The sequence below is a fragment of the Legionella sp. genome (genome assembly GCF_965140895.1).
Classification (GTDB): domain Bacteria; phylum Pseudomonadota; class Gammaproteobacteria; order Legionellales; family Legionellaceae; genus Legionella.
Window position 1 is genome coordinate 1 of sequence record NZ_CBCSKT010000070.1, and the last position, 57,007, is coordinate 57,007.

The following is a 57,007-nucleotide window of genomic DNA, read 5'->3' on the forward strand; positions in this document are numbered from 1 at the left end:
GTTGAGCAGCAAAAGATAGTGCGGCAAAGAGAAATAAGAATGGATAAAAATGACGCTGCTTAAGGCAGCGCCATTAGGTCATATGCACCCAACGTACACTTTATAAATATACTCATTAGGTCAATGACCATTAGGACAAGGGACTGTTTTTAACAAAATCAGCTAAATTTTCCTGCACCGTCTCCCCTCATTATCAATATTCACATCCAGATTAATCTTAAAATGAGGCAGGGTATCTTCATCGTCCGCATTATCTCCGCGTAACCAATAATTTGCTGGTTCAGAGCCATCCTCACAGAGATCAAACTCCCCCTCCTTCGCATAATAGGGCGTAACAGATGATGATTTTGACCCAAGCAGCTGCAGGCTTGGATGTACCTTACCACTTTTCACAGCCAAATTTTGCATATAATTCTCTTTTTGAACGACATCAAGAGATTCAAATTCACTGATTTTGGCTTTAATACGCTGAACAATGATTTGCTTGTACTCTGCATAATTTTCAGGCAAAGCCACATAATCCTCAGGAGAGTCCAGATAGTATTTAACCATAGAAACCCGAGCCTCTATATATGCTGGAAGTGGTGGGGTCGGAAATAGGAAGTTGAGCAAATAGCGCAGCAAAAAGTTCCAAATGCCTGGCTCTGGAGGAAGATGTTTCTGCAGAGCTGAGCTTATTAGGCCATATTCTTCAATAGTATTAATAGCAATATTATCGAGTTCTTCGTTAATTAGCTCTGTGTATTCTGCTATTAATTTAGTATTAAATGGCATCATTTATGTCCTTTGATGTAATATTTTGCGCTTAGTGTATTAGATAAAAACAAGGAATGCTAGTGTAAGAGAGAGTATGGCCTTCAGGCGAAGGGATGAATGAATTGCCCCCTCCCTTGGGGAAGGGGGATGACGCGTTAATTACAAATCCACTTACTCTCCGCCATAATCGAATACACCTCATTATCCCCAATCACAATATGATCCAACAAACGCGCATCCACCAATTCAAGCGCATCCCGAATACGTTCGGTGGCGGCAATATCCTGCTGGCTTGCATCCGAGACCCCGGATGGATGATTATGCGCCAGAATAAGTGCCGCAGCATTAAGTTGTAACACACGCTCTACGATAGGGCGAGGATGAATGGTCGCAGTATTAATGGTCCCTGAAAAAAGCTCCTCATAAGCAATAATACGATGTTGATTATCCAGAAAAATGGCAGCAAAGGTTTCATTTTTATAGTCACGTAATCTTTTTTTTAAATAAGCATAGGTTTGTTTGCTGTTCGTAATTTGGCTCTCCTTTTGCAGCTGGATAAAATCACTACGTCGACAAATTTCTTTAACTGCTTGCAATTGAGCATAGCGAACCTCTCCAAGTCCCGGGACTTGTTGAAAATGCTGTTGATTGGCATTGAGTACGCCACGTAAATCCCCTAAATGCCTGAGTAAGTCTGCGGCTAATTGTACGCAGGAACGTTTCCCGCTGCCGGAGCTAATGAAGATAGCTAATAATTCGCTGTCAGAGAGGCTTTGTACACCATTGGTAAGTAATCGTTCACGCAGATTTAACTGCCGTGTTGTTTGGACAAACATCATTATTTATTCCTTTATTGCGAAGTCTTGCGCGGCTATTTTTATCAAAAATAGAATGAGTTGCAACATTTTTCTATGAAAAAAAGAGTTGCTTTGCCGTCGTGAAACCAGGAATTGTAGATAAAGGGTTTACCTGCGCTTTTAATAATTTTGTATTTCCTTATTGCATGGTTTATGTTTTGATCAGCATTATTTTTTTCAATATGGTAAGCCATGCAAGATTTTACAGGTAAAAAAATTCTTTTAGGCATTTGTGGCGGGGTCGCGGCTTATAAGTCAGCTTATTTAGCCCGTGATTTAACACGCCTGGGAGCTGAGGTTAAGGTCGTTATGACCGCATCAGCTCAACAATTCGTAACTCCTTTACTGATGCAAGCATTATCCGGCAATGAGGCGCGTACTGATTTGTTTGATGCACAGGCTGAACGAGCTATGGGGCATATTGAATTGGCACGCTGGGCTGATTATTTGGTGATTGCGCCAGCTTCCGCTAATTTTATGGCAAAAATGGCCCATGGTATTGCCGATGATTTATTATCTACTTTATATCTGGTTGCTGAAGTACCTGTTTTTGTTTGTCCGGCAATGAATCACAGCATGTGGTCGCATCCTGCAACCCAAAGCAATTGTCAGTTATTGCAGACTCGCGGAGCTATTTTGGTCGGTCCCGAAGAGGGCTCACAGGCTTGCGGTGAATTTGGCTTGGGACGGGTTAGTGAATCAGAGCAAATCATTAGCGCCTTACGTTTGTATGAAGTAAATCAATTATTATCCGGAAAAAGAGTACTTATTACAGCAGGCCCTACGCGCGAGCCAATTGATCCGGTACGTTATATTAGCAACCACAGCTCCGGAAAAATGGGTTATGCGATGGCGGAAGCTGCCGCAATGGCAGGGGCACAAGTCACTTTAGTTAGTGGACCATGTGAACTATCTGTATCCGCTGGAATTAAACGACTTAAAGTAGAGTCAGCCCAAGAAATGCTGGATGTGGTCATGCAAGAATTGCAGGTTGGTAGTATTTTCATTGGTACTGCTGCCGTGGCTGATTACCATATTCAATCGCCGGCAACTGAAAAAGTAAAGAAAACCGAACATTCTGAACTCAGTTTAACTTTAACTAAAAATCCCGATATCTTAAGCTCTGTTGTGGAAACAGGCAAAACTTCTTTTGTGATGGGATTTGCTGCGGAAACTACGGATGTGATCCACTATGCTCAAGATAAATTAAAGCGTAAAAAATTGGATATGATTGTGGCTAATGCCGTAGGAGGAGGGCTAGGCTTTGAAAGTGAGTTAAATCAGGTGACGGTAATCACGTCAAGCAAACAAATTGACTTGCCTTTAACCCATAAAACACGATTGGCAGGACAAATTATTGCAATTCTTGCCGCATCTCTGCACAATGGCACCTGAACATAAGGCGACATTACGATTTAGGAACAATGATAATGCAAGCAATTCAATTAAAAATTCTTGATTCACGTATTGGGGAGAGCATCCCTTTACCTACGTATGCAACCGATGGCTCTGCAGGTCTGGATTTGCGCGTGTGTATTAATGAACCCGTACAAATTGCTCCTCAAGAAACCGTCTTACTTCCTACTGGGATTTCTATTTATATTGGTGATCCAAAACTCGCAGCGGTGATTTTACCTCGTTCTGGTTTAGGCCATAAAAATGGTATCGTTTTAGGTAATTTGGTTGGTTTAATTGATTCAGATTATCAAGGGGAATTAAAGATTTCTTGTTGGAATCGCAGCAGTGAACATTTCACTATTAATCCAGGTGAGCGTATTGCCCAGTTAGTGTTTGTTCCGGTAGTGCAGGCCGCATTTGAGCTTGTTAATGAGTTTACGGAAACTTCGCGTGGTGAAGGTGGTTTTGGCAGCTCAGGGAGACATTAATGAGCTACCAGCAACGGCCAATTTCTCGTTCTGTTTTTCGGGCTTATGATATAAGAGGTATCATTGGTCAGGAGTTGGATGAGGATGCTTTTTACAGCATCGGTTTGGCCATCGCCTGTCGTTTTCATGTTTTGCAACGCCAACAGATTTTTTTAGCGCGTGATGGGCGATTAACGAGTGCTGCTCTAGCTTTAGCGCTCAAACAGGGCTTGCTTGAAAGTGGCATTGATGTGGTTGAGCTCGGTATGGTTACTACTCCAGTCATGTATTATGCAACCCAGACACAAGGAATTGATTGTGGTTTGATGGTTACTGCAAGCCATAATCCTGCAGATTATAATGGTATCAAAATGGTCTTTGCTGGCAAAACGCTGGTGCAAGACGATATTGATATTTTGTACCATTTGATTACCGAGCAAAAACGCGTGCATGGAGAGGGTAAAGAGTCCGCGGTCGATATGTTACCCAAGTACATGCAGCGGGTTAAAAGCGACATCCAGATTAAACATCCATTAAAGGTTGTTGTTGATTGTGGAAATGGCGTTTCTGGTCTTGTGGTTCCGCAAGTGCTTAGTGACTTAGGTTGTGAAGTCATCCCTTTGTATTGTGATGTTGATGGACGTTTTCCCAATCATCATCCTGATCCCAGTATTGCAGAGAATCTGGATGATTTGAAAACAGCAATTGCGCAGCATCAAGCCGATTTAGGCCTGGCTTTTGACGGTGATGCGGATCGCCTGGGTTTAGTTACCAATACGGGCGAAATAATCTGGCCTGATCGCTTGATGATGTTTTATGTGCGCGCATTGCTCGCTAGTCATTCCGGTGCCACCATTGTGTTTGATGTTAAATGTTCTTGGCATTTAGAAAATGAGATTAAGGCTGCAGGTGGCACCGCGAAAATGTGTCCCACAGGGCATTCCATTGTAAAACAAGTGATGCGTGAAGAGCAGGCGATTTTGGCCGGTGAAATGAGCGGTCATTTGTTTTTTAAAGATCGTTGGTATGGATTTGATGATGCCTTATACAGTGCCTGCCGATTATTAGAAATCATTAGCGCTTCAGAGTTAATGGTAAGTGAGCAATTTGCCTTAATTCCTAATAGTGTTAATACCCCGGAACTCAAAGTTCATATTGCTGAAGAGGAAAAGTTTTTATTCATGCAGCGTTTTACTGAACAGGCCGCCTTTGTGGGGGCAAAAATTATTGCTATTGATGGCCTGCGCGTTGAGTTTCCTCAGGGCTGGGGGTTATTACGAGCGTCAAATACCTCCCCCTGCCTGAGCGCGCGTTTTGAAGCGACTGATTTGGCTTCATTGGAACAGATAATGCAATTGTTTAAGAACGAGATACAACGAGTAAATCCGAATTTAAAATTACCGTTTTAAACTGTAGTACCTGAGGCTGCTCAGCATTAAAGTTAACTACGTCCTATTCTGAACCACATACAACATCACTTCCAACTGCTGCTGATTTTGAATGCGAGCGGGAACTTTTTCATTTTGAATGAGTTGCAACTGGTTTTGCTCCACCAATTGTTTCACATAATCGGGGTGATGGCTAAAACGGGCGCTGGTTTGTAAAAACCATGGCTCTTTTTCACTAATTTCGGTGGTAAAAATAAAATAACCTTCAGGGCATAAGTGCTGTTGTACGGCATGCAGCAAAGTATCTAACTCGCCAAAATAGGGAAGAACATCTGCGGCAACAATTAAGTCATAAGCTTGTTGATTATCCTTAAAAAATTCATTGAGCTCTGATTCAACTAATTCGTCATAAATATGTTTTTCTTTGGCTTGCGCCAACATTTTCGGGGCAATGTCTACCCCTGTTAGGCGCTGGCTTAACTCGCGAAGCACTATACCCGTCAAACCTGTGCCACAGCCTAAATCCAGCGTTCGGGTATTTTTGGGTAGTCCGAGCCGGTGAATAATGCGCGTAATATGCTGGGGAATTGAATAATTCAAAGTGCTTTGCATGTGTTGATCATAATAAAGTGCATAATTATTAAATAAATTCTGAGAATACTCAGGAGTAGTTTCTGCTGTTGCGTCTCCTTCAATTGCATGCAACATATAACTACTTACGCGATCATCAGGATTAATGTTTAAAGCTTGTCGTAAATACTCACGCGATGTTTCTCGTTGGCCCATACGCAGATAAATTGCGGATAAATTATTTAAAGAGGCCGTGTGGGTTTTGTCTAAAAGCAGTATGTGATCAAAAAAGATAATGGCTTCATTTAAATGCCCTAGAGCCATTTGAGCTACCCCTGAATTATACAGGTATTCGATATTGTCTGGGTCTTTTTGCAACAACACATCATAATGCATCAGCGCATTTTCAAAACGGTCATGGTGCATAAAGGTTGCTGCTAAATTATTGCGGGCATCAACATTATCATTATCTAAGGCGATTGCTTTACTGAAATAGTCTACAGCTAATTGATTTCTCTCTCTTTTTAAAGCGATGACACCTAAATTGGTGAGTGCTTGTATTTGTTCACTGTCTTGTTCTAAAACTCGTTGAAAGGCATGTTCTGCCTCATCAAGAGTATTGCTTTCCAGATGCAAAACGCCTAAATAAAAATGGGCTTCAATATGGTCTGGATTTAAGGTAATTACATTATTAAATTGAACTTTTGCTGCCTCTAATTGGTTGTTTTGTAGCAAGAGTAAACCAAGATTAAAGTGCGCAGGACTAAAATCAGGCTCAGCATGAATCGCCTTAGTATAATGCTGCAGGGCTTGGCTGTAATTATTTTGCAAGGCATAAATAGTCGCTAAATTATTATGAGCCTGCGCATAATCAGGGTTTAATTCAATGGCTTGTAAATAATAGTCAACGGCTTTGTCCAGTTGATGTATTTTTTTATAAGCATTTGCCAGGTTATTCAGTACCATGGAATCTCGCGGATTCATGGCATGAGCCTGGGACAAATAAAGAATCGCATTATGCATTTCTCCAGATTGGGCATAAGCTAGGCCTAAAAAAAGCAGGGTATTTAAATGCTGCGGATCTTTAGCCAGTATTTGTTCATAAATACAAATGGCTGAGGGTAATTTTCCCTCATGCTGGAGTTTATAGGCTTGTGCAAAGAGTCCTTCTATTTCTGCGTTCATGATTGATTCTGAATAAGTGTGCGCAATTGTTTTAATGCGTGTGCGCGATGACTAATATTATTTTTAAGTTTAGCAGGTAACTGGGCCGCTGTGCATTGGTATTCATCAACATAAAAGATAGGGTCATAGCCAAAACCGCCATCACCGAGTCTGCTAGTATGGATTGTCCCTTTAAAAATACCGGTGGCAATCACCGGGGTAGGGTCTTTCGCATGCAATACGAAAGCCATGGCGCAATAAAAATAGGCTTGGCGTTGTTCACCCTGTAAATGCAGCATATTTTTTAATAATAGGTCGATATTGTCTTGGTCAGTGGCATGGTTGCCTGCATAACGAGAGGAATAAATCCCTGGTGCTCCATTTAAGGCTGGGACTACTAATCCTGAATCATCCGCAAGAGCGGGCTTTTGGGCATGGAAACTTGCATGGCGAGCTTTTATCAGCGCATTTTCTATAAAACTTAAGCCATCCTCTACGGCATCGCTTATCCCTAAAGTTGTTTGTGATATGCATTGGATAGGGGCTAAAAGTGCGTTTAATTCGTTAATTTTACCTTGGTTGCTGGTGGCCAGAACCAGTTCGTTCATTAGAATGGTCATAATTACTGAATATGAAGGTATTTGATTTTATTGCCAGTTTAACCTGTTCACTTGCAAAGCGGAACTGAATTTTTTTATAGTTAGGTATATAATGCTCAAGACAGGCCCCTTCAGGGATCATTAATGCGTTTTCTCATTTTACTACTAGGATGTTTTCTTATGAACACTACAACATCAGCGGATACACCTAATCTTCATGATAATGCTTATGATTACTCGTTTCATACACTGGTTGGTGACAAAGAATTACCTATGGACATGTTTCGCGGTAAGGTGGTAATGGTTGTGAATACCGCGTCTAAATGTGGTTTTACACCTCAATATGCGCGTTTAGAAAAGCTTTATGAAGATTATAAAGATAAAGGTTTTGTCATCTTGGGAGTGCCTTCTAATGATTTTGGTAGCCAAGAGCCAGGGGCTGCCGAAGAAATTGCTAATTTTTGTCAGGTTAATTATGGCGTTTCCTTCCCCATGACGGCTAAAGAAGTTGTTTCCGGTAAACAGGCGCATCCATTTTTCTTATGGGCTAAGCAAAAATTGGGTTTTGGCAGCGCACCTAAATGGAACTTCCATAAATATGTGATTAATCGCAAAGGCGAACTGGTTGATTATTTTTATTCAACTACCTCTCCTGATGCTTCACGCTTGATTAAGGTGGTGGAAAAGGCACTTAAGGAAGAAATGTAGAGCATAAGGGATTTATAGCAATTGTAGGCATCGTAACCCGTATTAGCCTAGGAGAATACGGGTTACGATGCCTACAGCGCTTGAATATAATGAAGCGCTATTCTATATTTTGCTGGTGAGTTAGCTTATTTTTTACACAATATGGTGTATAAAAATTAATCTTTGTATCTAGCTTTGTTACAGATTTTGCGCTAAAATACATTTTTAATTTGTTGTGCCTAAACATGCCAATCTCTCATGTATTACTTGCGCTGGTTGTCGTTCTCGTTTGGGGGGTAAACTTCCTCTTTGTAAGCATCGGGCTTACCGAGATCTCTCCTTTGCTGCTGTGCGCTTTACGATTTCTCGTAGCCAGTGTCCCCGCCATATTTTTCGTTAAATTGCCTAAAAAATCCTTCAAAATGGTGGCGTTATATGGTGTGGTGATGTTTGCATTGCAATTTTCACTGCTCTTTATTGGCATGAGTTTGGGTATGCCGGTGGGGATCGCTTCAATCCTTATTCAGGTACAAGTCTTCTTTAGCATGTTTTTTGCCATAGTCCTTTTAGGAGAACAGCCCAATATCGGACAGATCATGGGTGCTTTGGTTTCTTTTTCCGGTATTGTTTTAGTTGCCATGCATTTTGACCATGATATTTCTTTAGCCGGCTTCTTTTTTATTCTGGCTGCTGCAGCGACTTGGGGGATTGGCAATTTAATTACCAAACAAATTAAGGGTGAACAGGTTAATATGATCGCACTTATTGTTTGGGGCAGTTTTGTTGCCTGTATTCCTATGTTTTTTATTTCTTTAATGGTAGAGGGCGTCGATAATTTCACTTCTACCTTTACCCACATAAGCTGGAAAGGTGTGGGCGCGTTGCTTTATATCGTTTTTGCTTCAACCTGGATTGGTTATGGTTTGTGGAATTGGTTAATGGCTCGCTATCCCGTAGGTATGGTAGCTCCATTTACTTTGTTAGTTCCAGTAGTTGCCATGGTAAGCTCGGTGTTCTTTTTGGGTGAACCGTTTTATCTGTGGAAATTGGTGGCTGGATTATTGGTGATTAGCGGCTTATGCATCAATATCTTAGGTTCTCGATTCTTTGCAGTAAAATCCCGGATCAATGTGGATGCGGAAGCCGCCTGATTTTCTTATTGATATGCGTTATCATAGGCGTTTCTCAGAAAAATAGGTGGGGGCTGTGGGCGAAATAAAAAGCATTGAGCTATGTGCCGATGACTTTGGATTAAATCCTGGGGTATCTCAAGGGATTTTAAAATTAGTGCGGATGGGGCGTTTATCCGCTGTAAGTTGTATGGTGAACATGCCCTCATTTCCAACTTACACTCAAGAATTATTGGCTTTACAAGGGCAGGTGCAGATTGGTTTGCATTTTAATTTAACCGAAGGCAATTTCTTATCAACGCCTGAGCGTCCTTGTTTTTCACTCAATGAATTACTCATTAAAACTCATTTAGCATCAATTAAATTATCCTTCATTGCCCAAGAGTTTAAGCGGCAGTTAGCGCAATTTGTTCAGGTGATGGGGAGGGTTCCTGATTTTGTTGATGGCCATCAACATGTACATCAGTTTCCACGCATACGCCAAGTGATTGTTGATCTCTATGAAGAACAGTTAAGACAGCATGGGGTCTCAATTCGCTCTACTTATCCTACGATTGATGTGAAGCAACATCGATTAAAAGCAAAGATTTTGGCATTTACTGGGGGGAGGGCCTTGCGTGCGAGCTTAGCTAAGGTAGCAATTCCACACAATGCCTTTTTTTCTGGTATTTATGATTTTGCTGCGCACACTGATTATCGCAGTTTATTTCGCAGTTGGCTGCACTCTATATCGGGGCCTACCTTAATCATGTGTCATCCCGGTGAACACTGTAATGAGCCAGATGTCATCTCGGCTACTCGTAGCATCGAAATGGATTATTTTTCCAGTAATGAATTTTTACACGATTGCCAGGAGTATGGAGTGACTTTAGGTGTACTATAATTTGAATCTTAAGTTCATTATGCTAATCACAGAATAACTGACTCCCATTATAAGGATATAAATCATGAATACTGACGCATCTATTCTATTTACTCCCTTTGATTTAAGAGGACATCAATTAAAAAACCGCCTGGTTATGGCGCCGTTAACGCGTAATCGTGCTATTCATGAGATTGATGCTCCGCATGCATTAAATGCCGAATACTATGAGCAACGCGCTTCAGCAGGACTTATTATTTCGGAAGCAACACAGATTTCACCAACCGCGAAAGGCTATGCTTGGACCCCGGGAATTTATTCTCCCAAGCAAGTTGCCGGATGGAAGTTGGTAACTCAGGCGGTGCACGAGCAAGGTGGAACTATTTATGCTCAATTATGGCATGTAGGACGCATTTCTCATCCCAGTTTACAACCTGGTGGGGTTGAACCTGTCGCTCCATCGGCATTAACACCTGTAGGGCAAAAAACTTTTATAGAAACCGGCGCTTTTACTGACATTGGCCAGCCAAGAGCATTAAGATTAGATGAGCTTCCTCAAATTATTGAGGATTACCGTAGGGCTGCGCGCAATGCAATGGAGGCAGGATTTGATGGAGTAGAGGTGCATGCGGCGAATGGTTATCTCCTCCAGCAATTTTTATCGGATGGAGCCAATCATCGTACGGATAGCTATGGGGGTTCTGTTACGAATCGTTTACGTTTTCCATTAGAAGTGATGGAGGCGATAACTAATGAAATTGGTGGCCAGCGCACGGCGATTCGTCTATCGCCTGTTGGCACTATGAATGGCATTATCGAAACCTCACCTCAGTCAGTTTATTTCCCATTAGTGCGTGAATTAAATCGCTTAAATTTAGCCTATATTCATGTCATTGAAGGAACAACAGGAACTTCTCGTGATTTTCTGGGCTTCGATTTTCATGCTTTACGAGATGAGTTTCATGGTCCTTGGATGGCGAATAATGGCTATACACGCGAATTAGCGATTGAAGCGATTGCTTCAGGTTATGCTGATTTGGTTGCCTTTGGTAAAGACTTTATTGCAAATCCTGATTTAGTGGAGCGTTTTCGTCTTAATGCACCGCTTAATCAATGGGATCGGACTACTTTTTATGGCGGTGATGAAAAAGGGTATGTTGATTATCCTGCTTTAGGGTAATTTTTGTTTCCCTGCTCAAGACTAAGGATTTAAATGCGAATATTATTTTTTATGCTTTTTTGCACGCCCTTAATTGCTATGGGGAATGAGGTCTCCAGCCAGAAAACGTTATCTCGATTGCAAAAATTGTGTCGCGAAGATACGACGCCGGAGCTGCGTAAGTTGTATTGCCAATTAGCTAAAGATTATCGCCGAGAGATAAAGCGGGTGGATACTGTTACGGAAAAGGATAATAAGAAGGAAACAGAAAAGGCAAAGGTTAAGGAAAAGGCTTAAATTTTCGGGAGCTCGTTGTCGAGTAACGTGTAGCAATGGTCTTGAAATGAAATTCAAGACCATTGCTACATCATCGTATCGAAATTCTTGTTCGATAGGGGCCTTAAACGGGCACTTTTAGAGGAACCGCTCGCGATTAATCACTACCCTTATCAAGAGCATAAGTACCTGTAAAGTTAAGCGTCACAATTCCTAGTTGTCTCGAGCCATTCGAGCTCGTAGTATTTGAATTATTATTACTAGGATTGAACGCGGAGGTATAACGAATATCCATGCCTAGGGTGGCAAAATCATCCAAATAAGAACCAATTCCAATAATTCCCTGAGCAGCAAAACCGTTATTTGAGGTGCTTACTGTCGTAGAAAAAGTACTACCTACGGCATTATATTGGTTACTTGCGAAGTTGGCTTTATTTTTGATGATTGCGCCACCTAAGCCAACACCAATATAGGGAAACATCTTGGTGTTCGGATCGCTGGAAAGAAAATCATAAAATACGTTAAACATGCCATAAAGACCGGTGGTATTTCCATTAAAACCTAAACCAACACCTTGGTCATTGCTTATTGCTGTAGGACAGGTTCCCGTGGGGCCTATCACATTCGGGCTGATGAGGGTACAGGAGCCAACTTTTAACTCCCCATAATTATTGATATTAAAAAGAAATTGCCCTTCCAGGCGCACCGTATTTATTCTATATCCCAGAGAAAAACCGGCACCGCCGCCAACTGGGCTAAGTGTAACAGGACTTGTGTTCGCAAGTGCGAACTGATTATTACCAATATTAAAAGTAATGCTAGGATTGGAAATCGTACGACTGATTTCCCCCAAAAGACCAAAATAAATACCTTGAACGGGGTCTAAACTAAATGCTTTAGAGCTGATGGTTAGCCCTACAATGAATCCAAATTTAATGAAGTGTTTCATTAGAAAATCCTAATCTATCCTGATATAAAGAAAATAATAATTCCTTCAGCCTATGCATTTTTGAGTGACCATGGAAGGCTATTTTGTAACTTACAAGGCAATGGCCGTGAAGGGAGGCTATACGAAACTTTATTTAGATGCAAGCTTTTAATTTTATGGATATCTTTTTATTTTGTATGCAAAAATCAGTGAGATATTTTGCATTATTTTTTATACTATTATGCGATATCAGAATGTAGGGTAAATGGCCTGTAATGAATAGGAAGGGACATCTTGATTGATATTTTATGGATCTCTATGGGGGCGATTATTGGCGCTAATTTGCGTTACTTTGTGAATCGTTTCTCGCTGCGTTATTTGTCTTCAGACGTTCCTTATGGAACGTTTATTGTTAATCTAACTGGAAGTTTTATTTTAGGTTTTTTTCTGGCTTGGAGCTTGGGACGAGTCGAGCTTGATCCTAAGTGGCGTGCCTTTGTTGCCGTTGGATTCTGTGGCGCTTATACCACCTTTTCCAGCTTTAGTTATGAAACTTTTGCTTTAATTGAGCAGGGGGATTATGGCCTTGCGGCTATGAATTTTATCTGTAATAATCTTTTTTGTCTCGTTGCAGTGATCGCAGGAGTTAGCTTGGCGCGGGCAATTCAATAGCGCCTAACGTAAGGATACGTCTATGAATTTTATGAAAGTTTCTGTCTATATTAATGAATCCGATAAATGGAAGCACCGTCCTTTGCATTTAGAGCTTATGTCTATGTTGGATGGGGAAGGAATTGCGGGTGGAACAGTGTTGCGCGCCATCGCAGGTTTTACTTATCAAAAGCCGGTGGAGACGGCATCATTTGTTGACATAGGTGCTCATTTACCTTTGGTTGTGCAATTTGTTGATACTGAAGAACGCATCGAGTCGATCTTACCGAGGGTAAAGGAAATGTCAGGTACTCGTTTGATTATTCGTGAGGTTGTAGAAGTCGTGAATGGGATGTTAGCGACAGGCCCAATATTTTGAGAGTATGAAGCTGTAAACGGAAACTAAAAACAAAACTAAGCCAAGAGCAAATAGATAATTTAAATGAGTGCTGCGCAACACGAGAAAATAAAGTCCTTCATTAATCGCGCCAGCAGAAGCTGCTACCAGGAAAAAATGGGGTAAGCTTAGTACTTTCTGGTCATTCAGTTGCGAAAAAGTAAGGTACTTGTGGCCAAAAAAACTGACGTTAAATGCAGTAAAAAAAGCAAAAATATTGGCTACTAGTGCGTGCATATGCACAAAATTTACCAGTAAAAAAACAATACTAATATGGGTGGCTGCCGCTGCGGCACCAATTCCTGCATAATAAACCAGCCGCTGTTTTAACTTAAGTTGCGCTTTCATCGAAACTGGCTTCCTCATCAATAATATAATGCGGTCTGTGTTTTACCTCATCAAAGACACGTCCTATGTATTCGCCAACCACTCCTAAAGCAAAAAGCTGTAAGCCCCCAAAAAAGGTAATTGCGGTGACGATGGTGGCCCAACCTGGCGTTTTAATGCCAAAAATTAAGGTGCTTAGGATAATCCATGCAGCATACAGTATTGCTAAGGTTGCTACTCCAATGCCACCGAGTGCAATCAGGCGTAGTGGGAAGGCTGTAAATGAGGTGATTCCAGTAATTGCTAAATCAATTAAGGAATAAAAGTTCCATTGAGAAGAGCCGGCTTTTCGTGGTTGTACCTCAAAAGGAACCGCTACTTGTTTAAAACCTACCCAACTGTACAAGCCTTTCATAAAACGATTTCGTTCGGGAAGTTTTTGCAATCCATCGACTATTTTGCGGTCTAATAGGCGAAAATCCCCGGCATTCGCTGGAATATTAACGCGGTTGATTCTGGAGGTGAATTGATAGAAGGTTCTCGCACAAGTACGTTTTAACCAGGATTCATCGGCGCGATTTTGGCGTACCGCATAAACCATGTCATAACCTTCTTCCCATTTGGCAACAAATTCACTTAATAACTCGAGTGGATGTTGAAAGTCAGCATCCATTAAAATCACCGCATCACCACGCGCATAATCCAAGCCTGCACTAATTGCTTTTTCCTTACCAAAGTTACGACTAAAACGTAGGTAGCGAAAAGCATATTGGCTTCTTAATTGTTGAATGATTGCTTGGGTATTATCTTGGCTGCCATCATCAACAAGCACTATTTCATAGGAATAAGCCAGTTGCTTGAGTGTTGTGTCCAGTGCGGCAATAAACTCTGCAATAATGGTTTCTTCATTATAAACCGGGACAACACAGGAGATTTTTTTGGTGCGAATTAGTGAATTGGGCATGGCGTTGAGTGATTTTTAAACTTCTTATTTACTTGGGAGTCTATTTTAACCTGAATCGGTGGTTCTCGTAAGTAAATTTGCAATTTTACGCTGTAATTTATTCATCCGATCAAAAAAGAATAATTTGGGTTTATTAATGAGCATGTTTTTAACGTAAAATCGCGCATATTTTGCACCACGGTAGACAAAAAATGCCTTATATTGATTTGAGTTCATTAATTAGTCCGCCATTCGCACTTTTTTGGTAAGGGCCGTCATAAAAATATGGAGGAGTTGTATCAAAAACTGAATCGATTGACTCTGGTTCAAGATTTACGTCAGGATGCGTACATAGAAGAGCGGCAGTTTGATGAGCTCAATCAATTTATTAAGGATAATACGTTTACGCATTCTTGTTTAGCTATTTAGTTAAATGAAGCATATTTGGCAATAACGTGTAAGAAAGAGGCTTTTACCGCGATGCGTTTCAGAACCCATACCCATCAGGATTACGTTTTTCCCCATGCGCTCTTTTTTCGAAATGCTGATAATCTTGTAAATCAAGCCAGTTACCAGCCCAATCCCAACCGTGTTTGTTAAAGGTTTGATACACAATATCATCGTTAACAATCTGCCCTGGAGTGGGTTGGGTACGCCCAACATAGACTACGCCTTCGGGAGGTAATACAAGGTTACCTTTGACATAGGGATTCATTAACGGGTTAATATCAATGGCACGCCCATAACTATGCTGTGAATACTCTCCCGCTCGTCCAGTAACTTCGCGGCAATTAAATGCAGAGGTATTATTCGCCACCATTGATGCGGCATCATCTCCATAAAAAGCATCCATAAGTTCCATACGCTGGATGGGGAAGTGATGCTGGTACAGTTCTTTAAAAATAGCGATGACTTCATGTGCTAGTTCTTGGTTGACGATTAGTTTTCCCATATGAGTCTTATTATCAAAACCCCAGTAGCTGAGTTGGAGGTAAGCTAATTGCTCTAGTGGCACAGGACAGCCTTCATGCCATGTATAATTCTGCATTTGTGTTGCAATGGTAGGGGGAATGGAACTTATTTCGCTATGAAACACAGGAGTTTCCTCGGTTGCTGCAAAAACGAGTGATGAAACGAGCATGGTTATGCCGGGGAGATAACGTATTTTCATGATTTAATTAGCAAGCCAATTAAAACAAAGAGATAAAACAAGTATAGTCGAATTTTTTGCTTTTTAATTCATGGGTAATGAAAAGCGAAAAATCGTGCCTTTGCTGGGAATATTTTCCACCCAAATCGTTCCTTGATGTGCGGAAATTATTTTCTCACAGATGGATAAGCCTAATCCTAAACCATGCTCTTCAAGAGCTTCTTTACTACGATAGAATTTTTTAAATAATTCGGCTCGCTCTTCAGCGTCAATTTCCAGACCAATGTCTTCAACACTCACAATCAGATTAATCGTGGTAATTTGCGCAGAAAGGCGAATTTGGGATTTAGGATCAGAAAATTTAATGGCATTATCTAGCAAATGCATGAGTACTTCTTGAATGTATCGTGGATCCACATTAATTAAAGGCATATGCTCGGGAAGGGTTAATTTTATGGGTCTTTGTTCAAAGAGTTCGCTGGAAATTTTGAGCGCTGCCTGAATAATTTCTTCTAAAGAACTGGGGTTTTTTTTCAGACTAATTCCCTCTGTTTCAAGGCAGATCATTTGATAAAGGTTATTGTTTAAGTGATTTAATTTATTTATCTCATGATCAATGTTGCTTTCAATAATACTAAGATTGGCTTTTTTATTACTTTTTAAACCGTTTATGGCATTAATCACGCTTTTCAACGGGAAACTTAAGTCATGATAAATTGAGGTTAGTAATGAGGTGCGAGCGCGGTCCCGTTCTATTTCCAGCTCCTTTTTACGGTTTTTTTCATGTAGCAGATCAATTTCCAAAGCCAGGGACATTTGATTCACATACGAATCGAGCAATCCACGTTGTTCAGGAGTAAGTAATTGTTGATCTCTGGCTTGCACTCTTAATACGCCAATAACTCCTGAGGCACTGGCTAATGGCAAATAAAGAGCTCTAGATAAGGATAAGGTATCTGTACCCATTCCTGCTGGCTGTCCCATATCAAAGACCCATTGAGCAATACTTTGTTCTTTTGCATCCAGCCTCATTGATGAAGGAAAACTGGCTTGAACCGTCAGATGATTTTTTTTCGGCATTAATGCCATAACATCACTTTCAAAGGTATGCGCAATGTACTCGACCCCAAAACTTAATAGCTTATTAATGTTACGTGAGCGGATAAGCTGGCGACTGAATGCATACAAGGCTGTTGTTTGATGTTGAGTAAAGCGTGAAGACTCCTCTTGGTGGCGAATGAGGATAGTTAAATAGCTAATAGTCTGTGAGACCAGCAGCATAATGATTAGGGTAATTAAAAATTGGATGTCGCTGATGGCAAAACTATATCGTGGCGAAACGAAAAAATAGGCACAAGCAAAAACGCTTAATATCGAAGCAAAGAGCGAAGGCCCCCGATGTCCGCATAAAGAGATAAAGGTAACTCCCAACAAATAAATCATAATAAGATTTGCAGTGTCAAGAAATGGTTCTAAAGCAAAATTGAATAAGGTCAGAAGAGGCAGCACTAAGAGGACTAATCCATAAACTTTCCATGGGTGGGCACGCACAGGGGCTTTTACTTTTTTTCGGGGTAATTTTGTGCTGCGTCCGGTAATGATGTATACGTCAATATCACCACTTTGACGAACAATTTCATCAGTCAAATTTCTATAGAGCCAATCGCGAATACGGGTTCTAATGTGTTTCCAAATCATAATTTGCGTGATGTTTTGTTCATGCGCAAAACGCAATACTTCTTTGACAATGTCAAACCCTGACAGCACGTGAGTTTGCGCACCTAGCAGTTCAGCCAAACGTAAATTTTTAATGGCCTGACCGCGTGCCCCCTGATTTTTTTGCGGAACATCAATATATACGGCGACCCATTCTGCCTGTAGGTGTGTGGCCAGTTTTTTTGCCGCGCGAATTAGTTTCATCGTTTCAGGATTGGGCCCGACGCAAACCAGTATTTTGTCTTTGACTGGCCAAATCTCTTTAACGCCTTCCCCATGTCGGTACCATAAAACATCAGAACCTACTCGTTCGGCCGTAACTCGTAATGCTAATTCACGTAAGGCGATTAAATTACCTTTGCGGAAAAAATGTTCACGGGCAAATTCTGCTTGCTTCGGGATGTATATTTTCCCTTCTTGCAGCCTTTTTAATAAGTCTTCAGGAGGCAAATCAACGAGTTCAATGGTGTCGGCACGCTCAATCATTGAGTTAGGAACGGTCTCGATAATGGGAGCATGAATGATTTGTGCCACATCATCTTTTAAACTTTCGATGTGCTGAATATTTAAGGTGGTATACACATCAATACCGCGTTCTAAAAGCTCCTTAATGTCTTGCCATCGTTTGGTATGCCGTAATCCTGGGGTATTGGTATGGGCTAGCTCGTCTACTAAAATTAACCCTGGGTGACGTTGAAGGGCGGCATCAAGATCAAATTCGTAGTAGGTTTTCTCGCGATAAGGTACTCCTTTGCGAGGAATAATCTCAAAATTATTAAGAAAATTATCTATTTCTTCACGACCATGGGATTCGGCAATACCAATAACTACATCAAGCCCTTGTTGTTGCTTCTCATAGGCATCGTGGAGCATTTCATGGGTTTTACCAACCCCAGGTGAGGCACCTAAGTAAATTTTGAGCTTTCCATGATGTTCTTGGCGTTCTTCTTCCGCGATTCGTTGTAATAAATGATCAGGGTTAGGGCGATTTTTGGGCATTAAAGCTCCTTAAATTATCCAAAGCAAGATTTAACTCCAAAACATTAACACGCGGCTCGCCTAAGATTCCCCATGTTCTCGGTTTGCTGTATTGTTCCACTAATTGATAGATATCTGCTTCAGGAAGCTTACGTATTTTGGCAATTCGTGGCACTTGGTATTTAGCAGCAAAGGGGCTAATCTCTGGGTCAAGACCACTACCTGATGCGGTAACTAAATCGATAGGTACTGCTTGTTCATTCTGTGGGTCTGTTTGCCTTAAGTGCGTCATCCTTTCTTTTACTATAGACAAAAAATTAGAATTTGAAGGACCGAGATTTGAGCCGGAGGATGCAGCACCATTATAGGGATAAGGTGTAGTGGCTGAAGGGCGGCCCCAAAAATAGGCGGCATCGGAGAACGGTTGTCCAATTAATTGCGAGCCAACAAATTGATTATTTTGCTTTATTAAGCTGCCATTGGCTTTCCACGGGAAAAAAATCTGCGCTAATCCTGCCACGGTAAGTGGATAAATAAAGCCAGTTAAAACACTGAGTAAAATAAGCAATATCAACGCAGTTTTCATTTGATTTATTGCTTCTTTTAGCATGATTGTTCCTTAATATTAAATTGGACTTAGGTGGATTGCTTTCAGTGCTGACAGAATTAAATCAATGAGTTTAATGCCGATAAAGGGAACAATTAATCCTCCCAATCCATACACCAAAACATTATTGCGCAGTAGTTTGGCTGCTTCCACATGACGATATTTCACGCCCCGTAAGGCGAGAGGAATGAGAAAAACAATAATGAGAGCATTAAAAATAACCGCAGACAAGATGGCACTTTCAGGTGTGCTGAGTCGCATAATATTTAAATTGTTTAAAGTAGGGTAGGTGCTGGCAAATGCCGCAGGTAAAATAGCAAAATATTTGGCGACATCATTGGCAATACTAAAGGTAGTCAGTGAGCCGCGAGTCATTAACAATTGTTTACCAATTTCAACGACTTCAATAAGCTTGGTGGGATTAGAATCTAAATCAATTAAGTTTCCTGCTTCTTTGGCTGCTTGAGTACCCGAGTTCATGGCTACTGCAACATCTGCTTGCGCCAAGGCGGGTGCATCATTTGTCCCATCTCCAGCCATTGCAACCAAATGTCCTTGTGTTTGTAATTGACGAATTAGGTTTAGTTTTTCTTCAGGTTTGGCATTGGCTAAAAAGTCATCGATACCGGCTTCTGCTGCGATTGCCGCAGCGGTTAAGGGATTATCTCCGGTGACCATAATGGTTTTAATACCCATGCGGCGTAGTTTGGCAAAGCGTTCACGAATCCCCCCTTTGACTATATCTTTAAGATGAACAACCCCTAAAACCTGTTTATTTTCCAGGACGACTAAAGGCGTTCCTCCCTGACGGGAAACCTGCTCAACAATTTGATGAGCAGCCTCAGGAAAAAGGCCATTAATTTCTCGCAAATATAATTCAATTGCTTGGGTTGCCCCTTTTCTAATTTGCCGCCCAGGCAAATTAGCCCCACTCATCCGGGTTTCGGCCGTAAAGGGGATAAAACTTGCTTTTAATTCGCTGATGTCACGACCACGCAAGCCATATAGTTCTTTAGCTAAGATAACAATACTGCGCCCCTCTGGTGTTTCATCAGCAAGAGAAGACAGTTGCGCCGCATCGGCAAGAGTATCAATGGACACTCCTTCTAGAGGGATAAACTCAATTGCTTCTCTATTTCCTAAGGTAACTGTACCGGTTTTATCGAGCAGTAATACATCCACGTCTCCTGCTGCTTCTACGGCACGGCCAGACATGGCAATAATATTTGCCTGAATCATGCGATCCATGCCTGCAATACCAATGGCAGATAGTAAACCACCGATGGTCGTTGGCGCCAGACAAATAAACAGGGCAATTAATACGGTGAGGCTGATTACTTTACCGACTCCAGCGCTAGTTACACTGTAGATAGAAAAAGGAAGCAGCGTGGCACAAACCAAAAGAAAAACAATCGTCAGGGCTGCAAGTAAAATGGATAGCGCTAATTCATTAGGGGTTTTTTGACGTTGTGCTCCTTCAACCAGGGAGATCATTTGGTCTAAAAATGTTTCCCCTGGATTGGAGGTAATACGAATAATTAGCCAATCGGAGAGTACTTGAGTACCTCCGGTTACGGCATTGCGGTCACCGCCACTTTCACGAATTACTGGGGCACTTTCGCCGGTAATGGCACTTTCATTGACAGAAGCAATGCCTTCAATTACTTCTCCATCGCTGGGAATAAAATCTCCTGTTTCTACTAAGACAATATCGCCTGCACGCAAACACCCAGAGCGGATGTGGGTAATTGCGGCATCTTTATGGGCTTTTGCTAATTTCTTTGCCTGAATTTCATGGCGTGCTTTTTTTAAGGCCTCAGCCTGAGCTTTCCCTCGTCCCTCCGCCATACTTTCTGCAAAATTAGCAAAAATAAGGGTAAACCAAAGTCCTAACGTAATCGCTAAAATAAAACTGGTTTCTGCTTCTCCCTGCCCCAATAATGATTGAATAAATAAAGCGGTCGTTAATAATGAGGCAATATAAACCGTAAACATGATCGGATTACGGATTTGGTATTGTGGGGTCAATTTTAAAAATGAAGCACGTATGGCGAGCTTTACCGTATCACCACCCCAAAAGGATACACGATGCATTTTAAGATCCATATTGGCCCCACATGGTTAGATGTTCCACAATTGGCCCTAGTGCTAAGGCGGGTAGAAATGAGAGTGCACCAATCAGAAAAATGATGCAAATGACTAGGACAATAAATAGAGGAGTATGGGTAGCTAGAGTTCCTGTAGTTTGAGGAATTATCTTTTTTTTCGCTAGTGAGCCGGCAAGAGCAACGGTGGCTATGGCAATCCAGTAGCGTGAAATCAACATGATGAGACTACCAAGCAAATTATAGAATGGGGTATTGGCATTAAGTCCGGAAAAAGCGCTGCCATTATTGTTGCCTATGGAGGTGAAGGTATAAAGAACCTCGGTAAAACCATGCATTCCTGGATTGCTAATAGCACCGGTTCCACCTTGAGTTACTACTGCTAAGGCGGTGGAAATCAGAACACTAAGTGGCATGATTAAAACGGCAATGGAGGCCATTTTCATTTCATAGGGCTCAATCTTTTTGCCTAAATATTCGGGCGTTCGGCCAACCATTAAGCCGGTTATAAATACGGTGAGGATGACAAACATTAACATGCCATATAGGCCTGAGCCGACCCCACCAAAGATCGCTTCGTTTAAATGCATCATCCATAAGGGAATTAATCCGCCTAGAGGTGTGTATGAGTCCAGCATTGAATTTACTGAGCCATTGGAACCCGCAGTAGTCGCTATGCTCCACAGTGCAGAGCTGGTGATTCCGAAGCGAGTTTCCTTCCCTTCCATATTGCCACCAGGATAGCTGTTGGCGATGGCTGTTGGACTAATACCCATAGAGGTTAAAGCCGGATTTCCTTTTTGTTCTGCCATGATTCCGAGTAGGACAAAGGGAATAAAAACAACAAACATGACCGTAAGAATAGCCCAACCTTGGCGTTTGTCATGGACCATTTGTCCAAAGGTATAACAAAGCGCTGCAGGAATTAATAAAATCGCGAGCATTTCTAAAAAGTTGCTTAACGGTGTAGGGTTTTCAAAGGGATGTGCTGAGTTGGTATTGAAAAAACCACCCCCATTGGTGCCTAATTGTTTAATGGCAATTTGGGAGGCAACCGGTCCCATGGGGATGATTTGCTGTGTTAGTGGTTTTGTTGCTGTCTGGATGGTATTGTTTTTATCTTTAATAGCTTGTTTTGATGCATCGATAAGAGGCTGTTGGTAACTGCTAGCTTGCACAAGCTGGATGGTTTGATTGGGTTTAATGTTTTGAATTACCCCTTGCGATACCAATATTAACGCAAAGATAAACGATAAGGGCAGCAGTATGTAGAGAATGCTTCGTACCATATCTACCCAAAAATTACCTAGATTGGTGCTTTCATGCTGGGCAATTCCTCGGCTTATGGCAACCAATAAGGACATGCCTGTTGCTGCAGAAATAAAATTTTGAGTAGTCAGAGCAAGCATTTGCGTAAAATAACTCATGGTGGTTTCACCTGAGTAGGCTTGCCAATTGGTATTGGTGGCAAAACTTATCGCGGTATTTAAGGCTAAATCAGGGGCGGGGGAGGGTAGTTGTTGCGGGTTAAATGGAAGATAAATTTGTAACCGTTGAATGAGATAAAGCGCGAGGAAACCGAAGAGGTTAAAAATAAGCATGGAAGTTAAATAATACTTCCAATCCATTGCTTGGTTGGTTTTAATGCGACAAATTTGATAAATGAATAGTTCAAATCGATTCCCAATGCGATTTAACCAGAAATCCTTTCCTTCATAGACTTTAGCCATGTACCAGCCTAAAGGCTTTACAGTGGCTAATAGGACTAAAAGAAAAACTATGGTTTGCAATGACGCGATTAATGTAATCATAGAATCCTTTCTAAGAGCTTGTGTTTATCGGATTAAAAAAATTCTGGTTTTAATAAAACAAACAAAAGATAGACCAGCAAGCCAACGGCGATTATTCCCGCAACTAGATAGGTAATCATTGCTCACTCCGTGACAGTTTATCGTAGAAATTGATTAGTCCCAGGCACAAAATAAAAAACAGTACAGTCATGTTAATGAATAGTAAATCTTCCATAATGATCTCTATTATTTAAGTTTCAACACTTTTTTATTACCTAAAACAATAGCATATGAATGGGAATCTGACGATATTTTTGAAGAAGCTCTGAAAAAGAACCAATTATTTTCCAAAATGAATTTAATTATGCGTTTTTATGCTTTAAAATTCCATTTTTAATTTTTTTTGACCACAACGATGAAAAAATACATAAAACAGTTACACCTCGCCATGCATATTCTTCGCCAAAGACTTAAACATGACAACTTAGACGCACGTCTCGCGCTAGCTGATATAGCGAGACATGAGACGGATATTTTCGGAGAAGAACTTGGTAAGCGAATTGCTGAGGTACAAAAAACAGAAGCAGCGCGAATTCGCGCCGCGCTGCAAAAGATGGATGCAACCGATTCAATGTATCAGCAAAAGTCTGATTTATTAAGCACAATAAACAACGTTGGATGCTCCTTAAAGAGAATATATTTTGATTTAATCGCCAGTAGCTTGTCCTTAAAAGAGGGGTTTAATGGGTGCATGGAACATGCAACGCTGATGTTTCTTATATTGAACAAAGAATTTTTGTTCGATCCCGATATTCTTATTGAAAGCATTGGCGTAAACGATAAGATAAATCCAAAGATAAACCACAATTTCTTAGTGATTAATCGATGTACCGGCGACTATCCTTTAACTGATGTTGCTCGTTGGGGTAATGAATGCCTTGTTGTTGATACTTGGTTGGGGGTGATTACCACCCCTGCCGAAATGCCCTCGGGGTCGTCAGTTTATGCTTTTCTTCATGGTCACGATTCTTGTACGATGAGAGTAATATACAGTAATCGATTAGGCATGGAACTTTGCGCCTATCCTAATGGCCATTTACTCCACCAGGTTGAGCGTGATACCCAAGATGTTATTCATGCTGAATTTAAACAAATCATAGATAAATATACTGGAACATTAGATTTGCCTTGGTTTAAGTTAACCTTTTCAGCCAGTACAAGCACTGCAAGTTCAAGTGCAATATCGAGGCATGGCTTATTTTCTCCTGCTTGCAGCGACTTGGAAGAGAGCCATGAGCAATTATATGCAGAAATTAAACAACGTTGTGCGGACAAAGGCCAGAGCGTACTTGAGGCTATTAAAGAGAAACAATATGCTTTGGCATTACGTAAAGTCAGTTCTGTTGGTTATATAGAATTTGTGAGCATATTATTGAGGTACAAGGACTTATTAGGTTTTGATATTAATGAACCATCAAAGAGTAATGGCAAGACGGCCTTGGATTGGGCTGTTGAAAGCGGCAATTCTGAAACTATAGCTTTACTCGAAAAGCATGGTGGAAAAAGTGGTGTTACCGAAAATTACTCGCAAAACTGCTTTGTCACATTATGAGGTGAGTTTCAGTTGAGGGTTCATGTTCTGCTAAATTTTATAATCTTTTTTCCATTGCGCATGAGTTAGCGGATCAACCAAGGACAGATCGACATGGTTATTGGGATTTCGAATCCAATAAGCATAATCTGCGGCAGCCAGGATATAACGATCGCTGGCGCTATCACCATAAGCATAGACCGTCCCATGTTCTTGGTTATGCAAAAGATCTTTTAGTGCGAGTAATTTTTTTTCTCCGACCATACTATGGTCGGCAATGTTGCCGGTTAATAATCCTTTGTCAGTTACTTCAAGTTTGGTCGCAATCAGGTCATGAATTTCTACTTGTTTGCCCCAAGGCTGCATATAAAGCTCCAGCGAACGGGTAATAATGATATTGCGATGTCCTTGTTCCTTATGCCACGCCAGCCGTTGCACAATTTTTTCATAAAGATGATTGGGCATGATTTCTTTAGAAAAGTCATTGGCAATTTGAGTCAGCTCTTCGAGGTTTCGCCCTTTAAAGACGGAGCTGACCATTTTATTTAGCGCGTATTCATCACTGAGTCTTGATAAAAAAAGTAAGCTCCAGAATGCGTTACGAAAAATAAATTGACAATAACCCATATCTCCCAGTAAATAACGAAAAAATCTAAGGCCACAAACCCCATCGCTGAGCGTGCCGTCAAAGTCAAAAACAGCTATAGGTTGTCGCATAAAAATCCCCTAACTGTGTGGGAGTATAATAATAAGCCATACGATAATTGCATTGAGTATTGCTAGCATGACGGCGGCAGAGCCAATATCTTTAGCTTTTTTGGTTAATTCATGCCAACTTAGATCAATACGATTTAATGTAGTTTCTACGGCCGAATTGAGTAATTCAATTATGGGAACTAGTAAAAAAGAGCTGATTAAGACAATACGCTCCAATGCAGAGTTCCCTATCCAGAAGGCAGCAGGCAAAGCAATAAAACTTGCATAAACCTCTAAACGGAATGCAAATTCATCTTTGAATGCAACTTTTAATCCATCGAAGGAATAAAATGTTGCTCTTTTAAGTTGCAATCCTACTTTTTCCAGAAATTTTAGCATTCAATGTACCTTATAAAAAATAAACTAAATTCGACCTGAATCCTTAAGATATGCTTAATTCTGGACCAGACCCTTGTTTTTTTCAAATTGCTAACTAATAGAACCTTGCTAATCATATTGATTATTCAATCTATTTTTCTTGCAATTGAGTAATTGTTCATCCGAAGACGATATTTGTGTTTCCTGGTTGCCACCTTACCATGATATGGGCTTATTGTTTCCCTAAAGGAAAAATCTGGCCTAAGGAAAGAAAAATTACTGTTAGTTTGGATACGCCAATCATTATGAACAATTATGTGACTAATGTAATTGAGCTAAACTATTAATTATATAAGATGATTACGCAAGAGCTGGAACAACAGATCAAAAAGTTGGGGAAGGCTCTGTACGTTAAGGAGCAACCATGATGAGAATCGCAGAGTTAATTTCTATACCAAGCGATGAATCCGAGGTTCGCCTTGAGAAAAAGGAATATGATTTTGCTCTATTTGAGATGCAGGGCTTACGCCCAACTCAAGAAGATGCAGCGCTAGCCTATTGGTACACAGAAGGCTTTTTTAATGCATTAACCGCGCAGGATATAGGTCATCGTTTATGGACCAGTTATAAATTGATTAATCAACATTGTCTCAAACCTGGTTTTGGTGGTTCTACCGCATCGACCACTGTTTATGATGGGAAAGGTAATTTAATTACCGCGACCTTAGGGGATTCGGTGGTTTTTGCCGTGGTCTATTTTCCCAATGGACATGTTGCTTCTGTCGCACGGTTAAATAAGGTCATTCATCATCCAGATCTCGATCAAGAGCGCTTGAGCCAAGTACGTGGTCTTGTAAACAATGGGCGCCTGTTGGGACGATATGGTTCCTTGGCTCTATCAAGGGCACTAGGGGATTATGATTTTATTGAATCTGGGCTTTGTGATGATGCACATATTGATATAACCCCAAGTGATTTTACTCATGCCTCTGGAATGAAGATTCAGATTATTACTACTTGCGATGGGTTTACGGAGCCTGTTCCTGGACCAACGAAAGAAAATCAAGAGCAATGGTTTTGGCAACAATTGCAGTCTATTGATAATCCCGGCTTGTATTCGGAAGCTGAGTTGGCGCACTTGCTTGCTTATAAGGCATTGCATGCTGGTTCAAGAGATAATATTTCCGTTTCGGTACAAGTCTTAGCAAAAAACACCCCTTTTTTAGTCGGAATTTATGATGGGCATGGAGGGGATTTAACCTCAACTTATGTTGCAAGCAACCTTGCTAACATATTTGAGCAACAATGTAGTTGGTCTGCTGAGGCCTATGCGGAGCAAGCACTAAGTGTTGAGCAGAATTGGTCGATTTATTCTCGGGATAATCATTAGTAGGCTTGGCTTCCTCGCGCGAACTATGGGTTTTTTACCGATTTTATTTGTTTTTACTGTCTTACTAACTATAGTTAAAGGTAGGAAAACACTAGAAATAATATAGGAGAGCTATTATGGATAATGCAAATCGTGGTGAACGGTCACATGTTTCTGAAGCCGCTAGTGACTTGCTAAATGAAGGGAAAAAATGGGCTAATGAAGTGCGGGAAGAGGGCATGCATCGTGCCTGCCAAGCCGAAGAGGGCCTAAAAGAATGCTCTGATCAAGTGTTGAAGAAAATACAACAAAATCCATTAAGTTCTGTATTAATTGCTGGCGGTATAGGCTTTTTATTATCTAAGATTTTGAGAAAATAATGGAAGCCTTAAAGCAGGTAGAGGAACTGGTTTCTACAAGGATTAATCTTGTAAAATCGATATTTTCAGTGATGCATTTGGAAGCACGCCTGGCGGGGCTTAGTGTGTTTCCGCTGGTGCTGAATGTCTGCCTGCTGCTCATTGTTTTAATGACATTTTGGATAGGTATTTCATTATTACTTGGGTATGAGTTTTTTGTAATTTCTAATAATTTTTTACTCTCACTAGTCTTAGTCGTTCTATTTAATCTGGGGGTCTTGCTGGGCTTAGCTAAGTACCTTACTTTTAATCTGAAAAATATGAGCTTTGAAAAAACCAGATCCTATTTTTCCCAAAATAAGAGTATGGATGATGAGCAATTCGAGGAAGCAGTTACGAGCGCAAATAACCGCGATGGACAAGATGGTACATCTGCAACGGGCTCTGGTGGCACAGAATAAGCGATTTTTGGGACTGCATCGGGTGAATTATACGGTGGTTTTGGTGATTACCGTATTAGTCCCTTGCATGTGGCTGGGTTGGAAGCTTAGTGAAGAAAAATGGCTTGATAGAATAACCGCACAGCTTGCGGAATTGATTACCTTAACTTTTTTCACCTATTTTCGTAAGCAATTGATGAGCTTATTAAAACCTAATCAAGTCGACTGAAGTAAGTCGGGCCATGGTCCCGACCTACGTTTTGGGGGCCTTATCTATGCGTAATTATAACTACTAGTAGGCGCCAACTCGTCATCATTAGAAGGAGAATTATGCGGCAGAGTATGCCCTCGATTAATACAAGCCTTATTATAGCCAAGGGAGTTCAATATATTTTTCTGACAATTTCCTGCCATTCCTAAAGCAACTGCAGGGCATTTTTCTAGTAATGACATAAATCGAGAGTCTTTTTTTCCTTCGCTTTCAATGCATAACTCGCCAAATTCATGCCATAATCTATCTATTACCTTGGCTTTAATGGCATTCCATATAACATTTTCCCCTTTAAATTTCAGGAGTTTCATTTGCTCTGCTGCTTTATGATACTCTTCTTCTGTGGATGGAAATGCAAAAGCGAGAGCTTCTTTCGTGATAATCGCGTTCATCTTATTGAGCACGAGTTCGCTATTAAATAGTTTTTCGACTGCTTGTTCATAGGGTAAAAAACATTGCGTGCTGGATTCATATATAAAAAACTCCCCTTCCTCAATGTCATAATACCAGGCATGAATTTTTAGTTTATTTGCTTCTAAACGTTCTCTAACCACATCCAAAGTATGTAAGTGTTCTATTTGTAAGTGAATGTTTTCCTCTGTGAGACATTTTAATTTTTGTTTTGAATCTTCCAATTCTGGATGTTTTTCATGAACACGCTCCAGAGCGGGTTTGGCATAAGCTTCAAGGAATTCTGCAACTAGTGGTAAACTCTCGGCAAGATTTGGGCTTAATAAGCCTTTCATGGCACCGCAGTCTGAATGTCCACAGACAATAATTTCGCTCACATTGAGTACTTTCAGGGCATATTCAGCCGTTGCTCTTTCCCCGGAGGGATAAGGTACTTTGGGCGGAAAAATATTTCCGGCATTACGAATAACAAATAACTCGCCAGCATCAGCATGGGTGACGTATGAGGGCACAATCCGGGAATCAGAACAGGTGATCAAGAGCGTATCTGGAGATTGCCCCTTGATTAAGGATTGAAATAAGTTACGCTTTTCAAGAAAACCATTATTTTTAAAATGGCGAATTCCTTTGAGTAGCTTTATAGGCATATAGTGCTCCGGTTTTTTTATCAACAAAGGTTCCATCCTAAGATAGATTAATTTCCTTTATTTTTGAACATTTATTAAATAAATAAGAGCTTAATATATGTAATGGGTCGTACTGTTTTTTTAACTCAAGCCACTCAGAATATCGCGTCCCATAATGATTTTTCCAATAGTCATGCGCTAACGATTCCCCTAAATAGCCAGAGAGATAACGTTTTCCTCCTAAAGGTAAAAAAAGTGCATCCAAATGTTTAATTGCTTCCACACAGCTTGGGGTGAATACCGTAGGCAAGCCAGGATTGAGAATCATAAAAGAGAAAATATGCGGTTCTTCAGGAAGCATTAAAAAGCCATTCGCCTTACGATTAACGATGGGTATTAAATGTACTAGTGATGCATAGTGGATGGGTAAGGTCTCTAAAATTTCTTCTAATTTATTTAACGGGAATTTGGGGATAAAACATTCATACCAAGGATGTTGTAAATCCCATTGGCCACTCATTTTCATGACATTTAAACGTGCGTCATGACGATGTAAATAAGAATGAATCGCCTCATCTTGAGTATGGATAATTTTCCAAGGTTTCAAAGGCAAGTTATGAAAGTCAGGGGCGTGATGAGCGTATTCAATCGAGACATGCAAAGCATACAGCCATTGCGCAAAGGGTGCACGACCTGAGGCGGTGAGTTTAGCTCCCTGTATTGCAGGGGTGCAAAAGGATTCAACATAATCCGCATAGTTCTGACATTGCTGTAAATCTCGCAGCCAGCTCTCTTTATCTAAATAAGTTAAATAGAAGGTACGGACGTTCTTCTTGCAGGATCTTAGGGCAATACGGGCTCGGGTGATTACGCCAAAATGGCCTTGACCTCCTAAACAGGCTTGCATTAAAGGCGAATGCCTATCTACGTGTACTAATTCGCCATTAGCAAGAATTACTTCTAATTCGCGCACATGCGCAATTGCACTGCCGTATTTAAATGATGACGCACCGATTCCACCCGCTGAAAGCACACCACCAATCGATAAATTGCAGTTATAGGGCAGCACATAAGGAGTCAGCGAGTGAGGTAATGAGCATTCGAGCAAATCGGCCCAGGTACAGTTCGCCTCCACCCAAATGGAATGATGCTCAGGCTTCTGTGCCTGATTAAAATGCCTCATATTCAGGATTAATCCTCCAGGAGCTGCCAGTGATTGCCCGTTTTGGCTCATGCCATTACCTCGAATGGTGACTGGAAGTTGGTGCTCATGAGCATATTTGAGCAGAGATTGCAGCGCCTCACGCGTTTGAGGCTCGCAGACTGCTGCAGGTTGAGAATGCATCAATCCACCAAAATCGCGACCGAAAGGAACCAGCGCCTGCTCATTACTTTGAATGTTTTGCTCCGGTCTTTTTTCCCATTGCATTAGATGTTGGCTGTTCCACTGGTTCACAGTTTGCGGCATGTTTTCGATTCCTCTTTTGAGCTAATTCCAATTTACGGTTGCATGCAAATACTAATCCATCAAACATTTTCGTAAAGGCATCGTAGCAACGCTCGATCATTTGTAGTGCGTCACGTCTTACGTGAGTGGGAACTTTTCTGGAAAATAATTCACGCTCCATTTCTGTTTCAAATAAAGAGTGGGCTTTTTCTACCTCCAGGTGTGTTTTGGAAAAATATTTTAAATGCGCCTCCTCACCTGTTTTTCTCACTTGATCGGCAACTTTTTCAAAAAATACGTGCCCTGACGATTCAAGGGTTAAGAGTAGGGCGATATTTACAATGTCGTTTTTGGCATGGAATACTTCAGCAACCAGCGCATAAGCAGCATCACGGGTAGAACGAGTATCTCGACTGTAGAGCCAGCTCACTCCATTTTTATTACAGGCTTTATTGATGCTGGTTGTTCCCATATATTTTTTATCTTGCAAGAACCAACGGTCATGGCCTGCGTCTTCATGTCGATGATGACGTGCTATTTTTTTGAGATAGGGATCCGTAACGCGATCCTCATTGAGGCGTAAAATATCTTGGAAGGTCATCGTCCAAAAAGTTAATTCGGGAACAAAATAGCTTATTTCCTCGAGGCTATTTAATTGCTCCAACAGATTAAAAAACGGATGGTTTTTAAATTCACTTTGTTTTGAATCAATATAATCTTGAATAAGTCGCATCATCTCTCCCTGTTTTTTTACGTACACTAATTCATTGTGTAGACCAAGTTCTTATCCTGCTGTTGGATAAGCTTGTCCACGTGCTCCCAATCAACGGTTTCAAGGCTGGTTACCTTCCCACAAATTTGATTTAAAAATTCTTTTTGTTTTGCGCCAATTTTTAGGGCTTCAGCATAGGGTGTATTACTAAACATGACCAGTACGTGTTTGGAAATGTATTGTTGTGGGTAACGTTGCATGAGCAACTGCTCTAATTGTTTTTTTAGGTTAAATTGAGGATCGCGGATATTGCTTTGAATTTCCTGGAAATTATCCATAGACATTTGGGCTACCGCATCTGTATTGGGCTTTCTGGATTGATAAAAGGCGGGCATTACTTGCGCCCAATCATCCTGATATTTATCCAACAGCGTATTTAAAATACGGCAATCTTCAAAAGCGCTATTCATACCTTGGCCGAAAAAGGGGACGACACCATGCGCTGCATCACCAAGTAACAGGCACTGATCTTGATAATGCCATGAGTCACATTGAATAGTGCTCATGTTGCCTGTCGGGTGTTCGATAAATTCATATAATAAATTGGGCATGATTTCATAAGCATCAGCAAATGTTTCTTTAAAAAAAGCATTAATTTTTAATTCATTATCTAATTCCGCGAAGCTATTTTTTCCTTCATGGGGTAAAAATAAGGAGCCCGTAATGGAATGATCGCGATTAGGATTACCTAATAATAAAAAGGCATTTCTAGGCCATAGGTGTAAATATTCATGTGCGAGTTCTTGCTGGCGTGGAGCGCCAATAGATAATTCTTTATATCCATAGGATAAAAAGGTTCGCGTTGCCTTGATCAAACCGCGAGAGCTTAATTGCTCGCGTACGCACGAATTCACGCCATCGGCACCGATTAAATATTGGTAAGGGATGTTTAAGTGCTCGTCATGCTGGGTTTTAAAATGCATGACTTTGTTTTCAAGATCAAGATGAGATAATTTGCTATTAAAGCTAAAGCGTACATTTGGGTATTTTTCTGCTTCACTAAGTAAGAGTTTATTTAATTCATTGCGTTCAATGGCATTAATGTATTCTTCATGATGACGGCCAAAGGATTGGTATTTAATTTGCCCTTGGGCATCATGAATCGCGCGGGCTCGCATGGGCACCATCAATTGTTCTACTTCCGGCATAATACCGACACCGGCAAGACCTGTAATTCCGCGGCAAGATAGGGCAAGATTGATGGAGCGCCCATCATGGCTTTGGGTTAATCGGAGATCGGGTCTTGCATCACAGACATGGAGCTTGTATCCACGTTTGGCCAGGTAGAGTGTAAGTAGGGTTCCTGCTAAGCCAGCCCCAATAATGCTTATCTCCTTCATTTCTCTCTCTCTGATACATGGGTTCTGCATATAGAGGAGCAAGAATTGTGCCGGGCTGTGGTGGTGATTGCAGTGGAATTAAGCGCTTAAGTTTTTTAATAAAGAATCTTCTTGAATTACCGCGGTTAGCCGAGGTAATTCGGTCTACAAATAATCGTTCAAAAACTGCCCCAAATCCTTGGCCTTTTGCGGCGGAGAAAAGTAATAACCCTGAGCATAATCACAGCCATGCGTCATAATAAATTCGCGCTGCGTTTCAGTTTCTACTCCTTCGGCCAATACTTCCAGATTTAGGCTGTGGGATAAGTTAATGATCGCGCGGGCAATCGCAGCGTCATTTTCTTTATCCACTAATTCGCTAATAAATGAGCGGTCAATTTTTAATTTATCTACGGGAAATTGTTTCAGGTAGGCCAAACTCGAATAACCAGTACCAAAATCATCAATCACCACTTTAATTCCCATATCCTTGAGTTCATACATCGCATCAACCGCATGCTTTATATTATCCACCAAGAGGCTTTCAGTCAGTTCTAACTCAAGAAATTTAGGTGATAAGCCAGTTTCGTGAAGAATTTTGCCAATCATTTCTGGCATTCCTGGCTGCCGTAATTGCCGGCCAGAAATATTTACCGCCATGGTTAAATGCGAATAGCCTTGTTGATGCCAGCGAACAAGCTGTTTGCAAGCTTCTTCCATCGCCCACAAGCCAATTTCTAAGATCAAACCATTTTCTTCAGCAATACCAATAAAATCATTCGGGGGAACTGTACCTAAGATGTGGCTATTCCAACGTAATAAAGCTTCGAAGCCAATCAATTTATTTTCTGATAAATTGATTAAGGGTTGATAGAGTAAATGAAATTCATTGTTTTGCAGTGAATCACGTAAGGCATTGTTTATTTGCATGCGATTAACAATGTGCGTATTCATTTCCTTGTCATAATTATGGTAAGTATTACGTCCACTGTCTTTGGCATGATACATCGATAAATCGGCACTTTTCATCAATGATTCATAATCATTACCGTCCTTGGGAAAATAGCTAATGCCGATGCTGCCAGTTATTTTTAAATGATGTTCATCAATTGGAAAGGGCTGGGCTAAGGAGTTGAGTATCTTGTCGGCAATTTGGTGTGCTTGTTGTTCTGTATGGATGTCTTGCAGTAAAATAACAAACTCATCTCCACCGAGACGGCTGACGGTATCAATATCGTTGGTTGCCAGGAGTAATCGGTTCGATACCGCCTGCAAAAGCCGGTCGCCCATGCTATGCCCTAAGGTATCGTTGGTTAATTTGAAATGATCCAAATCCAGGAATAAAAAGGCTAACATGGAATCTTTCTTTTTCGCTTGTAAAATCGCCTGATCAACACGGTCGATTAAAAGCACTCGATTCGGTAATTCAGTTAGGGAGTCATGTGTTGCCTGTTTGAGCAGCTGCTCTTCCATCTTACGGCGTTCCGTAATATCGTTGATAAGGCAGATATAATGTTTCACTTTGTCAAATGAATCGCGTACTGGTGCTACACTGATTTCGCACCAAAAAACGTCACCATTTTGTTGATAACTCTCAAGTTCAACCGTTTCCTCACGTAATTCTTTTATCGCTAAGATAATGCGTTTGTGGTTCACATGCTGCGTTTTATTTGCATGCAAGAAGGTAAGATCTTGGCCTAAAAGCTGTTCTTCGGTATAGCCCGTAATCCGCTCAATCGCTTTATTAACGTAGATGATAGGCCGATTCGGTTTGTTAATATCGAGGATGGCCACCCCATGAGTGCTTGCTTCAATCGCACGTTCACGAATACGCAGCTCATCTTCATGCATTAATCTTTTGGTGACGTCTCTAAAACTATATACACGCCCGACAATCTCAATGCCTACCCGTTGTGGTTGGGTATAACGCTCGAAAATACGCCCATCTTTAAAATGTAATATAGGTAATTCACCCTGCCAGCCTGGGTTTTCGTAAAGAAAATTGACATCGGAGATTAAACCTTCGGGGTTAATTAATTGTTTTAGAATGTATTCAAAACTAATGCTTTCAGTGCCAACCTCTAACATTAAGGTGGGGATACGCCACATTTCTACGAATTTTTGATTCCAATCGACAACCTTACCTTGGCCATTGACCATCATGATACCATCGGCGGTTGACTCAAGAGTGGCGCGAAGCAGAGAGAGTGATTTTTCTAATTCAATATTTTTTTCAAAAAGATTAACTGCTTTTATATTAATATTTTCTGAAAGTGGGGCCGGAATTGAGCGTTGAAACTCAGGTTGAGTATGAAACCATTGTTCTAAAAGTGCAGGTAAACTGGGGTGTGGCGAAATCATTCCTAGCTCTTCACAGACATTCGTCATGGAAGGGACTTTTCCTTTCTTTTTAACAGAACCTGCGGCTTGAACAATCCTTGAGTAATCTATCTCTTTTAAAACCATATGTTGTTAACTATCCACCATCGTTAGAAAAATTTAGTTTAAAGCATCTACTTTTTAAATAATACAGTTTACAAATTTTTTATTTATTAACTCGAGAGTGGAAGTTGATGTTTAGTTTACCCTTTGCTTGGCGCAGCCTTAACTGTGTATGTGGTTAATTTGGGGGCATTTGATCTTTATTTTGACTTCCCCTAGTCTATTTTGGGAAATTTAATGGTGAAATGGGTGTACTCACCTAGTTTTCCTTGGCAGGAAATTGAGCCTCCAGCAGCCTTCATGAGTAATTTGCAATAAGCTAAGCCAATGCCTGTTCCACCTTGTCTTTCAGAGTAAAAGGGCTCAAAAATCAGCTTGGCTTTTTCTGTAGAAATGCCTAGGGCGGTATCTTTAATATGCAAATAATTAAAATTATCTTTTTCTTGTCCTTCAGCCATACTAATTAGCACCTCGCCCTTGCCTTCTTTTTCAATAAAATCAAAGCTATTGTTCAGTAAGTTCCAGATTAGATTTCTAAAGGCGATTTTTTCAATCCAGATTACAAAATCGCATTCGATAAGGAGGTCGATGAGCTTATGCTGATCCTTTTTAAAAGGATAATCTTCCAGGGAATGTTTTAAGAGTTCATTGATGGAGTAAAACCCAAATTTGCAGGTATCAAACTTATCGTGACGGATGTTATTTAATTGGGTACTAATGAGTTGATTCACGCTCTCAATACCACGTTCAATTTTTGCAATGCTTTCGTTTAAATTCTGCTTCACTTCCTGAGCGCCAGGCAGGATTGCAACCAGTGATTTTTGCATTTTGGCCTGCAGGTAAATACTGGATAGCGGCGTTCGCAAGTCATGCGCTAAGCTCCCAGCGAGTAAACGCATACCAGAAATTTTAGCACTATAAAGGAGTTCTCGATCTCGGGCAAAAAGGGCTCCGATGATAATCGCTGCGGCAAAGGTAATTCCCAAGCCAAAAAGGGATACATCACCGGGGACATACTTAATTATTTTATCGGCACCATGAACATAGGAAAAATAGGCCAGGCTGCTGCCTAAAATAAGCAATATTAAGGAATCTAAGGCATTAGTCACCAGAAATAGGAAAAAGGTTGCGGACATGCAATTCATTAACCATAAGGTTGCCCCATCATTTAATAAAGTTAGGTACGTGAAAAAGAAGGGCAGGCAAAAGAGTAAGCTCAGATACCAGAGAAAAGGGAGAACTCTTAAGAACTTAGGAGACCAAAATCGATGTAGCGCTAATAAGGCACAAAGAATGGTTGCGATTAATCTGAGGAAAAATTCCTTATTTACCTGAAAATTATGTAATTTCCATAGAATTCCAAAAAGAGGGAAGTTGATCATCATTACAATACCAAATAGGGTGATTTGATGGCTGGCTTCAATGGTTTTTTCCATCAGATAATTGTAAACAGTAACCATTCCTTTTTTTAAAAAATACAGTATCAATTAGCCACCCCTTTGTATTGATGTCAGTGCAAAAATTTCATCGGATAATTTTTGCCACATTTGAATTTGATGTGAATAAATAAACTCAAAAGCCTTTTTTATTTTATCGCTAGTGTTTTCCCAGATTGGTTCTAGCTTTTTAATAACGGAACTAAAATGTTCTACGTGGGTATGAACTTTGAAAAACATCATCCCTTGAGAGGACGTGTTCATTGATGAGGCGCATTCACTCAGATAGATGTAATCGATATTATCAAGGCGTTCGTAAGCGGCAAATGCAGCGATTTGAGCTTCCGTGTCATGTGCTGCTAGCCAAGCCAGATGCCCTTTGTTAAATTCTTTGGCAAAAGGTCGATAATGGGTTTCATTGACAATTTCATCGTGAATATCAACACTATATTCTTGCGCAAAATTAGCATAAAGCTGTTCATGAGAAAGTTTATTTCCAGTGCCAAATTCTTCATGAATGTTATCTAAGATAATTGATTTCGATAGCGAGTCAGCGGAGAAATTGGCGATAAACCACATGAAATTAATAAAATGGCCTCTTAAATGATAAAAAATAGCGGCAAATAAACGTTTTTGATTATCCTCCCAAGCCCCTGTTTTCTCGATATTAAAAAGAGGAATAGACGATAGTTTTTTGCGATACTCGCTATCGGCCTGAGCCAAAAACTGACTGAATGTTGGCGGTAGTGTTTGCATATTAAACTGCTTATTCAAATTAGTCGCGTTAATGTCAAAAAGAGAGTGCAATTAAAATCCTGTTGGAAATTTAAATATAGATCAAATTGGGTATTATTTTAACACAGAGTGATTTGAATTGAAAATGCTCAGTAGAGATGAGAAGGGTAAAAAATCACTTGAAGCCTTACTCCAAGCGATTTTTTTGTGAATTATTTAGGGTAAAAACGTTGTTTCATTCGTTCGCAATAGTCAATAAACTGAGATTGGGTCTTAGCATAATCCTGTAGTGGGGAGGTAATCGGTACGTGCAAAATATTGGCAAGAAAGGCATAAGCACTGGCATCGATACTGCTTGGCTCATCACCTAGCAAAAATGCCGAAGATTTTAAGACAGTACTTAGTACGGTTAGATCCTCAATACCTAATTGATAAACCTCTGCCGCACTGTGTCTGCCAATTCCTTGTTTATAGAGATCGCCACGAACTTTTTTTTGCAGAATCAAGGGGATAATCGCACGCAGGGGTTGTTTCAAATGGCTAAAAAATGTATCTCGAGTAATTGGCCAATAATGCTCATCTATCCAGCGGGAGTACACCATAATCCAATATAAATGCTCTTCAAGTAAACGTTGTATTGCCAAAGCTTGGGCCTTTTGTTCGCTTGATAGGTGGCTATCGAGTGGGTCGCCATATTTTTCTTTTAGATAGCTAATGATGAAACCACTATCGCCAAGTATCTTACCTTCATCATTAATGGTAGGGAGTTTTTTCTTGGGGCCTTTGGCTGGGTTTATAACATACACGGCTTCAAAAGGTAGCTTGACCATACGTAAATAAGTTTCCAGTTTCATGCAAAATGGGCTGGGATTGGGTAAGGACCATTGGGGTGGAAATTGGTAGAGTTTTATCATCGCTTTTCTTTTCCTTAATCAAGGTAATCATAAATGTTTTTCATCCTGACACTACAAAAATTGTATCTTAAATTTAAGAAAATGTGAGAAGGAACTTTTGTTAAGTAAACTTGTTCTAGTTTGTATGGATTTGGTTAAAAAATAAATTACAATGCGCATTCCCTTTATTAATCAATGGACTATTTATGAGTGATTTTGCTGGAGCAATAACCAATGCAACAGGAGGTTTGGTGGATTTTTATAACATTGGGGGATTAGCAGTACAAAGGACTAAAAATTCATTGTGGGGGTTATGGACATATTACAGCTGGCGGGAATTAGCTATTCGCGCGAGTCTTTTAACGGCTACGGTACTCTGTGCCGCGGTTGCTGCGAATACGTGTGAGGATGAGCAGTGCTCTTCGGCATTAAGAGGTGCAGGGGGCGCTGCGGTTGGTTTTTTTGTCGGGCATGCTGTGGCGATGATACCTACATTCAAACGACGCCTCAAACTAAAAAATGACGCTTATGCATTTCAGGAGCAGACTGGGGAATTAGTAGTTGTATTGAAAACAATGGACGCTGAAAACCTACAAGATATTGCTGAATACATTAGCCAATTCTGTACTTATCTGAAAAACCTATCTTTGCCGGTTACCAAACGAGGTGAAGGGGTACTTAATTTAGTGAAAATTAAGGAAGTATCTCGTGCCGCGTATGAGCAGCTTGATGCATTAGTCACTGCATTAGGACGTAGTGACGAGCATGAACGCACGCAATTGCTGGAGGAGGCTTTGTGTTTTTGGGCCAAAGAGCACGAGTCCTTATTCAACGAGCTAAGTAATAAAAAAGATGATGTAGCTGCGACTTATAGTAGTCCCAAAATGTAACAACAACTGTAGCCGTGTTAGTGTAACGTAATACAGGCTACGATTCCTACGCTGGTTTCATCCATCCCTCAGACAAGGAAAACCTTAATAGATTTTCAACAAAAATTGCACCAGTATTTTAGTATTGTTTAATTAAGGGATAATAGTTATGTCTGAAAAAATAAAAGGGACTGTTAAATGGTTTAATGAGCGCAAAGGCTTTGGATTTATTCAAAGTGAGGGTAAGGATTACTTTGTGCACTTTAGCTCTATTCAAGAAAGTGGTTTTAAAACGCTGAAAGAAGGAGAGCTTGTTCTATTTAAAGATGGACGCGGGCAAAAGGGACTTTGCGCTGAAGACGTTCAAATTGTTGTTCAGTAATATTTATAATAGGCCTTAAATATAAGCACGCTGCGATGAAGCAACCCTAATAACAGAATTAGGGTTGCTTCGATGCGGCCCTCAATTAAAGAACATTATTTGATTCGTGAATATCTAGCTCAATTTTCGCCAGCGTGCATACTAATTAAAACGAATTAGCAGCGAACAAAAATTTGATGTGCTATTTAGGAAATAAATCCATCACGTTAGGATGCTAAGGGCGCTATTATTCGTGCCCAATTAACCAATCGTTAATTAGCTCAATCTCATCTTGTTTCATCAGCGATACAGGGTGACCAATGTCGGGAATTCTTACGGTTTTTAAGCTGGGTTGTAATTGCTGCATTTGGGCTACGGTATCGTCTGATAAAACATCTGATAATGCGGCATGCAGTAATAATACGGGGCAGTGAATCTTGCTCCATAATGCCCATAGAGGAATATTGTTTTGGGTAGCCAAGATCACATTATCAATTATTTTAGGATCATAGGCTAATTGATAATGCTTATGGGGACTTTCCCATACTCCAGCTACGGCAAGTTGTTGCCATTGTTCCGGGCTTAATTGTGCAAAGCTTGAATAGGTTTTTTTAAAATAGGTTTCCACTTCTTCCAGGGTTTTAAATGAATGTTTGCAGCCTTCTTTCCCATAATCAATAATTCGTTGCAGGGCTTGGGTGTCAACATAGGGGCCTATGTCGTTAAGCACCAGTTTTTTAATTGGTGAATTGTTCATTGCCGCAATGAGCATACCGATCATTCCCCCCATTGAGGTGCCAAGGTAATCAATTTCGGTGACACCCAGTTGGGCTAATAAAATGGTGATGTCTGCAATATAAGTTGGAGCAGAATAATCGTTGGCATTCATTACTTTATCGCTTAAGCCACGCCCTACCATGTCGGGGCAAATAACGCGATAATGCGAGGAAAGCACTTGAGCCAGCTCATCAAAATCTCGAGCATTACGAAATAGACCATGAACACAGAGCAAGACCTTGGGATTGTTCGGATTTCCCCATTCATAATAATTCATTTGATGAAACGATTGGCTATCTATCCCCATAACCTGGTGCTTTTGCATGAACGTGTCTCCTTGTTCCCTATGTTTTATATTATAGACCAGGTAACTCAAAGACAGGGATGAAACCATTTGTTAATGGCCTCTTTCCCTATCAAAACACATTGTAGCCAGCACGAACTAAATAATTGAATTATAGAAAACCGAACTACCGCGGTGATAATCTTGTTTCTCGCTCCAAATCTATGGATATCGCAGTGAAACCGTGGTTATTCGTGAGTATTATTTAGCAAGAAAAATTTATTCGCTACTTCACCCCAATATAAATAGTTACCTCATCAGAACCTTTATATGCTTCAAAATCACTAATAAAGTTACGCTGATACTCCGGGTTACTCTCAAAATAACTCCAAATACGCTGCCAGGTTTCAACCACCGTGGCTGGCATAGGGCCTTTACCTTGAAAAACAAAATAGTCCCCCGGTTCTATCGTAACCGAATTCAATTGAGCTGGTGTGTCATCGGAGGGAATACCAACCGTGACCGTGTAAAGTCCATTGGCATCAGACTCATAGTCCGAATAAACAGCTACAATAGTTGCATTAGCTGCTACACCACTGGAGTGAACTTGTTGCCAGAGATTAGGTAGCTTTGCGGTTTCCTCCCCAAACTCATCTTTATTTTGAGTTCGTGTACTTAGGCCGGTTACTCTAAAACCCTTTACCTGTTTTAGGCTTGGTAGTATAGAGGGCATTTGTATTACTCCTATTTAGTCGGTGATTTATCTAACAGACACAACCCGTAGTCGATTCGCATCGGGATCTTGAGCGAGAAAAGTATAACCATAGGGTACACTAGTTGGCGCATGGATTATATTGATTTCTTTAGCTTGCCAGCTGGCGAAAAGCGCATCCCCTTCATAGTAACAACATGAGACCTTATCCGATCTTAAATTATGAATTGTGCTAAATTTACTCTTATGCACTGAATATTTCGGTCTCAGGATGAGGAGTTGTTATGAGCAAATCTGCTGATTTTTTACTCTTAGGCGGGGGATTAGCAAGCGTTTTTGCCGCTAATGTTCTTAGAAGGGAAGGAGAAACAGGTAAAATTATCATTCTCTCAACAGAAGATGTTCTTCCTTATTTCCGTATGCAAATTCCTAAAGCGTTTCTTCTGGGAAAACAAAGAAAAGAACAATTATATATATTTGATGAAAACTACTATCAAAAAAATGATATCGAAATTATTTTGAAAGCAAATATACGGACCCTTGATACAAAAAATAAACTCGTCAAAACTGCTCGTGCAGGAGCGTTTCACTATAAGAAGCTGCTGATTGCGACAGGCTGTAGTCCAAAAAAAATTAATATTCCCGGCGCAAAATTAGTGGGAGTACATTATTTAAGAACAATTGATCATGCTGAAGCAATTATTGATGAGATGCAAGCAGCAAAAAATGTCGTTATTTATGGTGACAGTTATATTACGATTGAGCTTGCATCTACTTTAAGCCAAAAAGGCATCAAGGTAACTGTTATTACTCCAGAATTTGATACAGGAAATTTCAACGTTTGTACGGAGATAGCTCATTTTCTTATCAACAATGGCGTAGACGTTATCCTCGGTGGAAAAATTACAAAAATTGAGGGCAACAGCCGAGTTCAAGCAGTAAAAACGAACACAGGAAAAAGTGTCTCTTGCGATTTTATCATTGTCGACATGGGCTTAAAGCCTAATACAGACTTTATTAATGATAGTGGCATTGAGCTTGATACTGATCATAGCATTTTAGTGAATCAGTATATGCAAACCAATATACCTGATGTTTATGCGGCTGGTGATGTGGTTACATTTTATGATCCGATTTTCGAAAAATTTCGTAAAACGCGATACGGTGATACCGCAATTAAGCAAGGAAAAATCGCCGCAGCGAATATGTCAGGTGCCAGGCACTACAACCGCACCGCATCCTATTTATTTTTCTATGCCTTTGGCACCGCAATTATCATTATTGGTGATGCAAGTGAGGCTACCGAACTTTTAATAAGAGGTTTTCCTAAAGAGAAGAACTTCGCTAATCTTTATTTAAAAAATAATACACTTCAAGGAGCCATTTTAATTGGACGTCCTACGACTGAAATTAAAGCTGCCGAATCGCTTATTGAAAATCACACTGACCTAAAGCAAGTTAAAGAGCAACTTATTGATCTCTCGTTTCCACTTGAACCTCTGGCAGCCCAAACACTGATTGCGCTTCAAGGTGGTGGTGCATTTGGTGCTTTTGAATGTGGGGTTATCAAGGCAATGGAAGAGGTGGAAATTTACCCTGACATTGTGGCGGGTATATCCATAGGTGCATTTAATGCCGCGATTATTGCAGGGAATCCACGCAATGCTACAGCAGCATTAGAGGCATTTTGGAATGATCTTGCCTTAGAGACCCCTGAAATTTTTGATGAGCAATCAAGACGATTTTTATCGTATTTGCAAGCTATTATTTGGGGCTCACCAAATTTTTTCCATCCGCGATGGCTTGCTCCTTTTATGAATCTAAACGAGCTTTCTGCGCATTGTACTAGTTTTTATGACACCGCTCCGATAAAAAAACTGCTTTATAAATATATCGATTTTAAAAAGCTAAAAAAGAGTCCAGTTCGTTTACTCGTGATGGCGGTGAACGTAGAAACCTCTGAATTTGAAACGTTTGATAGTTATACCGATGACTTTACCCCCGAGCATATTATCGCCAGTGGAAGTTTGCCTCCGGCATTTCCATGGACAACTGTTAGTGGAAAACATTACTGGGATGGAGGGATTGTTACGAATACCCCTCTTGATTCTGCTCTTGAAATTTGTGGCTGGAGCAGTAAAAAAGTTTATGTGGTTGATGTGTATCCCAAAAAAAGAAGTCTTCCGAAAAATATAATTGAAGTGCTTTCCAGAAAAAATGAGATTTTATTTGCTGAAAAGATGAGAAAAGATTTCCGCACTCAAGATCTAATCGGTGATTATAAAAAGCTTATAGAGCTTATTTTGGCCTATTGCGATGCTGAGGCGATTAAGGAAATTACTGAATTACCTATATTTATTCAAATAATGGGCGACCCCGGCGTGCTGTCTGTTACCAGAATTATGCTGCAAACCGAAAAAGAAGGACTGTATTCATGGGATTCTGATTTTTCCAGAAAAACAATCAAAGAGCTTAAAGAAAAAGGCTACGACACCGCTAAGAAAATACTTAATAACCGTGTGAAGTAACAATTAAATTAGCTCATGAACCCAAAACTAAATGAGATGTTAATGCGATGGATTAATCATCTGTTAAGTTAAAGTTTGAACAATTTGATTTATTGGTATAGAATGAGTAAATTTTAAGTTAGTTATTTATTATGTCGTCCATTTGTTCTTTATTTGCCCGCATGCCCGATGAGGAAAAATTTGAGTTTCTCTATAAATTGTTTCTTGAAATTAATGCAGAGGTAAAACAAATTCTTTTATATGGCCCCTGTAACACACCGCGAGTCCAAAAGGCTAATAATTTATGCCATGCTTTAAAGAATCAGGGCAAATTTTTCCCAATTCATTTTCAGAAAAATGAATTAAGCGCACTACCAACCGTATTTGCGCAAAATCTGCTTTATTCCGCCCCTAATGAGGATAAGGAGAAAGCGGAGGATATTTATGAAAATTATTTGCAATTGGCCCAGCAATACGGAACAGGGACTTGCGAATTTTTTTCTATAGTTGGAGCCTATTTGTTGGCTAAAAAATTCGACATCAATCTATCCATTGAAACGATTTTCTCTCGGGAAAGCCATACCTATATTAGATTACATACTCAGCCTGAATACATTCTGGATTTCTGGGCGGAAATGGTATGTGAATATCATGATGAGATTACTTGGCTTGAAGTTTTGGGACCGGACTACCATCTTAAGGATGCTACCTATAAAACTGAGTTGACATTGAGGAGTAACGATTTAATCGTTATGGGGGAGCGTGTGTTTACAGAAACAAATGCACGTATTCGTTCAGAAACACTAGATTATATAAAGAATAAAGTAGAACAGTTTTTCTACTCCATGCCTGGTATTTCTTCTGAAATAAGCCTCACTCCTTAAATAGGCTTAGTGCTCTCGCCTCGCGAATTTCAACACGGCTGAGTAATCTTTCGCATTAATGCGATGGACCGTTTTTTGAATCAGTGCAACACACTCAATAAGATCTGTTTCTGTGAGTTTGCGTAAAGTGATGGGTAATTTAGACATAATAGATATTAGTTCGGATGCGGTGCGAAATATTGTATTATCGCAAAATTATATTTAATAGGAAAAATAATGAAACGCTGCGGCTGGGTAGACGAAAACAAACCTCATTATGTAGAGTACCACGATATGGAATGGGGGGTTCCCATACATGATGATCTGAAACATTTCGAAATGTTAACCCTGGAAGGAGCCCAAGCCGGTCTCTCATGGGAAACGATTTTAAAACGACGAGATGCCTATCGCCAGGCCTTTAAGCAATTCGATCCTAATGCGGTAATACAAATGACTGATGATGAGCTGGAGGCACTATTGGCTGATTCAAACATCATCCGCAATCGCCTCAAAGTATTTTCTGTACGCAAAAATGCCCAAGCATTTCTAGCAATTCAAAAGGAGTTTGGCTCCTTTGATGACTATGTCTGGCGATTTGTTAACTATGCTCCCAAAATCAACAGTCCAAAATCTTTAAAGGAAGTCCCAGCATCAACTCCTGAATCCGATATCTTATCCAGGGATTTAAAGAAACGAGGCATGAGTTTCGTAGGCTCTACCATTATCTATGCTTACATGCAAGCAATTGGCATGGTGGATGATCACGTAACTGAATGCTTTCGCTGTTCAAAATAAAACGTAGCTTTTATTACGCTGTGTTAAGGCTGTGTTTGTATTAATCGATGGTAGCAATTGTACATGGTGTCAGACATACCTTTCGCTATATGATTACTGAATAAATTATTTACTGAGCTGATTAGTGAGTAAGTTGTCGTAGCCTTGATTGCGTTGCATCAAGGCTACGCTCGTTGTTTAACTTATTTTACGAACATGAACCTTGCGTCCTTTCAATTTACCATTTTGTAAATAACGATAGGCTTTGTCAGCATGGTTACGGTGGATGGCAACATAGGAGTACAGAGCCGTGACGTTAATTTTGCCGATGGTGTCTCCAGCTAATCCCGCATCCTTCGTTAAAGCCCCAAGAATATCTCCGGGGCGGATTTTATCTTTCTTACCGGAGGCAAGACATAAGGTAACCATTTCTGGTACTAATCGAGTAGCATTGCTGTTGGCAAACTCATTTGTGTTTCCCCAGACAATAGGGGTGGGCTGGTTCTCTTCAATAGCACACAGTCGTTGTGCATCTGAAGGTGTAGTAATACTTAAGGCAATACCTTTATTACCAGCTCGCCCGGTTCGACCAATACGATGAATATGCACATCATGCTCAAAGGCAAGATCAAAATTAATAACCGCAGGAAGCTCCTTTATATCAAGACCACGAGCAGCGACATCGGTTGCAACCAGAATAGAACAACTTTGGTTGGCAAAACGTAAAACCGCTAGATCACGATCTACCTGCTCCATATCGCCATTTAAAGCAATCGCACTAAAGCCTTCATGAATAAGTTGGTCGGTCACGTCAGTTGTTTGTTGTTTGGTATTGCAGAAGATCAGCGTCGAAGCGGGCTGATGATGTAGCAGTAATGATTTTAATATGGGAAACTTTTGAGTTTGTTTGGCTACTTCATAAAAACGTTGTTCGATATCAATTTCATCATGCTGGGTTTCTACATGGACCTCTTTGGGGTTCTTCATAAACTGCTTTGACAGTTGTTTGATTTCCTCAGGATAGGTCGCAGAAAACAGTAGAGTTTGGCGTTGTTTGGGCGTTGCGGCAATGATACTGGTGATGTCATCAAGAAATCCCATATCAAGCATTCTATCGGCTTCATCTAAAACTAAAGTTTTTAGCTGGCTTAAGTCTAAGGAACCACCTTTTAAATGCTTAAGAACTCGACCTGGTGTTCCAACAATAATATGAGCCCCATGCCTTAATGAATCCAGCTGTGGTTTCATCGGTATACCGCCGGACAAATTAATAATTTTAACATTAGGCATCAAACAGGCTAAGCGACGAATTGCCTGGCTAACCTGTTCTGCTAATTCCCGAGTCGGGCAAAGAACTAATGCTTGCGCACCAAAAAACGAAATTTTTAAATTATTTAACAGGGACAAACCAAAAGTCGCAGTTTTGCCACTGCCGGTTTTTGCCTGAGCAATAATATCTTCATTGTTAAGGATTATGGGCAGACTTTGCATTTGGATGGGGGTCATATTTTCGTAATTTAACGAATTAAGACTTTGTAATAGTTCTTCGCGCAGCGGTAACTGAGAGAATACAGGGAGTTCAGATTGGATCATTGAAGGCACTTATGTCGTATAAGAAGGGCATAGATTAACATTTTTTAGTTCAATATTAAATCAATTTGTTTTGGGGAATTGGATATTTATCAGTTCAATAGCCAATTTAAGTAATCTAAAAATGTTAAGTTGCATGCTAATTGTCACAAATAATGTTAAAATTGCACAAAAAGCACAAATAGATTTAATTGTGTACACTGTATTTTTGAGAGGCTGGGTTAATGTTAGATGTAAAAAGTTTAAGTATGCTGTTTGGACCAAAATCGTTATTCCAAAATGTAGATTTGATCTTATTGCCTACGCAACGTTATGGTATAGTCGGTGCTAATGGTACAGGAAAGTCTACTTTTTTAAAAATATTAGCCGGCGAGGAACAAGCATCACATGGCTCAGTTGAAAAAGCAAAAATTCATAAAATAGGCATTTTGAAGCAAGATCACTTCCGTTATGAGCAAGATCGCCTTGTTGATGTGGTTATTCGCGGAAATCCTGTTTTGTGGGATGCGCTTACTGAAAAAGAGAGCTTATATTCTAAAGAAACCTTTACTGAAGAAGACGGTTTTCGCTTGAGCGAATTAGAAGAAATAGTGATGAATCAAGGTGGCTATGAAGCAGAGGCTACCGTAAAAAATTTATTGCTAGGTTTAGGCATCGCTGAAAAGTTTCATTATGGCCCTTTGAGTGCTTTATCAGGTGGTTACAAATTACGGGTTCTATTGGCACAAGTTCTTTATCAACAACCCGATATCATGTTGCTTGATGAACCAACTAACCATTTGGATATTGTCTCGATTGCCTGGTTGGAAGAGTTCTTAAAAACTTCATTTAAAGGATTATTGATTTTTATTTCGCACGACCGAAGTTTTCTCAACAATACCTCCACGAACATTCTTGATATTGACTACGACACGATCCTGGATTACCCAGGCAATTATGACAAATTTTGTTTTGCCAAAGAGGAACGCTTACGTTTGAAACAAAGCGAGTTGAAAAACCAGGAAAAGCGAATTGATGCATTACAAGGCTTCGTTGATCGCTTTGGCGCAAAAGCAAGTAAGGCAAGCCAGGCGGCTTCACGACAAAAAATGATCGATCGCATTGAGCTGGTTGAGATTAAAGAATCTAATATTTTCAAACCTTATTTTAATTTCCAACAAAAGAAATCCTCAGGCAAAGTGGTCGTTAAAGTAGAGGAGTTGCACAAAAAATTTGATGAACGAGTATTATTAAAAAATGTATCACTTACCATTCAACGGGGTGATAAATGCGCCATCATCGGGCCAAATGGGATTGGCAAATCGACGTTTCTAAAAATTTTATTAAAAGAGTTGCATGCAGATCAGGGAAATTTTGAATGGAGTGACACTGTAAAAGTGGGCTATTTTGCCCAGGATTATCGAACCCAACTAAATCCAGAGCAAACAATTTTGCAGTGGATGGAGGATCACATTGCCGCACCAAGCCAGGAAATCAGGAAGGTACTTGGTCAGGTATTATTCCGCGGAGCTGATGTTGATAAGAAAATTGGCGTATTAAGTGGGGGAGAGTCCGCTCGCTTAATTATGGCCAAATTAATTTTGGAAAAACATAATGCTTTAATCTTTGATGAGCCAACCAACCATTTAGATCTTGAGTCAATCGATGCCTTAATCGAAGCCATTCAACTGTTCCCTGGGACTGTATTATTTGTCAGTCATAATCGTTATTTTATTGATGACATTGCAACGCGGATTATTGTGTTAACTGAACAATACGGGGTGCAGGATTTTCTGGGTAATTATAATGATTATTTAGAACAGTATGGAAAGGATTATCTGGCAACGGCATAAGCAGCTCAGCTTAAGATACCCATTTCGTAACTTTAAAATACCGAACGGTTATTGCTCAACAAGTGGATTTACAATGCAAGAAAACGAACTATCAAATAAAACATTAAGTGAAGAGACCTCAAACCTCTCTGATGAAGAACTACATGCGCAAGCTAATCAGTATATCGGAGAGTTTAATCAACTTATCTCTCAACGCCTTCCTTCCGTAATATCCCAGATTATTGCACGAGAAGTTTGGACCAAAAGAACAAAGCCCTATGAAAACTTTGGCGAATATGCCCTTGATAAATCATCAGATGGCTTAGGCATTACCAACAATGAAATGTTATGGTTATTGCGCTCTGCTATGAATGTAAATACACAGCATGTGGCTCATTGGGGAGAAGTTCTTAGTAGGGTGGATAACTCCGTTAGGAGCTATGCAAGGGAAAATAAAATCTCTATTAAAGATTTGAATAATGATCTTAGAGAGCAAGACACTACGAATCCTGAGCTGTATCAGGAAAACACGATTACCTATTTACCGTCTCATTCGCGCTCAGTGGATGGCCAACTTTTGAAGTTAATGAAGAAAGATCCTGACGTTTATGAAAATGTGGTTCAGGGAAAAATGAATATAAATGAAACTTATGTCAAAGCTTCCAGAAAACAATATCAACCAATTGAAACAATAAAAAATAAATTTTTTAACTTATCTCAATCAGATCGCGAAGCTTTTTTGGCATGGATTGAACAAGAAAAAGAAAACATTCACAGTTAAAATTCGTACAGGGTACTGAACTCGCTCATTCTGATCAGATTTCAACGTGTATGGGCACGTTGAAAAAAGAAGGGAGTTCTCAGTGCTACGATGGTATTTAATGTTAATGAGACGCATATCTCCCAACCAGTTGAGCAATAAAAACAGCCAAATAGGCTTGGCCACAAAAGGCTTCCATCCAAGACAAGCATTGCATAATAGGGGTTATCGCGACTACATCACCATACCCCACGGTAGTTAAGGTGATGAATGAGAAATAGATTGCTCTGGTGTCAGCATAGGGCTCTAAACCTGAGATTGCTTGGGGATATATTAAATAAACAAGTAAGTATAAATAGGCGAAAGTTAAACCGATAAACAGATAAGCAGAGAGGGAGCCAAATAAGGTGGTAACACTAATTGTTTTATCCTGTAAGGTCAGTCTGACGCAAGTAATTGTCATTAATAGGAAAAAAAATAATCTCAAGAGCTGCAACTATGGTAGGATAAAGTAATAAACTCGTGATGAAACTAGCGTTCTCATAAACATCATCCTTGACTGTAGAGCGTTTATTATTAGTAAGTCAGTGTTGCCTCATGGCTAAGTTGTTTTTCGATATATTTATTTTTTCAATCCATACCCAGTCTTAAAAATCCAACCAATAATCGCCAGACAGAGTACGGTAAACGTTAGAATCATGGTGATGCTAATCGTGATACTCACATCACTGTGCTCGTAAAAGCTCCAACGAAATCCACTCACCAAATAAACGACTGGATTGGCCAGTGAAATCTGATACCAGAACGGGGGGAGCATATGGATGGAGTAAAAACTGCCGCCAAGAAAGGTGAGGGGGGTAATGATGAGCAGAGGGATTAATTGTAATTTCTCAAAGCCATCGGCCCATATGCCAATGATAAAGCCAAGCAGGCTAAAGGTCACACTGGTCATAATTAAAAAGAAGGCCATCCATAGTGGATGTGCAATCCGTAGCGGCACAAAAAACCAGGCGGTTACGAGCACAATCACCCCTATGATCACTGATTTGGTTGCGGCAGCTCCCACATAACCTAACATGACTTCGACAAAAGAAAGAGGGGCTGAAAGAATTTCATAGATGGTACCGGTAAAACGTGGAAAATAAATACCAAAAGAGGCGTTGGACACACTTTGGCCTAAAATAGTCAGCATAATCAGACCTGGAACAATAAATGCACCATAGGGTATGTCATTAATTGCTTGCATGTGTGAACCAATAGCCGATCCAAACACTATAAAATAAAGGACCGTTGAGATAACGGGAGAGGCTATGCTTTGCCCTAGCGTACGGAACATGCGTGCCATTTCAAACTTATAAATTGCTCCAACGCCGCGTAGATTCATTTTTCCCCCAACAATCCAATGAAGATTTCTTCTAAACTGCTTTGATGACTATAGATATCCTTGGGGCGTATGCCATTTGATTTTAGATTATCTAATACATCTGAAATATCATTATCCGCTTCAATATCGTAAGTCAAAATCAATTTGCCACCATTGTCATCTTGCTCTAGCGTTAAAGGATAATCTTTTAAGCCTGCAGGTATGCTGGCTAATGGTTCGCGTAACACGAAAATCATCTGCCGTTTACCCATTTTATGCATTAAGGTGTTTTTGTCTTCGGTGAGAATTAAATTACCTTTATTAATAATTCCCACACGGTCAGCCATTATTTGCGCTTCTTCGATATAGTGCGTGGTGAGAATAATGGTAATTCCGGTTTCGCGTAGGGCGCGTACTTGCGCCCACATGGATTTGCGCAGCTCCACATCGACACCAGCTGTCGGCTCATCAAGAAAAAGAATTTGTGGTTCATGGGATAGCGCTTTGGCGACCATAACGCGACGTTTCATCCCACCGGATAAATGTTGAAGCTGTGAGTCTTTTTTATTCCAAAGCGAGAGACGCTTTAATAGTTCTTCAATATATGAAGTATTCTTGGGTTTGCCAAACAAACCTCGGCTGAAACTAACGGTATTCCATACGGTTTCAAATGCGTCAGTTGTAAGTTCTTGCGGGACTAAACCAACTGCAGTACGTGCCTCGCGGTATTGGCGGATATTGTCATAGCCGGATATGGTGACCGTACCATTAGTGGGTTGCACAATACCGCAAATCGCATTAATTAGTGTTGTTTTGCCCGCACCATTTGGCCCAAGCAAGGCAAAAATCTCACCCTGACGAATATCAAGGTTGATATCTTCTAATGCTTTAAAACCATTTTCATAAATCTTTTGCAGTGCGTTAATTGAAATAGCAATATCATTTTGCATGAACAGCGTTGCTCCTAACATCTTTAAGGATAATTTATGAAATAACATGTAATTATATGTTACCTTCAAATTAGGTTACTAGTCATCTAAAATTGCTAATAACAAAAAAATTAACACAAACGCAACTTATTAATAAAAAAGCGAGTTAAAACAGGCTGGGCCTACTGTTTATGACTGGTTCTATTCTAAAAAAGAAGCCTCTTATTGGTGATTTTCCTATAATTATCTTGAAATTAGCACCAACAATCCCTATATAGGTTTTATCTCTTATCATTTTACTAAGAGGATTTGAGCTATGTTATCAGTTTAAATGACATTTCGTTCTGGTTCATACTCATTGGCAAGGGAAATACCATCCTGATAAGAACATTTTATTGAACGATAAAAAATTGTCGATTGCTAAATCGATGTTCCATTTTAACTATGTGAAACAACCAGGAGTTGTAGGCATAAATTAGATGTGAAGTATTATGAAAGAAAATAAGAAAATTATAAATCAATATGAATATCCTAATTTTATGGATTGTGCGCTTGCTATTCATGGTTCGGTTACTCCCAGAGTATTTACAAAGGTTTTAGCTGTATTTGCTTATGCATGTTTTATTTCTACGCTAAGTATTTTTATTCCTGATCTGGCTCTTCCTATAAGCCCCTTTGAGTATGCGGGGGTAATTATGGGATTAATTTTAGTTTTTCGTGTAAATGCGGGATACGACCGCTGGTGGGAAGCAAGAAAACTATGGGGGACTGTGGTTAATAGCAGTAGAAATTTGGCAATCATCATAAAAAGTTACGTAGATCCCGCAAATAAGGGCGAGATAGAGCAAATGCTTGGTCTGGTTGCCGCAATGCCCTACCTTATGAAGAATAGTCTTCGGGGAAGTTCCTCTATAGAGGACGTAAAACATTTATTATGTGACGAAACCTATGTTGAATTGCAGGAGTGGCAACACAAACCTAATTTTATTTCGGCAAAGCAAGCCGCAATATTGTCGCAGCTGCAAGAAAGTGGCAAATTAAATCAGTTTTCTTTTTTGAAAGCAGAAGAGGTTCGTGAAATAATTATCGATTGCCAAGGCGCGTGTGAACGGATATTAAAAACGCCCATGCCTTTTGTGATGGCAATCAAATCACGTCGATTTATTCTTTTGTTTTTGCTCATACTTCCAGCGGCTTTGGTTAATTACTCTCCGTATATTAGTCCTATGGTTGTGACTTTGGTAGCCTACGCTCTTTTTTCATTAGACCAAATAGGTGTGGAACTACAAAATCCTTTTTCAATTGAGAAGTTAAGTCATTTACCTCTGAATGATATCTGTAAGACCATAGAGAAGAACGTAATGGAAATTAAAAAAAAACACCATAAATAATTAAGTTATTGGATTGGAGTATTTATGAAAACGATTGGTAAAAAAGAACAACATAATATCACCCCAGACCAAGCAATAGATTTGCTGCACAAGGGTAATCAACGGTTTATTCAAAATTTGCGATTTAATCGAAATTTACTACAACAAGTGAATGAAACTGCTGATGGACAATTCCCTTTTGCCGCAATTTTAAGTTGTATCGATTCACGAACACCAGCAGAGTTGATTTTTGACCAAGGCCTGGGAGATGTTTTTAGCATTAGAATTGCGGGTAATATTGTAAATGAGGATATTATCGGTAGTTTAGAATTCGCCTGTAAAGCCGCGGGGTCTAAATTAATTGTCGTGCTTGGTCATACTAATTGCGGTGCAATAAAAGGGGCTTGTGATGATGCTAAGTTGGGCTCTTTGACTCAGCTTTTAGAAAAAATAAAACCGGCAATCCAGCAAGAAAAAACATTTAAAGAAAAGCGAAATGGGAGTAATCTCGCATACGTCAATGAAGTTGCGAAGATTAATATCAACAATAGCATTCAAAATATTTTAAATAAAAGTAATATTATCAATGAGCTTGCGGAGCAACAAACCATTAAAATTATAGGTGGTTTGTACGATGTGTCCTCTGGCGAAGTCTTATTTTTTGAAGAGTAAATAAAATAGGGGCTACCTTCCGAACTTTATGACCACAAAGACGAACGATTTAAATTTGATTGCTACTTTCAAAAAATCAATCGCAACCTCTTCAGTTTTCTAAGTAATAATGGGTAGAGTAACGCCATTTTGTGGTGTTACTTTACTTATTAAAAAGGAAGTAATTTAAATGACGCCTACTTTTTTTATGTTTGGTTTTGGCTACACGGCCACTCGGTTTGCTCAGCAACTGGTTGCGCAAGGTTTTGATGTTGTTGGAACGACACGCCAAGAAAGAAAAAAAATAACGAATCATTCTTCAGCAATCACGCTTATTGATTTTAATGCGTCTGATATTGAATATTATCTTAGTAAATCGACCCATATTTTAATTAGTGTCCCGCCTGCAGCGGGCTTTGGCGATTCCGTATTATCTTCTTACCCAGAATTGATTAGAAGGTATGCAGGGCATATTGAATGGTTAGGTTATCTGTCTTCGACGGGAGTCTATGGTGACTACCAAGGGGATTGGGTTGATGAGGAAAGTATTTGTAGACCACTGAGTTCATCTGGAATTTTACGCATGGAAGCAGAAAATTCATGGCTTTCTTATGCAAAAGACCACCAGCTTCCTTTGCACATTTTCAGATTGGCGGGAATTTATGGACCCGAAAGAAACCCTCTTGAACGAATTCACACTGGGAAAAAATACAGTATTTATAAAGAAGAGCAGGTATTTTCACGTATCCATGTTGACGATATTGCATCTGTGCTTCTTGCTTCAATCAAGAATCCACATCCTTTATCTATCTATAATGTAGCTGATGATGAACCGGCCGCATCTCATGTAGTTGATGCATATGCATCCTCCTTGCTTAAGCAGCCGCTTTTGCCTTTACTCTCGTTTGAAGATGCTTCGTTATCATCAAAGGAACAGGACTTTTATTTAAGTAATCGCCGTGTATCTAATGCAAAAATAAAAATGGAATTTAATATTGTTTTACATTTTCCCTCATTCCGCGAGGGGTTAACACGAATATGGAGCGACGATTTTGAGCAAAAAACACGGGATTAAATTAATTCTTTGGATTTTATCTTTTGAATTAATTGGTTTTTTCTTAGGCTTATTAACGCAAGCGAATATCCCTTTTTGGTATGAAGGACTTCATAAATCAACTCTAACTCCCCCGGGCTGGGTTTTTTCCATTGTCTGGCCAATATTATATGCATTTCTTGCGATAGTAGGGTTTAGGCTATGGCAAAATCGCAGCCAATCTCAAATTAAAAGGGTATTTAATCTGTATCTAATACAACTCATCATGAATTGGCTATGGACACCATTCTTTTTTCAGCTTCATTGGTTAGGATTCAGTTTTTTATGGATTATAGTCATGGTTGTCTTGAATGCCTTTCTAATTATTAAAATTAAGGAAAGAAAGCTTCGGTTGCTATTAATACCCTACTTTTTGTGGCTCACGTTTGCCAGTTATCTTAATGGAGTAATATGGGTTCTCAATACTTAAGCGTAGTCGAGCTGTGTTATCCAGTAATGGAAACACTCGTTGATCACGTTAAAATAGCTCCTGAAAAAACTTTTTAGCATTTTATGGTGAACTTCTATCTTTTTAACGGACGTTACAAAGGTGAAAGAGAGCAAAGAGTCTATATTCTATAAAAGCTAGCGTAGGCCGGACCTCCGCTGGCTTTTAATAACCATGGTTTTCAATACTCATTTATTGCGATGCGGTAAAAACTGTGTTGCTCTCTAAAGTAGGGGTATAGTTGTGCTCAACAGTACTCTCTTCAACTAATCCGGTATCAAAAAATTTTAGTCCAGCTTGCGTGACTTGAGAATTACTCGATGTGGGAGATTTCCCTGTTGTTGGTAACAGAGGATTATTTGGAAACGTATCTGGAGTAGGCTCCATCGGTGAAGGATCTTGAGTCGATTTTTTTTGAAAAAGGGTAGGCCAAGTAAATGCTATCGATACGAATACTAAAATGACAGGGGACAATATTGCCATGGTAACGGTTAATGCAAATTTTTCTCCTATTGCTTCTCCCAGTGTTTCCCCAACATGAATACCGCTTCGGATTCCACCGGCAACTGAATAAGCAAGAGAATCACCTATCAAAGCACATAACTTGAGAATGTTGATGACTCCATGCTTTATCTTTTGTGCTTTAGTTAGGTTTTCTTCCGGTGGTTGATATATTGAGTCAAATTTTTCTTTTAAATCAACATACGTTTTCGGGTTAAAAACTTTATAAACTTGTGAAAAAGTATTAACAACCATGGTGGTCGAAGTGCATATCATAGCAAGAACATGTGCTAAAAAAGTACCGGAATTCGCACCTATAGCATCGAATAGCTTATTAATCCCTGATACAGTAGTAAACCAAGTTAGCGTCGCATAAACAGCTAAAAATAGCGTACTTACGGCTCCTAATAAAACACATCGCCAAAGACCATAGGGTTTTTGATACGCTTCAATAAAAAGATTTTTAAATTTGGCATAATTTTCACGTATGCCGATCGCTTGAAACGAATAGAACGAAATCGCGGCAATCACCGATAAGCCAATCGTAGCTGCCAAAACTAGAGGGGTAGAGGTGAGCGCACCTGCCCCCAAAAAGTTGAGAAGCCCTACCAGACCAGCATATCCAGAAATACCTGCAGAAATACAAGCCAACAAGGTCACGATACCAAAAAATAATTTTTGACCTTTATCTAATATCGTTTTTTCTTTTATATTTTCTTCAAGGGTCTGAAACGTTTTTTGTTTTTTAGGTTGAAAGCCAGCACTATCAAGCATGGCTTGCCCACGACTTAATAAACAAACTACTCCGTTGCAGCAGGAAAGTACTATCGCTAAGCCGAGGCTAAGGGCAAAAGGGGCGCCTAAAGTACTTAATAATCCCAGGCAAAATACCATACAAAGCGCCATGGAGGTGACGACCTTGCCAATAACTAATGGCACGCCTTTTAGTAGCCTATCTCTATTTTGAGAGGGGGTTCTTGCAAATTCTTGGCCTTTACTCGAGTAGGTAGCTATTTGTAAGACCTCTTGTTTAGATAATCTTTTTCCACCCGCAAGTATCTCTCCCCATTTAAAAGTAAGGAAACTCCACAAATGGTGGGAAAATGGCCGTTCTAGAAGATCTGTTACTCGAAGATCCCCATTTAGAATGGCTTGTTGAATTTTTTGCGATTCTTCTTCAGTAAATTGATATTGGTCGAATGACTCAATAATCCAATCTTTTTGAGTACGAAATTTCCTTCTTAAAACCACTAAG

The 57,007-nt window shown here is 40.0% G+C and carries 58 protein-coding genes (1 of these 58 cut by a window edge); 27 read left to right on the plus strand and 31 right to left on the minus strand.

Annotated elements, in window-relative coordinates; genetic code table 11:
• Window positions 1-162: 162 nt before the first annotated feature.
• Window positions 163-777, minus strand: a complete 615-nt coding sequence (locus ACQY7T_RS08780) for a hypothetical protein (RefSeq protein WP_428412738.1) — start codon at window positions 775-777, stop codon at window positions 163-165.
• A gap of 134 nt (window positions 778-911) precedes the next feature.
• Window positions 912-1,595 carry a RadC family protein gene (gene radC, locus ACQY7T_RS08785; protein WP_428412740.1) on the minus strand — a complete coding sequence of 228 codons (684 nt, stop codon included), beginning with the start codon at window positions 1,593-1,595 and terminating at the stop codon, window positions 912-914.
• A 210-nt stretch (window positions 1,596-1,805) separates the two neighbouring features.
• Here radC and coaBC point away from each other — a divergent pair, with 210 nt between their 5' ends.
• Genes coaBC through ACQY7T_RS08800 form a run of 3 tightly spaced genes read left to right on the plus strand, consistent with a single transcriptional unit; the run spans window position 1,806 to window position 4,887 of the window.
• Complete coding sequence (coaBC, locus tag ACQY7T_RS08790) at window positions 1,806-3,008, plus strand: bifunctional phosphopantothenoylcysteine decarboxylase/phosphopantothenate--cysteine ligase CoaBC (RefSeq protein WP_428412742.1); 1,203 nt, start codon at window positions 1,806-1,808, stop codon at window positions 3,006-3,008.
• Window positions 3,009-3,040: 32 nt separating this feature from the next.
• Window positions 3,041-3,499 (plus strand): dUTP diphosphatase, encoded by a 459-nt coding sequence (gene dut / locus ACQY7T_RS08795; protein ID WP_428412843.1) that lies wholly within the window; start codon window positions 3,041-3,043, stop codon window positions 3,497-3,499.
• On the plus strand, window positions 3,499-4,887 hold the full coding sequence (locus ACQY7T_RS08800) for a phosphomannomutase/phosphoglucomutase (protein ID WP_428412744.1): 1,389 nt from the start codon (window positions 3,499-3,501) through the stop codon (window positions 4,885-4,887). Before dut ends, ACQY7T_RS08800 begins: the two co-directional genes overlap by 1 nt.
• A gap of 36 nt (window positions 4,888-4,923) precedes the next feature.
• On the opposite strand, the gene ACQY7T_RS08805 is transcribed toward ACQY7T_RS08800, so the two are convergent.
• Both ACQY7T_RS08805 and rdgB read right to left on the minus strand, forming a co-directional pair.
• Window positions 4,924-6,621 carry a tetratricopeptide repeat protein gene (locus ACQY7T_RS08805; RefSeq protein ID WP_428412746.1) on the minus strand — a complete coding sequence of 566 codons (1,698 nt, stop codon included), beginning with the start codon at window positions 6,619-6,621 and terminating at the stop codon, window positions 4,924-4,926.
• Complete coding sequence (gene rdgB, locus ACQY7T_RS08810; RefSeq protein ID WP_428412748.1) at window positions 6,618-7,208, minus strand: RdgB/HAM1 family non-canonical purine NTP pyrophosphatase; 591 nt, start codon at window positions 7,206-7,208, stop codon at window positions 6,618-6,620. Before rdgB ends, ACQY7T_RS08805 begins: the two co-directional genes overlap by 4 nt.
• A gap of 171 nt (window positions 7,209-7,379) precedes the next feature.
• Between rdgB and ACQY7T_RS08815 the strand changes: the two genes are divergently transcribed.
• From ACQY7T_RS08815 to ACQY7T_RS08835, 5 genes are all read left to right on the plus strand, one after another.
• Window positions 7,380-7,907: a glutathione peroxidase gene (locus tag ACQY7T_RS08815; protein WP_428412750.1), complete on the plus strand. Its 528-nt coding sequence runs from the start codon at window positions 7,380-7,382 to the stop codon at window positions 7,905-7,907.
• Window positions 7,908-8,131: 224 nt separating this feature from the next.
• Window positions 8,132-9,037: an EamA family transporter gene (locus ACQY7T_RS08820; RefSeq protein ID WP_428412752.1), complete on the plus strand. Its 906-nt coding sequence runs from the start codon at window positions 8,132-8,134 to the stop codon at window positions 9,035-9,037.
• Between the two features lie 55 nt (window positions 9,038-9,092).
• Complete coding sequence (locus ACQY7T_RS08825) at window positions 9,093-9,899, plus strand: ChbG/HpnK family deacetylase (RefSeq protein ID WP_428412754.1); 807 nt, start codon at window positions 9,093-9,095, stop codon at window positions 9,897-9,899.
• A gap of 64 nt (window positions 9,900-9,963) precedes the next feature.
• Window positions 9,964-11,058, plus strand: a complete 1,095-nt coding sequence (locus tag ACQY7T_RS08830) for an alkene reductase (RefSeq protein WP_428412756.1) — start codon at window positions 9,964-9,966, stop codon at window positions 11,056-11,058.
• A gap of 33 nt (window positions 11,059-11,091) precedes the next feature.
• Complete coding sequence (locus tag ACQY7T_RS08835; protein ID WP_428412758.1) at window positions 11,092-11,334, plus strand: hypothetical protein; 243 nt, start codon at window positions 11,092-11,094, stop codon at window positions 11,332-11,334.
• A 136-nt stretch (window positions 11,335-11,470) separates the two neighbouring features.
• Here the strand turns inward: ACQY7T_RS08835 and ACQY7T_RS08840 are convergent, their stop codons facing one another.
• Window positions 11,471-12,262 (minus strand): hypothetical protein, encoded by a 792-nt coding sequence (locus ACQY7T_RS08840; RefSeq protein ID WP_428412760.1) that lies wholly within the window; start codon window positions 12,260-12,262, stop codon window positions 11,471-11,473.
• Between the two features lie 273 nt (window positions 12,263-12,535).
• Here ACQY7T_RS08840 and crcB point away from each other — a divergent pair, with 273 nt between their 5' ends.
• Window positions 12,536-12,913: a fluoride efflux transporter CrcB gene (gene crcB, locus ACQY7T_RS08845; protein ID WP_428412762.1), complete on the plus strand. Its 378-nt coding sequence runs from the start codon at window positions 12,536-12,538 to the stop codon at window positions 12,911-12,913.
• 31 nt (window positions 12,914-12,944) lie between these two features.
• Window positions 12,945-13,271: a DUF190 domain-containing protein gene (locus tag ACQY7T_RS08850; RefSeq protein ID WP_428412763.1), complete on the plus strand. Its 327-nt coding sequence runs from the start codon at window positions 12,945-12,947 to the stop codon at window positions 13,269-13,271.
• On the opposite strand, the gene ACQY7T_RS08855 is transcribed toward ACQY7T_RS08850, so the two are convergent.
• The 3 genes from ACQY7T_RS08855 to ACQY7T_RS08865 are packed head-to-tail and all read right to left on the minus strand — an operon-like array spanning window position 13,248 to window position 14,796.
• Window positions 13,248-13,637 (minus strand): GtrA family protein, encoded by a 390-nt coding sequence (locus ACQY7T_RS08855; protein WP_428412765.1) that lies wholly within the window; start codon window positions 13,635-13,637, stop codon window positions 13,248-13,250. The genes ACQY7T_RS08850 and ACQY7T_RS08855 overlap by 24 nt on opposite strands.
• Window positions 13,621-14,580 (minus strand): glycosyltransferase family 2 protein, encoded by a 960-nt coding sequence (locus ACQY7T_RS08860; protein WP_428412767.1) that lies wholly within the window; start codon window positions 14,578-14,580, stop codon window positions 13,621-13,623. The genes ACQY7T_RS08855 and ACQY7T_RS08860 overlap by 17 nt, the downstream gene beginning before the upstream one ends.
• 45 nt (window positions 14,581-14,625) lie before the next feature.
• Entirely contained in the window at window positions 14,626-14,796 is a 171-nt protein-coding gene (locus tag ACQY7T_RS08865) for a hypothetical protein (protein ID WP_428412768.1), read from the minus strand.
• Between the two features lie 48 nt (window positions 14,797-14,844).
• Here ACQY7T_RS08865 and ACQY7T_RS08870 point away from each other — a divergent pair, with 48 nt between their 5' ends.
• Window positions 14,845-14,988 (plus strand): hypothetical protein, encoded by a 144-nt coding sequence (locus ACQY7T_RS08870; protein ID WP_428412770.1) that lies wholly within the window; start codon window positions 14,845-14,847, stop codon window positions 14,986-14,988.
• Between the two features lie 58 nt (window positions 14,989-15,046).
• Here the strand turns inward: ACQY7T_RS08870 and ACQY7T_RS08875 are convergent, their stop codons facing one another.
• The 6 genes from ACQY7T_RS08875 to kdpF form a co-directional block, all read right to left on the minus strand.
• Window positions 15,047-15,730 (minus strand): M15 family metallopeptidase, encoded by a 684-nt coding sequence (locus ACQY7T_RS08875; protein ID WP_428412772.1) that lies wholly within the window; start codon window positions 15,728-15,730, stop codon window positions 15,047-15,049.
• A 63-nt stretch (window positions 15,731-15,793) separates the two neighbouring features.
• Window positions 15,794-18,424, minus strand: coding sequence for a DUF4118 domain-containing protein (locus ACQY7T_RS08880; RefSeq protein WP_428412774.1), 2,631 nt, complete (start codon window positions 18,422-18,424; stop codon window positions 15,794-15,796).
• Window positions 18,405-19,013 (minus strand): potassium-transporting ATPase subunit KdpC, encoded by a 609-nt coding sequence (gene kdpC, locus ACQY7T_RS08885; protein WP_428412776.1) that lies wholly within the window; start codon window positions 19,011-19,013, stop codon window positions 18,405-18,407. The genes ACQY7T_RS08880 and kdpC overlap by 20 nt, the downstream gene beginning before the upstream one ends.
• 15 nt (window positions 19,014-19,028) lie before the next feature.
• Window positions 19,029-21,116 (minus strand): potassium-transporting ATPase subunit KdpB, encoded by a 2,088-nt coding sequence (kdpB, locus tag ACQY7T_RS08890; protein ID WP_428412778.1) that lies wholly within the window; start codon window positions 21,114-21,116, stop codon window positions 19,029-19,031.
• The gene (gene kdpA / locus ACQY7T_RS08895) at window positions 21,106-22,926 is read right to left on the minus strand and encodes a potassium-transporting ATPase subunit KdpA (protein WP_428412780.1); all 1,821 of its coding nucleotides are present in this window, start codon (window positions 22,924-22,926) and stop codon (window positions 21,106-21,108) included. The genes kdpB and kdpA overlap by 11 nt, the downstream gene beginning before the upstream one ends.
• A 32-nt stretch (window positions 22,927-22,958) precedes the next feature.
• Window positions 22,959-23,045, minus strand: coding sequence for a K(+)-transporting ATPase subunit F (gene kdpF, locus ACQY7T_RS08900; RefSeq protein WP_400188450.1), 87 nt, complete (start codon window positions 23,043-23,045; stop codon window positions 22,959-22,961).
• Between the two features lie 275 nt (window positions 23,046-23,320).
• On the opposite strand from kdpF, the gene ACQY7T_RS08905 reads away from it, so the two are divergent.
• On the plus strand, window positions 23,321-24,517 hold the full coding sequence (locus ACQY7T_RS08905; RefSeq protein ID WP_428412782.1) for a hypothetical protein: 1,197 nt from the start codon (window positions 23,321-23,323) through the stop codon (window positions 24,515-24,517).
• Between the two features lie 30 nt (window positions 24,518-24,547).
• Here ACQY7T_RS08905 and ACQY7T_RS08910 read toward each other — a convergent pair whose 3' ends face one another.
• Both ACQY7T_RS08910 and ACQY7T_RS08915 read right to left on the minus strand, forming a co-directional pair.
• Entirely contained in the window at window positions 24,548-25,213 is a 666-nt protein-coding gene (locus ACQY7T_RS08910) for an HAD-IB family hydrolase (RefSeq protein WP_428412784.1), read from the minus strand.
• A 9-nt stretch (window positions 25,214-25,222) separates the two neighbouring features.
• A complete protein-coding gene (locus ACQY7T_RS08915) occupies window positions 25,223-25,591 on the minus strand; it encodes a diacylglycerol kinase (RefSeq protein WP_428412786.1) in 369 nt (122 codons plus the stop codon).
• Between the two features lie 403 nt (window positions 25,592-25,994).
• Here ACQY7T_RS08915 and ACQY7T_RS08920 point away from each other — a divergent pair, with 403 nt between their 5' ends.
• The 4 genes from ACQY7T_RS08920 (at window position 25,995) to ACQY7T_RS08935 (ending at window position 27,967) form a co-directional block, all read left to right on the plus strand.
• Window positions 25,995-26,960 (plus strand): PP2C family serine/threonine-protein phosphatase, encoded by a 966-nt coding sequence (locus ACQY7T_RS08920; protein WP_428412788.1) that lies wholly within the window; start codon window positions 25,995-25,997, stop codon window positions 26,958-26,960.
• 116 nt (window positions 26,961-27,076) lie between these two features.
• Window positions 27,077-27,319 carry a hypothetical protein gene (locus ACQY7T_RS08925; protein WP_428412790.1) on the plus strand — a complete coding sequence of 81 codons (243 nt, stop codon included), beginning with the start codon at window positions 27,077-27,079 and terminating at the stop codon, window positions 27,317-27,319.
• Window positions 27,319-27,759, plus strand: a complete 441-nt coding sequence (locus tag ACQY7T_RS08930; RefSeq protein WP_428412792.1) for a hypothetical protein — start codon at window positions 27,319-27,321, stop codon at window positions 27,757-27,759. Before ACQY7T_RS08925 ends, ACQY7T_RS08930 begins: the two co-directional genes overlap by 1 nt.
• Window positions 27,746-27,967 carry a hypothetical protein gene (locus ACQY7T_RS08935; RefSeq protein WP_428412794.1) on the plus strand — a complete coding sequence of 74 codons (222 nt, stop codon included), beginning with the start codon at window positions 27,746-27,748 and terminating at the stop codon, window positions 27,965-27,967. Before ACQY7T_RS08930 ends, ACQY7T_RS08935 begins: the two co-directional genes overlap by 14 nt.
• Before the next feature lie 44 nt (window positions 27,968-28,011).
• Here the strand turns inward: ACQY7T_RS08935 and ACQY7T_RS08940 are convergent, their stop codons facing one another.
• From ACQY7T_RS08940 to ACQY7T_RS08975, 8 genes are all read right to left on the minus strand, one after another.
• On the minus strand, window positions 28,012-29,067 hold the full coding sequence (locus ACQY7T_RS08940) for a carbonic anhydrase (RefSeq protein ID WP_428412796.1): 1,056 nt from the start codon (window positions 29,065-29,067) through the stop codon (window positions 28,012-28,014).
• 37 nt (window positions 29,068-29,104) lie between these two features.
• Entirely contained in the window at window positions 29,105-30,514 is a 1,410-nt protein-coding gene (locus ACQY7T_RS08945) for an FAD-binding protein (RefSeq protein WP_428412798.1), read from the minus strand.
• Complete coding sequence (locus ACQY7T_RS08950; protein WP_428412844.1) at window positions 30,435-31,226, minus strand: hypothetical protein; 792 nt, start codon at window positions 31,224-31,226, stop codon at window positions 30,435-30,437. Before ACQY7T_RS08950 ends, ACQY7T_RS08945 begins: the two co-directional genes overlap by 80 nt.
• 26 nt (window positions 31,227-31,252) lie before the next feature.
• Window positions 31,253-32,605 (minus strand): FAD-dependent oxidoreductase, encoded by a 1,353-nt coding sequence (locus tag ACQY7T_RS08955; RefSeq protein ID WP_428412800.1) that lies wholly within the window; start codon window positions 32,603-32,605, stop codon window positions 31,253-31,255.
• A gap of 144 nt (window positions 32,606-32,749) precedes the next feature.
• On the minus strand, window positions 32,750-35,050 hold the full coding sequence (locus ACQY7T_RS08960; protein ID WP_428412802.1) for an EAL domain-containing protein: 2,301 nt from the start codon (window positions 35,048-35,050) through the stop codon (window positions 32,750-32,752).
• A 191-nt stretch (window positions 35,051-35,241) separates the two neighbouring features.
• On the minus strand, window positions 35,242-36,513 hold the full coding sequence (locus tag ACQY7T_RS08965) for a sensor histidine kinase (protein ID WP_428412804.1): 1,272 nt from the start codon (window positions 36,511-36,513) through the stop codon (window positions 35,242-35,244).
• Complete coding sequence (locus tag ACQY7T_RS08970; protein WP_428412806.1) at window positions 36,514-37,218, minus strand: iron-containing redox enzyme family protein; 705 nt, start codon at window positions 37,216-37,218, stop codon at window positions 36,514-36,516.
• 191 nt (window positions 37,219-37,409) lie between these two features.
• Window positions 37,410-38,111: a glutathione S-transferase family protein gene (locus ACQY7T_RS08975; RefSeq protein WP_428412808.1), complete on the minus strand. Its 702-nt coding sequence runs from the start codon at window positions 38,109-38,111 to the stop codon at window positions 37,410-37,412.
• Window positions 38,112-38,296: 185 nt separating this feature from the next.
• On the opposite strand from ACQY7T_RS08975, the gene ACQY7T_RS08980 reads away from it, so the two are divergent.
• The gene (locus tag ACQY7T_RS08980) at window positions 38,297-38,980 is read left to right on the plus strand and encodes a hypothetical protein (RefSeq protein ID WP_428412810.1); all 684 of its coding nucleotides are present in this window, start codon (window positions 38,297-38,299) and stop codon (window positions 38,978-38,980) included.
• Window positions 38,981-39,128: 148 nt separating this feature from the next.
• Window positions 39,129-39,341, plus strand: a complete 213-nt coding sequence (locus ACQY7T_RS08985; RefSeq protein ID WP_428412812.1) for a cold-shock protein — start codon at window positions 39,129-39,131, stop codon at window positions 39,339-39,341.
• A 226-nt stretch (window positions 39,342-39,567) separates the two neighbouring features.
• On the opposite strand, the gene ACQY7T_RS08990 is transcribed toward ACQY7T_RS08985, so the two are convergent.
• Window positions 39,568-40,422 (minus strand): alpha/beta fold hydrolase, encoded by an 855-nt coding sequence (locus ACQY7T_RS08990; protein ID WP_428412814.1) that lies wholly within the window; start codon window positions 40,420-40,422, stop codon window positions 39,568-39,570.
• A gap of 244 nt (window positions 40,423-40,666) precedes the next feature.
• The gene (locus ACQY7T_RS08995; protein ID WP_428412816.1) at window positions 40,667-41,113 is read right to left on the minus strand and encodes a GyrI-like domain-containing protein; all 447 of its coding nucleotides are present in this window, start codon (window positions 41,111-41,113) and stop codon (window positions 40,667-40,669) included.
• A 263-nt stretch (window positions 41,114-41,376) separates the two neighbouring features.
• Here ACQY7T_RS08995 and ACQY7T_RS09000 point away from each other — a divergent pair, with 263 nt between their 5' ends.
• From ACQY7T_RS09000 to ACQY7T_RS09010, 3 genes are all read left to right on the plus strand, one after another.
• Complete coding sequence (locus ACQY7T_RS09000) at window positions 41,377-43,620, plus strand: FAD-dependent oxidoreductase (RefSeq protein ID WP_428412818.1); 2,244 nt, start codon at window positions 41,377-41,379, stop codon at window positions 43,618-43,620.
• A 131-nt stretch (window positions 43,621-43,751) separates the two neighbouring features.
• On the plus strand, window positions 43,752-44,483 hold the full coding sequence (locus ACQY7T_RS09005) for a hypothetical protein (RefSeq protein ID WP_428412820.1): 732 nt from the start codon (window positions 43,752-43,754) through the stop codon (window positions 44,481-44,483).
• A gap of 216 nt (window positions 44,484-44,699) precedes the next feature.
• Window positions 44,700-45,257 carry a DNA-3-methyladenine glycosylase I gene (locus tag ACQY7T_RS09010; protein ID WP_428412822.1) on the plus strand — a complete coding sequence of 186 codons (558 nt, stop codon included), beginning with the start codon at window positions 44,700-44,702 and terminating at the stop codon, window positions 45,255-45,257.
• A 177-nt stretch (window positions 45,258-45,434) separates the two neighbouring features.
• Here ACQY7T_RS09010 and dbpA read toward each other — a convergent pair whose 3' ends face one another.
• A complete protein-coding gene (gene dbpA / locus ACQY7T_RS09015; protein WP_428412824.1) occupies window positions 45,435-46,829 on the minus strand; it encodes an ATP-dependent RNA helicase DbpA in 1,395 nt (464 codons plus the stop codon).
• Window positions 46,830-47,050: 221 nt separating this feature from the next.
• Here dbpA and ACQY7T_RS09020 point away from each other — a divergent pair, with 221 nt between their 5' ends.
• The gene (locus ACQY7T_RS09020; protein ID WP_428412826.1) at window positions 47,051-48,658 is read left to right on the plus strand and encodes an ABC-F family ATP-binding cassette domain-containing protein; all 1,608 of its coding nucleotides are present in this window, start codon (window positions 47,051-47,053) and stop codon (window positions 48,656-48,658) included.
• A 73-nt stretch (window positions 48,659-48,731) separates the two neighbouring features.
• A complete protein-coding gene (locus ACQY7T_RS09025) occupies window positions 48,732-49,418 on the plus strand; it encodes a hypothetical protein (protein ID WP_428412827.1) in 687 nt (228 codons plus the stop codon).
• A gap of 103 nt (window positions 49,419-49,521) precedes the next feature.
• Here the strand turns inward: ACQY7T_RS09025 and ACQY7T_RS09030 are convergent, their stop codons facing one another.
• The 3 genes from ACQY7T_RS09030 to ACQY7T_RS09040 form a co-directional block, all read right to left on the minus strand.
• Window positions 49,522-49,884 (minus strand): ion channel, encoded by a 363-nt coding sequence (locus ACQY7T_RS09030; protein ID WP_428412829.1) that lies wholly within the window; start codon window positions 49,882-49,884, stop codon window positions 49,522-49,524.
• A gap of 135 nt (window positions 49,885-50,019) precedes the next feature.
• Entirely contained in the window at window positions 50,020-50,781 is a 762-nt protein-coding gene (locus ACQY7T_RS09035; protein ID WP_428412831.1) for an ABC transporter permease, read from the minus strand.
• On the minus strand, window positions 50,778-51,710 hold the full coding sequence (locus tag ACQY7T_RS09040; protein WP_428412833.1) for an ABC transporter ATP-binding protein: 933 nt from the start codon (window positions 51,708-51,710) through the stop codon (window positions 50,778-50,780). Before ACQY7T_RS09040 ends, ACQY7T_RS09035 begins: the two co-directional genes overlap by 4 nt.
• A 470-nt stretch (window positions 51,711-52,180) precedes the next feature.
• On the opposite strand from ACQY7T_RS09040, the gene ACQY7T_RS09045 reads away from it, so the two are divergent.
• The 4 genes from ACQY7T_RS09045 (at window position 52,181) to ACQY7T_RS09060 (ending at window position 55,233) form a co-directional block, all read left to right on the plus strand.
• Entirely contained in the window at window positions 52,181-53,080 is a 900-nt protein-coding gene (locus tag ACQY7T_RS09045; protein ID WP_428412835.1) for a bestrophin family protein, read from the plus strand.
• A 24-nt stretch (window positions 53,081-53,104) separates the two neighbouring features.
• Window positions 53,105-53,731, plus strand: a complete 627-nt coding sequence (locus ACQY7T_RS09050) for a carbonic anhydrase family protein (protein WP_428412837.1) — start codon at window positions 53,105-53,107, stop codon at window positions 53,729-53,731.
• A 169-nt stretch (window positions 53,732-53,900) separates the two neighbouring features.
• Window positions 53,901-54,785: an SDR family oxidoreductase gene (locus ACQY7T_RS09055; protein WP_428412838.1), complete on the plus strand. Its 885-nt coding sequence runs from the start codon at window positions 53,901-53,903 to the stop codon at window positions 54,783-54,785.
• Window positions 54,763-55,233 carry a TspO/MBR family protein gene (locus ACQY7T_RS09060; protein ID WP_428412839.1) on the plus strand — a complete coding sequence of 157 codons (471 nt, stop codon included), beginning with the start codon at window positions 54,763-54,765 and terminating at the stop codon, window positions 55,231-55,233. The genes ACQY7T_RS09055 and ACQY7T_RS09060 overlap by 23 nt, the downstream gene beginning before the upstream one ends.
• A 210-nt stretch (window positions 55,234-55,443) precedes the next feature.
• On the opposite strand, the gene ACQY7T_RS09065 is transcribed toward ACQY7T_RS09060, so the two are convergent.
• Window positions 55,444-57,007, minus strand: partial view of a hypothetical protein gene (locus ACQY7T_RS09065; RefSeq protein ID WP_428412841.1) — the 3' portion only. Its footprint extends 68 nt past the window's final position; 1,564 of the gene's 1,632 nt are visible here — the last part of the coding sequence; its start codon lies beyond the right edge, outside the window; its stop codon occupies window positions 55,444-55,446.

What these genes read in the sequence shown, in the direction of transcription:
- ACQY7T_RS08805 (WP_428412746.1), bottom strand. Translation starts at nt 6,621, where the DNA reads ATGAACGCAGAAATAGAAGGACTCTTTGCACAAGCCTATAAACTCCAG.
- ACQY7T_RS09040 (WP_428412833.1), bottom strand. Translation starts at nt 51,710, where the DNA reads ATGCAAAATGATATTGCTATTTCAATTAACGCACTGCAAAAGATTTAT.
- ACQY7T_RS08855 (WP_428412765.1), bottom strand. Translation starts at nt 13,637, where the DNA reads ATGAAAGCGCAACTTAAGTTAAAACAGCGGCTGGTTTATTATGCAGGA.
- ACQY7T_RS08860 (WP_428412767.1), bottom strand. Translation starts at nt 14,580, where the DNA reads ATGCCCAATTCACTAATTCGCACCAAAAAAATCTCCTGTGTTGTCCCG.
- ACQY7T_RS08920 (WP_428412788.1), top strand. Translation starts at nt 25,995, where the DNA reads ATGATGAGAATCGCAGAGTTAATTTCTATACCAAGCGATGAATCCGAG.
- dbpA (WP_428412824.1), bottom strand. Translation starts at nt 46,829, where the DNA reads ATGATCCAATCTGAACTCCCTGTATTCTCTCAGTTACCGCTGCGCGAA.
- ACQY7T_RS08880 (WP_428412774.1), bottom strand. Translation starts at nt 18,424, where the DNA reads ATGCCCAAAAATCGCCCTAACCCTGATCATTTATTACAACGAATCGCG.
- ACQY7T_RS09005 (WP_428412820.1), top strand. Translation starts at nt 43,752, where the DNA reads ATGTCGTCCATTTGTTCTTTATTTGCCCGCATGCCCGATGAGGAAAAA.
- ACQY7T_RS08830 (WP_428412756.1), top strand. Translation starts at nt 9,964, where the DNA reads ATGAATACTGACGCATCTATTCTATTTACTCCCTTTGATTTAAGAGGA.
- ACQY7T_RS08820 (WP_428412752.1), top strand. Translation starts at nt 8,132, where the DNA reads ATGCCAATCTCTCATGTATTACTTGCGCTGGTTGTCGTTCTCGTTTGG.
- ACQY7T_RS08905 (WP_428412782.1), top strand. Translation starts at nt 23,321, where the DNA reads ATGAAAAAATACATAAAACAGTTACACCTCGCCATGCATATTCTTCGC.
- kdpF (WP_400188450.1), bottom strand. Translation starts at nt 23,045, where the DNA reads ATGATTACCTATCTAGTTGCGGGAATAATCGCCGTTGGCTTGCTGGTC.
- ACQY7T_RS08875 (WP_428412772.1), bottom strand. Translation starts at nt 15,730, where the DNA reads ATGAAAATACGTTATCTCCCCGGCATAACCATGCTCGTTTCATCACTC.
- kdpC (WP_428412776.1), bottom strand. Translation starts at nt 19,013, where the DNA reads ATGCTAAAAGAAGCAATAAATCAAATGAAAACTGCGTTGATATTGCTT.
- ACQY7T_RS09055 (WP_428412838.1), top strand. Translation starts at nt 53,901, where the DNA reads ATGACGCCTACTTTTTTTATGTTTGGTTTTGGCTACACGGCCACTCGG.
- ACQY7T_RS08950 (WP_428412844.1), bottom strand. Translation starts at nt 31,226, where the DNA reads ATGCGACTTATTCAAGATTATATTGATTCAAAACAAAGTGAATTTAAA.
- ACQY7T_RS08780 (WP_428412738.1), bottom strand. Translation starts at nt 777, where the DNA reads ATGATGCCATTTAATACTAAATTAATAGCAGAATACACAGAGCTAATT.
- ACQY7T_RS09050 (WP_428412837.1), top strand. Translation starts at nt 53,105, where the DNA reads ATGAAAACGATTGGTAAAAAAGAACAACATAATATCACCCCAGACCAA.
- ACQY7T_RS08960 (WP_428412802.1), bottom strand. Translation starts at nt 35,050, where the DNA reads ATGGTTTTAAAAGAGATAGATTACTCAAGGATTGTTCAAGCCGCAGGT.
- ACQY7T_RS08800 (WP_428412744.1), top strand. Translation starts at nt 3,499, where the DNA reads ATGAGCTACCAGCAACGGCCAATTTCTCGTTCTGTTTTTCGGGCTTAT.
- ACQY7T_RS08840 (WP_428412760.1), bottom strand. Translation starts at nt 12,262, where the DNA reads ATGAAACACTTCATTAAATTTGGATTCATTGTAGGGCTAACCATCAGC.
- ACQY7T_RS09010 (WP_428412822.1), top strand. Translation starts at nt 44,700, where the DNA reads ATGAAACGCTGCGGCTGGGTAGACGAAAACAAACCTCATTATGTAGAG.
- ACQY7T_RS09020 (WP_428412826.1), top strand. Translation starts at nt 47,051, where the DNA reads ATGTTAGATGTAAAAAGTTTAAGTATGCTGTTTGGACCAAAATCGTTA.
- ACQY7T_RS09035 (WP_428412831.1), bottom strand. Translation starts at nt 50,781, where the DNA reads ATGAATCTACGCGGCGTTGGAGCAATTTATAAGTTTGAAATGGCACGC.
- ACQY7T_RS08980 (WP_428412810.1), top strand. Translation starts at nt 38,297, where the DNA reads ATGAGTGATTTTGCTGGAGCAATAACCAATGCAACAGGAGGTTTGGTG.
- ACQY7T_RS09000 (WP_428412818.1), top strand. Translation starts at nt 41,377, where the DNA reads ATGAGCAAATCTGCTGATTTTTTACTCTTAGGCGGGGGATTAGCAAGC.
- ACQY7T_RS08990 (WP_428412814.1), bottom strand. Translation starts at nt 40,422, where the DNA reads ATGCAAAAGCACCAGGTTATGGGGATAGATAGCCAATCGTTTCATCAA.
- ACQY7T_RS08815 (WP_428412750.1), top strand. Translation starts at nt 7,380, where the DNA reads ATGAACACTACAACATCAGCGGATACACCTAATCTTCATGATAATGCT.
- rdgB (WP_428412748.1), bottom strand. Translation starts at nt 7,208, where the DNA reads ATGAACGAACTGGTTCTGGCCACCAGCAACCAAGGTAAAATTAACGAA.
- ACQY7T_RS08870 (WP_428412770.1), top strand. Translation starts at nt 14,845, where the DNA reads ATGGAGGAGTTGTATCAAAAACTGAATCGATTGACTCTGGTTCAAGAT.
- ACQY7T_RS08915 (WP_428412786.1), bottom strand. Translation starts at nt 25,591, where the DNA reads ATGCTAAAATTTCTGGAAAAAGTAGGATTGCAACTTAAAAGAGCAACA.
- ACQY7T_RS08940 (WP_428412796.1), bottom strand. Translation starts at nt 29,067, where the DNA reads ATGCCTATAAAGCTACTCAAAGGAATTCGCCATTTTAAAAATAATGGT.
- ACQY7T_RS08930 (WP_428412792.1), top strand. Translation starts at nt 27,319, where the DNA reads ATGGAAGCCTTAAAGCAGGTAGAGGAACTGGTTTCTACAAGGATTAAT.
- ACQY7T_RS09045 (WP_428412835.1), top strand. Translation starts at nt 52,181, where the DNA reads ATGAAAGAAAATAAGAAAATTATAAATCAATATGAATATCCTAATTTT.
- ACQY7T_RS08865 (WP_428412768.1), bottom strand. Translation starts at nt 14,796, where the DNA reads ATGAACTCAAATCAATATAAGGCATTTTTTGTCTACCGTGGTGCAAAA.
- ACQY7T_RS08955 (WP_428412800.1), bottom strand. Translation starts at nt 32,605, where the DNA reads ATGAAGGAGATAAGCATTATTGGGGCTGGCTTAGCAGGAACCCTACTT.
- ACQY7T_RS08985 (WP_428412812.1), top strand. Translation starts at nt 39,129, where the DNA reads ATGTCTGAAAAAATAAAAGGGACTGTTAAATGGTTTAATGAGCGCAAA.
- ACQY7T_RS08850 (WP_428412763.1), top strand. Translation starts at nt 12,945, where the DNA reads ATGAAAGTTTCTGTCTATATTAATGAATCCGATAAATGGAAGCACCGT.
- ACQY7T_RS08975 (WP_428412808.1), bottom strand. Translation starts at nt 38,111, where the DNA reads ATGATAAAACTCTACCAATTTCCACCCCAATGGTCCTTACCCAATCCC.
- ACQY7T_RS08945 (WP_428412798.1), bottom strand. Translation starts at nt 30,514, where the DNA reads ATGCCGCAAACTGTGAACCAGTGGAACAGCCAACATCTAATGCAATGG.
- radC (WP_428412740.1), bottom strand. Translation starts at nt 1,595, where the DNA reads ATGATGTTTGTCCAAACAACACGGCAGTTAAATCTGCGTGAACGATTA.
- ACQY7T_RS08995 (WP_428412816.1), bottom strand. Translation starts at nt 41,113, where the DNA reads ATGCCCTCTATACTACCAAGCCTAAAACAGGTAAAGGGTTTTAGAGTA.
- ACQY7T_RS08925 (WP_428412790.1), top strand. Translation starts at nt 27,077, where the DNA reads ATGGATAATGCAAATCGTGGTGAACGGTCACATGTTTCTGAAGCCGCT.
- coaBC (WP_428412742.1), top strand. Translation starts at nt 1,806, where the DNA reads ATGCAAGATTTTACAGGTAAAAAAATTCTTTTAGGCATTTGTGGCGGG.
- ACQY7T_RS09025 (WP_428412827.1), top strand. Translation starts at nt 48,732, where the DNA reads ATGCAAGAAAACGAACTATCAAATAAAACATTAAGTGAAGAGACCTCA.
- ACQY7T_RS08910 (WP_428412784.1), bottom strand. Translation starts at nt 25,213, where the DNA reads ATGCGACAACCTATAGCTGTTTTTGACTTTGACGGCACGCTCAGCGAT.
- ACQY7T_RS08970 (WP_428412806.1), bottom strand. Translation starts at nt 37,218, where the DNA reads ATGCAAACACTACCGCCAACATTCAGTCAGTTTTTGGCTCAGGCCGAT.
- kdpA (WP_428412780.1), bottom strand. Translation starts at nt 22,926, where the DNA reads ATGATTACATTAATCGCGTCATTGCAAACCATAGTTTTTCTTTTAGTC.
- kdpB (WP_428412778.1), bottom strand. Translation starts at nt 21,116, where the DNA reads ATGGATCTTAAAATGCATCGTGTATCCTTTTGGGGTGGTGATACGGTA.
- ACQY7T_RS08835 (WP_428412758.1), top strand. Translation starts at nt 11,092, where the DNA reads ATGCGAATATTATTTTTTATGCTTTTTTGCACGCCCTTAATTGCTATG.